Origin of the sequence: Brevibacterium yomogidense (assembly GCF_016107685.1) — a bacterium.
Classification (GTDB): Bacteria; Actinomycetota; Actinomycetes; order Actinomycetales; family Brevibacteriaceae; genus Brevibacterium; species Brevibacterium yomogidense.
The window spans coordinates 806,869-864,539 of record NZ_JABASY010000001.1; the positions used below are offsets into that span (position 1 = coordinate 806,869).

Consider the following 57,671-nt stretch of genomic DNA (forward strand, 5'->3'; position numbering starts at 1 on the left):
CGAGCGCGCCGCAGAGCCACGCCTCCGTCTTCTCGATCTCGTTGAACGTGTACACGTGGAGGCCCGTCACCTGCGACACCGGATCCTCCAGCGATTCCTGCATCCGCACGAGGAGCTTCTGCGTGTCGTAGCCGCCGGGGGTGAGGAGGCGGGCGATCGTCCCCACTTTGCCCTTGAGGAAGCGCAGCGACTGACCCACCCCGATGCGTGCGCTCACCCGTGCCAGCCGCGCGGCGTCGACGCGTCCCGGCACCCCTAGCCACAGCGGAAGTGCGGTGCCGCGTCCGCGCACGTCCCCGATCCAGGCGCTCATGGTGTCCGGGTCGAAGCAGAGGTTGCTCACCATCTCCGTCGCGAAGGGGACCTTGGCGGTGAGGGCGCGGACGACCTCGGCGTCGGGGATCGTGGGGTGCGATTCCGGATAGGCGGCGACGCCGACGGTGCGGAACGGATGGTCCAGCTGCGCGAGGTCCTCCAGGAGCTGGAGCGAGGACGAGTACGCACCCGGACAGGGGGTGGCATCACCGCCGGGGACGAACAGCGCATCCACCCCCGCCTCCGACAGGCGCGCGACGATGTCCTCGAGGTGCGCGCGCCCGGCCACCATGCGGGCGGCGAGGTGCGGGACCGTCCGGCGACCGTCGGCGCGCAGATCGCAGGCGACGTCGAGCGTGCGCTCGAGCCCCAGACTCTCCGACGCGGTGACCGTGACGGTGCGGTGTCGAGGGGCATGGGTGCGCACCGCATCGGTGATGGACGGAGTGGGGAGCACCTCCAGCCGGGCAGTGCGGACGAGGTCGGCCAGGCTCGAGGACGTGCCGGACGCGGATCTCGTGCTGTCGTCGGTCGTCATCGTCGGGCCCTTTCGCCGGGTACTCCATTGTCCCCTCTGCCGGACTCGCCCTGTCCATGCGGAAAACCCGTGGTGTTCCATGCAGGAATCGTCCCTTGTTGTCGGTATGGTGCGAATCTTACAATGGAGACCCGGGATGCAGGATAGGAGTTCCGGAGGGCAGAACTCAGAGATGAGGAGAAAGCCATGAACTTCAACGTTCCGTCCATCGATCAGAGAGACCGCCTGGTCCCCATCAACCTCCGCCAGTCCGGACCCACTCCGGTGGAGATGCTCATCGACACCCGCGTCCGCAAGTCACCGTACTGGGCCCTGTCCATGCAGCAGGGATGCTGGCGGGCGTCGGTCTACAACCGCATGTACCACCCCCGCGGATACGTCCGCCCCGAAGCCGGCGGGATGATGGTCGAGTACGACTCGCTCGTCAACGACGTGACCCTGTGGAACGTCGCTGTCGAACGGCAGATCCGAGTGAAGGGGCCGGACGCGGAAGCCTTCGTCGACCGGGTCATCACCCGTGACGCGACGAAGATCCCCGTCATGAGGGCCCGCTACGTCATCCTCTGCAACGAGGCGGGCGGGATCCTCAACGACCCCGTGCTGCTGCGGGTCGCAGACGACGAATTCTGGTTCAGCCTGTCGGACTCCGACCTCATGCTCTGGCTCCAGGGAGTGAACGTGGGGTGGCGCTTCGACGTCGACATCGCGGAGATCGACGTGTCGCCCGTGCAGATCCAGGGTCCCAAGTCGATCGACCTCATGATCGACCTCGTGGGACCGGACGTCGCGGACGTCTCCAGCTACGGGCTCATGAGCACGACGATCCGCGGCTGCGCGGTCGTCATCTCGCAGACGGGGTTCTCCGGGGAGAAGGGGTACGAGATCTACCTCAAGGACTCCACCCTGCACGCGGAGACCCTGTGGAACGCGATCCTCGAGGTGGGGGCCGCACACAACCTGCGGGTCGTCGCCCCTGCGCACCACCGCCGGATCGCGGCGGGGATCCTGTCGTGGGGCCAGGACATGGATGCGGAGACCCTGCCGTTCCAAGTGAACCTCGGCTACCAGGTGCCGCGGAAGAAGGAGGGCGAGTACATCGGGAAGGCCGCGCTGGAAGCCGCGCGCAATGCACTCGAGGACGGCAGGCCGCCGTATGCGATGCAGCTCGTGGGCATGAAGCTGGGCGGACGACCCGTCGACGACTACGCGCCGGACTTCTGGCTCATCAGCGAGCAGCAGCACGGGGAGCCGGTCGGGTACGTCACCTCGCCCTGGTACTCACCGGAGCTCGGGGCCAACATCGCGATGGGCTACGTGCCGCTGCGGGACACCGCGCTCGGCACCGAACTCTGGGTGTGGCTGCCGGACGACTACGCGGACGCACCCGGCACACCCGTCGCCGCCGAGGTCGTCGAGATGCCGTTCCGTCCCTCCGCCAACCCGAACCAACGGGAGAGGCTGCGCACGAGGGGCCTGGACGCCGCCGTGTGACCCGCGGTCTCGCACCCGCCGGACCGCAGCCGCGGAACGGCCTGGACGCCGCCGTCTGACCTGTGGGTTCGGTGCGCCGCCGCGGTGCGGGAACGGTGGGTGAGGATATGCAGACCTCCCTGTCGACGACGGGGACGGGCGACTAGGCTGGGGTGTACGAGACTGTCGTCCGTGCTTCAGCGATCACCCGCGGAGCCCCGACGCATCGACAGGGAGGATGAGCGCGCAATGGACATGATCGACAACGGACCCAACCCGAACGCCTTCAACATCGAAACGGCGACCGTGGAGAACTCCCACTACCGCACCGTCGTGTGGACGGGGCGGTACATGCAGGTGACGCTCATGTCGATCCCGGTGGGCGAATCCGTCGGCCTGGAGGTGCACGACGAGAACGACCAGTTCCTCCGGATCGAAGCCGGTGAGGGTCGGTGCGTCATGGGCCCCGCTGCGGACCAGCTGAACTTCCAGCAGGATGTGTCCGACGACTGGTCGATCCAGGTGCCGGCCGGTGTCTGGCACGACGTCATCAACACGGGCACGGAGCCGCTGCGTCTGTACTCCATCTACTCGCCGGTCCACCACGCGCAGGGCCGTGTGCACCCGACGGCCGACGACGCGGAGCGGGACGAGGAGTCCGGCGAGGACGAACCGCCGGCATGGACAGGCCACGAACTGCCGAAGTGGACGGTGGGCCCCGTCCGCTGACACTCGGCGGACACGGCTTCGTCCGTTGAGACTCGGCGGACAGGGCCCCGTCCGTTGAGACTCGGCGGACAGGACCCCGTCCGTTGAGACTCCGGACCGCCTTTCGGCTCATCGGCCTCATGCTGCAGTGACTCACAGTCCTTGACTCACAGGGCTGTGGCACACAGAGCTTGACTGCCAGAGCTGGGTGCGACGCACTGCGACGCACGATGCGTGTCGCACCCAGCTCTGTGACTTCCTCTTCCATGCGTCGCCGACCCATCATCGAGTGAGTCCGATTCGGCCTCAATGCGTCGACAACGGGGCCGAATCACACTCACTCGATCGTGCGAGATCCTCGCGCGAGTGAAAGCTGTGCGATCTTGTCCCTCTGAGTCCTCGCGTGTCGGTGGGGAACGCCGTCCTTCCGTGCTGTGGCCCGCAACTCCGCGAAGTCCCATTCCACGCCCGACGTTCAGGTGTGCTGACGAGAGGTCACAGACGCTACTGGCGACGACCCGAGAATCCACAGCGATCAGCAGTCACCGCCAGGGGGCGTCCTGTCGGCGCAGACTGTCGCCATGACTCACCAGCGGAAGCCCCGAAACCGGCGCCGCCCGTCGACCTACCAGGACCATTCCGACAGCGAGCCTCTCGTGTCGCGCTCCCCAGAATTACCCGCATACACGCGGAAGGGGGTCGCACGGTCCGAGGTCCCCCTCGTCTTCAGCCTGGATGAGGCCGAAGCTGCCGGCTTCACACGAGCGCGGGCGCTTGCGGGGGACAACCTCCTGTCTCCTCTTTACGGCGTGCGGATGTCCACGGGTTTGAGAGGGACGGTGGAGCATCCGGGCTGGGCCGAATCCGACTGGTTCGCCTCGCGATCACGTTTGGCTGCGGTGCAGGCGCGTCGCCCCGATGCGGTCGGCTCGCACGCGACAGCGGCGGAATTGCTCGGGATCCCCCTGCCTGCGCGGTTCCGGGGAGAGCGCATGCCCATCCATGTCGTCAGCGCTCGTACGAGCGCGGTGCAGATCGGAGGTGTCGTCGGCCATCGTGGTGCGCTTACGGAACCTCCTGTGCAGGTCGGTGGGGTGGCGGTCACCGGCTACTGCCAGACGCTGATGCAGCTTGCGGCGCTCCTCACGGAGCGTGATCTCATCGCCGCGGTCGAAAGCGTGATCGGCCCGTGGCGCGGATCGCCGGTCAGCCTCGACCAGCTCGACCAGCACCTGAAGGCATGTCCGGGCCGACGCGGGGCGAGGAAGTTTCGCAGCACACTGCAACGAGCGCGCCCCGGTGTCGGCTCGCCGAAGGAGACAGAGCTGCGGCTCGACCTGGTGGAGTGGGGCTTTCCTGAACCGTCCGTAGGCGCTCAGGTGTGGATCGAGGACCTCCAGCGGTACCTCGTCCCCGATCTCCTCTACGAGGACATCCGGACTGCGATCGAATACGAAGGCACGCACCACGGTACGCATCGACCGCAGATGGACATGGACATCGAACGAGCGGTCGCATTCCGATCCGCAGGGTGGTTCGTCGAACGTGTGACGAAGACCAGCGCGCTCGCGGGACTCATCAGTGTCCTGGTCGAGAGGTTCGCGGCGCACCGAGCGGAAACCCTTCGCTTTCCGCGCCCGTACTGACGGACGCGCGTGCGGGTTGATTGGTCGGTGCATGGGTGCCGACCGGTATGGAGGCCGGCGAGACGCGACGCGGCATCCTCACGAGGAGCATGACTGCGAGTGAGTGCGATTCGGCCACGAAACGGGCGATTCGGGGCCGAATCGCACTCACTCGACGTTGGGTGGCAACGCTCGTGCGGACGTGAGGTCGAGTCGCCCTGCGAGTGAGTGGTAATCGGCCTGTCGGGAGTGGTTTGTGGCCGAATCGCACTCACTCGGTGGTCGGTCCCCACCCGCGCTTGGTCGGGTCGGGAGCGGCTGGCTTACAGCACGACTTCGATGAGAGCCGGTCCGTCGGCCGCGAGTGCGCGGTCGTAGGCGGCGCCAAGCTCCTCCATTGTCTCTGCACGTTCCGCCGGAACCCCGAACCCGCGCGAGAGCGACACCCAGTCGATCGTGGGGCGGTCGATGTCGAGCAGCTTCGCGGCGGTCTCGCCCACCACGTCGACGCCCACGTTCGACATCTCGTTCCGCAGGATCTGGTACTTGCGGTTGGCGAGCACGAGGGTGACGACGTCGACTCCCTCGCGTGCCTGCGTCCAGAGGGTCTGCGGCATGTACATGCCGGACCCGTCGGATTCGAAGGTGACGACCTTGCGATCGGGGCAGGCGATCGCGGCGCCCGTGGCGACGGGAAGCGCCCAGCCGATCGACCCGCCCGTCACGTTGATCCAGTCGTGCGGCCGCGCACCGGTGGTCGCCTTGTTGAAGTTCCACCCGGTCGTGATCGACTCGTCGACGACGATCGCGTTCTCAGGGATCGCCTCCGCGATGAAGACTCCGAGCTTCTCCGCTGTGATCGTCCCGGTGGGACGCTGCGGCAGCGACAGGTCCGCGAGCGCCGCGGACGCGCCCTTGGCACGCACGGCCTCTGGGAGGGCGTCGAAGACGGCGTTCAGCGGGATGTCCGCCCGCGGAGTCTCCGGAGCGAGGTCGACGAACCGTGTGCCCGGCAGATACAGGGTGCTGCGCTTCGTGGGGTACGCGAAGAACGCGACGGGAGGTTCCGCGCCGACGAGCACGATCGTGTCGAACTGCGCGAACAGCTCCTGCGCCGCATCGACCGCGTACGGCACCTTCGTCGCGACGAAGCGTCCCGCGCCTCGCGTCACCCGCGGCGAGAACGTCGATGTGAGGACCGAGGCGCCGGTCGCCGCGGCGATGCGGCCGGCGGCTTCGAGGGCGTCCTCCCGCGGCGTGCGTCCGCCCATGAGGATCGCGCCGCGGGTGCCCGCGTCCGCGAGGGCCCGGGCTGCGGCCTCGGCGGCGAGTTCGTCGACCACGGGCAGTGGCGACGGCTGCGCGGTGGGCGGGGAGACGGCGGCCGGCAGCTCGTTCCACGCGGCGTCCGCCGGGAGGACGAGCGAGGCGACCTGGCCACGACGGGCGACCGTCACGGCGTCCGCCACATCGTGCGCGAGCGCGTGCTCGTCGACCGAGGTGCGCACCCAGTGGGAGAACGGGCGGGCCGTGCCCTCGATGTCGCTGGTGAGCGGCGCATCAAGATCGCGGTGGTAGCTTGCGTGATCGCCGATCACGTTGACGACGGGCGAGTGGGCACGCAGCGCGTTGTGCAGGTTCGACAGTCCGTTGGCGAGCCCCGGACCCAGGTGCAGGAGCGTGGCGGCTGGCTGGTCGGACATCCGGGCGTAGCCGTCGGCGGCACCCGTGACCGCGCCCTCGAACAGGCCGAGCACGCCGCGCACGGCGGGAGTCTCGTCCAGAGCTGCGACGAAGTGCATCTCCGAGGTCCCGGGGTTGGCGAAGCACGTGGTGACGCCGTTGTGCTCGAGTGAGGCGAGGAGAGAGTCTGCACCGTTCACGGTGACTCCTTTCGACGTGGTGTGCGGACCGCGCGTGGGGGTCCGGGCTCCCGTGCGTCGGTGCAGGGGAGCATGTGGTGGATCCGTGGCCCATCGTCCCACATGGAGGGGAGTCGCAGCGGGATCCCGTCACCCGACCGCGCGGACGGGGCATGCCTCGGAGTGCGGGTGGCCCGAGGGCCGAGAACGGGAGGGCGCGGCCGCTGCGGCGGCACAGTATACGTAAAGCTTCGCGAAAGTGTTCGCAGACGGCCGTGAACGTCACGACCACGTAACAGATTTGGACTATTTCGCCCGGTCTCCCGGGACTGCGCGAAGTCGACTGGACGCACGTATTACGATGGCTGTAGAAGCCGCTTCGGCGAGAATCGAAGCAACCGCTTCTCGGCTGGTCGACCACCAGGACCGACGCACTACCGGCAAGCCCCGACGGCAGGCCACCACGAGGTCGATTCACATGGCGAGAAGGACTCGCACTCTCAGCGCAGAGCAGAAGTCAATGCTGACTGCGGTCCGGAGGATCGCGCGGCAACGCTTGAAGATCAACAGCACGTACGTCACCGCGGTCGTCGAAGCTCGCGAGAGCGGAGTGACCTACGCATCCATCGCGGAGGCCGTTGGCACCTCTTCGCAGGCAGTCCAAGAGATCGTACGTCGACACAACAACGCCCTCCAGCGTGAGCAGCAGGCGAAGCCCGAGCAGTCCAACGGTGCTCCGGCCGGCGCCATCGCGGCGGCTGTCGGCGAAGAGGAGCAGAGCTCCGCGGGCGGCAGCGTCGCGGGAGGCGGAGGGCCCGCCCCCTCATCGCCCGGCCTGTAAGGCACGGGCACCGCAGCACATCGGGGAAGAGCGCCGGCCCCCACCCCGGGGGCCGGCGCATCGTCGTGTGCGCAAAGGCCGCGTGTGCGACGATGAGAGCGTGAACCACCTCTTCCAGGACCCACTCCTCGATGCGGCTCGCGAGGCCGCTGTCATCGCGTCGCATCGGATGGTCGCGTGGGCTGACGCGCTCAGTGCGACCTCGATCGGGTCGAAGGACGGTCGGAACGACCTCGTGACGGCCGCAGATGCGGAGATCGAGGCGCTGGTGCTCCACCGTCTGCTCCTCCGGCGCCCTCAGGACACCGTCGTCGGTGAAGAAGGAGCCGCAGCGCGCTCGCTGTCGGACCACCCGGACGGGGCGGCGCTGGAGGACATCCTGTCCCGATCGGCCGCAACCGCGGACGCGCCTGCGGCCGCGGCTGCCGTGCCGGAGCTGGAGGGCACCTTCGAGTGGCACGTCGACCCGATCGACGGCACCGTGAACTTCGTGCGCGGTATCGAGCACTTCTGCTTCTCCGTGGGAGTCCGCGAGCAGGCGGCAGACGCTGCATCACCGGACGACGGCTGGGTCGCGGGGCTCGTGGCCGCACCGCTGCTGGACCGCGTCTGGTTCGCACGCAGCGGGTCGGCGTGGAGCGCGTCATTGGCGGCGCTCACGGACCCGCACACACCGCTCCGCGAGCTCACAGGCGAGTCCGCGGCGACGACGGGTCGGGTCGTGGCAACGGGGTTCGGCTATGCGCAGGGGCGGCGCGATCAGCAGCTCGTGGCGCTCGCGAGCGTCATGGAGCAGTTCGATGACATCCGACGCTGCGGTTCAGCCGCTATCGATCTGTGCATGGCGGCGGAGGGGCGTGTGAACGCCTACTACGAACGAGGCCTGGGGGTCTACGACTTCGCGGGAGGCGCCTACATCGCGGAGTGCGCAGGACGGTTCGTCCACCGGCGTGCGGACGCGTTCCTGCGCGACGACACGGGTGCGACGATCGCGGTGACTGAGGACTCGCCGGCCGCCACGCCTTCGCCCGCCGCTGCGTCCTCATCAGCTGCCGCGGCCTCGCCGGCCGCTGTGCCCTCCCCGACTGCCGCGGCCTCGCCAGCACCAGAGCTCACGGTCGTCGCGGACACCCGGGAGCGCTTCGAGTTCCTCCTCGCCCACGGGTGATCTGACAGTGGGCGCAACCGCTCTGCGGTCGCGCACTCCCGTCTCCCGGGCTGCCGCCTCTCCGCCCCCGGGCAGCCGCATCCCCGCCTCCCGGGCTGCCGCTTCCCCGCCTCAGTAGTAGCAGGCGAGGATGCCGCGTGGCCCGTCGATCACGTCGATCGGGGTGTTGAAGATCGAGGACAGGGTGTCCGGCACCATGATCTCCTCCGGCGTCCCGAAAGCCACGACCTCACCGTGCTTGAGCGCGCAGATGTGGTCCGCGTAGTGGCCTGCGAAGTTGATGTCGTGGAGGACGATGACGATCGTCCGGCCCAGTTCCTCCGCGGCGCGCTTGAGGTGCTTCATCATCTGCACCGAATGCTGCATGTCGAGGTTGTTGAGGGGCTCGTCCAGCAGGACGTACTCCGTGTCCTGCGCCAGCACCATGGCGACATACGCGCGCTGGCGCTGTCCGCCGGACAGCTCGTCTAGGTACCGGGACTCCAGGTCGTCCAGCCGGAGGAAGTCGATCGCCTCGCTGATCACCCGTTCGTCCTCGACGGTGAGTCTCCCGCCGGAATGCGGGAATCGTCCGAAGCCCACGAGCTGCCGGACGGTGAGCCGTGTGACGAAGTGGTTCTCCTGGCGGAGGATGGAGATCCTCTTCGCGAGTTCCTTCGACGGGGTCTTCGAGACGTCCAGCCCGCCCACCGTGATGCTGCCGGCGTCCATCCCCATGAGGCGGCCGATCATCGTGAGCAGTGTGGACTTCCCGGCGCCGTTGGGGCCCACGAGTGCGGTGATGCCGCCGGACGGGATCTCCAGGTCGACGGGTCCGATCGCGACCTCGGCGGTGTACTTCCGCAGTACGGTGCTGAGCGTGATCACAGGCGACCCTTTCGGAGGATGTAGACGAGGAAGAAGGTGCCGCCGATGATCTCGATGATGATGCCCACCGACCCCTCGGCGTAGAAGACGTGCTTGAGGATGAAGTGCGACCCGGCGAGCACGACGATGCCGATGAGCCACGCGATGGGGAAGACGAGCCGGTGGTCGTAGGTGTCCGCGAGCTGGTAGGCGAGCATCGCGACGAGGAAGCCCAGGAACGTCATCGGTCCGACGAGTGCCGTCGACACCGCCATGAGGACCGACACGAGGAGCAGCACGCAGATCGTCTGCAGACGGTGGTTGAGGCCCAGGTTGACGGCGGTCTCGCGGCCCAGGGACATGACGTTGAGGCGTCCGGCCTGCAGCCACAGGAGTACTCCGGCGACGGCGGCCAGGCAGATCGCCCAGCCCAGATAGCTGGTGTCCGCGTTCGCGATCGATCCGATGAGGCGGGCGGTGAGGATGTCGAATTCGCTGGGGGTGAGGAGCCGCTGCATGAAGGTGGCGGCGGCTCCCAGGCCACCGCCCATCACGATGCCCACCAGCAGTGTGACCTGCAGGTTCCCGTTGCGGCCCGCGAGCAGCCAGCCGTAGAGCGCGGCGGCGAAGCCCACCATGAGGGCGACCTGGAGGAAGAACTGCCACACGCCGACGACCGCTGTCACGCCCGCGGCCCCCAGGAAGAAGACGGCCGCGGTCTGCACGAGCCTGTAGAGCGATTCGAAGCCCATGATCGACGGGGTGAGGATCCGGTTGTTCGTCACCGTTTGGAAGGCGACGGTCGCCAGCGCCTGGCAGAACGCGACGACGATGACGACGACGACGTTCGTCGCGCGCATCTGGGCGATGAGCCAGAATCCGCGCGAGCCCACGGGCATCGGGTTGTCGTACGCGAGACCGCCGCAGATGGCGGCTGCAGCGAGCACCACGAGTGTTCCCGCGACGATCCAGAACCGTCGGACCGACCGCCGGGTGGGCAGGGCGCCTGCGCGCCGCGGTTCACCGGCATCCGTGAGCAGTGACGGCTCGGTCGCCGAGGCCGTTGCCTGCTCGTCCGCCGGCGTCGCCGCGCCGGCCGGGACCTCCGCGTCCGCCGGGGCCGTCGCGTCTGCGAAGAGGGCCGGCTCGGTCGCTGCTGCGGTCCCGTTCGTCAGGGCGGCCCCGTTCGTCGATGCGGCATCCCCCGGTGCGTGGCTCGTGACGTGCCGGCGGTCGTGGTCCGGCGAGCTCCCGGAGGGTGTGCCTGCGGTGACGTGGGCGGTCATGGCCGATTCCTTCATGGTCGGGTTCCTGTGCGGACGGGGCACGGGTCAGCGCCTCTTCACGATGAGCGCGATGAACACGATCGCGCCGACGAGGGCGAGGATGAGCGAGACGGGCACTTCGAACGGCGAGATGATCGTGCGGCCGATGAGGTCGCACACCGTGACGATGCAGATGCCGGTGAGCGCGACCCAGGGAAGGTTCGAGCGGAGGTCGTCGCCTCGGAACATCGACACGATGTTCGGGACGATGAGGCCCAGGAAGGGCAGGTTGCCGACGACGACCGTGACGATGCCGGTGGCGATGGCGATGAGCCCGGTCCCCAGGAGCACGACGGCCCGGTAGTTGAGACCGATGTTCGTGGAGAACTCCTCACCCAGTCCCGCGGCGGTGAAGCGGTCCGATGCGATGAAGACGGCGATGACGACGAGCACGACGACGAGGAGGGGTTCGTACTGCCCCTTGATGATGCCCGTGAAGGAGCCGGCGAACCAGATGCCGAGGCTCTGCAGCATGTCCGTCTGCAGGGCGAGGAAGGTGGAGACGGCACCGACGACGGCGCCGAGCATGATGCCGACGATCGGCACGATGACGGACGAGCGCAGTGTGACGCGCTGGAGGAACGCGAAGAAGATCGATGTGCCGATGAACGCGGTGGCGACCGCGACCGTCATCTTCGTCAGCAGTGACGAATCGGGCGCGACGATCATGACGAGCAGCAGGCCCAGGCCCGCCCATTCGGTGGTGCCGGTCGTCGTCGGCTCGACGAAGCGGTTCTGCGTGATCATCTGCATGACGAGCCCGCACATCGCCATCGCGGCGCCGGACAGGACGAGCGCGATGGTGCGGGGGACGCGGGTGATGCCGAACATCTCCGCGCCGTCGTCGGCGCCGAAGATGTCGTACTCGCCCACGAAGAGGCTCGCCCCGACGAGCGCGACGGTGACGACCAGCCCCACGACCATGGGCCAGGTGAAGAGCCGCGGGGACCTCGATGTGCGAGGCGCGTGCTCACGACGTCCGGCGTGCTCACCGTGTCCGTCTCGCCGTCCAGGTCCCGCGTGCCCCTCACGGCCGACGGGCCCGCCGCCGGACGCGATGTCCGGCAGCGGGCCTGCGGCCGTGCTCTGTGGCGTGGGTTCGGAAGTCAGTTCGACTGCTCCATCGCATCGGCGATCGAGTTGTAGAACTCGGTGTACGTCGCGAGGCTCTCGTCGAGGTACGTGAATTCGGGCATGTACACGATGTTGCCCTCGGCCACCGCGGTGACGTTCTGGAGAGCGGGCGAGTCCGCGAGGAGGTCCTGTGCCGGGGTGTACTCCTCACCGGAGTTCGCGTTGACGCCGGCGTCGCGGTCCATGACGAGGATCCAGTCGGGGTTCGAATCCGCGATGGCCTCGACGGAGATGTCGTCGCCCTGGTGGTCCTCGGACGCTTCGTCGACCTCGAGTGCGGGGGTGAGCCCCAGGTCGTCGAAGACGGGGCCCAGCGTGCGGCCCTCGGTCGGGGCGGCGTAGTTGATGTCGCCGCCGGAGGTGATGACGCCCATGACGGACTCGTCGGAGTCGTAGGCGGCGACGACACGGTCGACGGCCTCGTCGTACTCGTCGACGAGCGTCTGCGCCTCGTCCTCCTTCTCGAAGACCTTGCCGAGCTCCGTCACCTGGCGCTTGAGCTCGTCGCCGAACTCCTCGTCCTCGCGCGGGTCCAGGTTGAGCATCGCGGCGTCGGGTGCGAGCGAGGCGATGTCCTCCTCGTACTGCGTGTAGCGCTGTCCGATGATGACGACGTCGGGGTCCGCCTCGACGATCGATTCGAGGTCCGGCTCGCGGTGGTTGCCGGTGTCGAGGACCTGGTCGTCGTCCTTGTAGGAGAGGTCTGCGCGCATGAGCGACACGGCGCCGGCGGACAGGTCGACACCCCAGTCGTCCAGGAGCTTGAACGTGCGGTTGTCGAAGGCCGCGACGCTCTGTGGCGGGACGGCCACGTCGACGGGGCCGCTGTTCGCCTCGACCGTCACGGTCGACGAGGCGTCGCCGGTCTCGGCCTCTGCCTCGCCGGTCGATCCGGACCCGCAGGCCGTGAGGCCCAGGGCGAGGGCTGCGGTCGAGGCCAGGACGACGCCGAGGCGGTTCCGTCTCTGCATGGTGGTGCTCCTTCGTACATGAATGGGGGCGTCCGGCGGGCCCGGCCGACCGCGGGGTCGGGGTGCGCTGCCGCGGACAGGGTCTCAGCGCTTAGCTGAGCCTTACCTCTCAGTGTGCACACATCTCGTGATTAGGTAAAGCCGATCTTGCCTATTTGAGACGTACGGCACAAGGTGTGTTCGAGTGAGTTCCGGTCTCCGTCGCGTCCTCCCCGCGCGTGTGGTTCGATGTCAGCATGCGCACCGATGACCCGTCCTCCGCGTCCGCCCCGTTCCGCCTCTTCGCGAACGGTCGCGTCTACACCTGCGCGGCGGACAGTCGCGCGACGGCGGGGGCCGGCGGCGCCGCCTCGGGCGCTCCGAGCGGTGCGGTCGCGGAGGAGTCCGTCCTCGTGCAGGGCGGCCGCGTCGTCGCGGTCGGGTCGACGCGGGACCTGCGGGACCGCGTCGGTTCGCAGCCGGTCGAGGAGGTCGACCTCGCCGGTCGTGTGGTCCTCCCCGGGTTCGTCGACGCGCACCTCCACGCTGTGTCGACCGCGAACACCATCGCCGAGGTCGACCTCCGGCAGGTGCGCAGCCTCCGTGCCGCTGTGGACACCGTCGCGGCCCACGCGGCGACGCTGCCGCCGGGGGAGTGGGTGACCGGGGGCCGCTGGGACTCGAACACGTGGGACATGGGGCGCGGCGGCTCGTATCAGCCGGACCGTGCGGCGCTCGACGCCGTACTGCCCGACCGTCCGGTCGCCCTCTGGTCGATCGACTACCACACGCTGTGGCTCAACGGCGCGGCCCTGGACGCGGTGGGGATCGACGACGACACCCCGAACCCGGTGGGCGGCGAGATCGTCCGCGACGGCGCCGGGCGTGCGACCGGCATCCTCCGTGAGGACGCGGCGACGATCGCGGAGCGCGCGATGCCCGCACTGTCCCTGGACCAGCGTGCGCAGAACCTGCTGACGGCGCAGCGGAAGTGGCTGGCCGAAGGCCTCACCGGCGTCCACGACATCGACGGTGCCGCCTCCCAGGAGGCGTGGGATGCGCTGCGGGCGGATGACGGGCTGCTCCTGCGGGTCGTCAAGTACCTCCGCCTCGACGAGCTCGAGTGGGCGCGGGCGGTCGGGTGGCGGACCGGCGATCAGGTGGGGCGGACCCGCATCGGTGGGACCGGTGCCCCGGAGCCCGCCCTGGCCTGGAACGACCCCGACCGCGACGACTGGTTCGTGCGCGGCGGCCTCAAGCTGTTCTCCGACGGTGCGCTGGGATCGCAGACCTCCTACATGACCGACCCCTTCCCGCCCCAGCCGGGGGAGGACCACCTCCCCAACTACGGGCTCCCGATCGCGGGGGAGGACCTGCTCGTCGAGCAGATCGAGCAGGCGCTGGACGCGGGCATCGCGCTGGCGATCCACGCGATCGGCGACCGCGCGAACCACCACGTCCTGCGCGCCTTCGCCCGCACCCGCGACGCGTCGCGCGCAGCTGAGCAGAGGCACGGCCGTCCGCTGCGCCACCGGATCGAGCACGCGCAGTTCGTGCGGCCCGAGGAGGTCGCGATGTTCGCCGACCTGGGGATCGTCGCGTCGATGCAGCCCCGCCACTGCATCTCCGACCTCCACCTGCTCGATGCGCTCCGGCCCGATCCGCGGCTGGCCGCCTACGCGTGGAAGGACCTCGCGGCGGCCGGTGTCGCCGTCGCGTTCGGCTCCGACGGCCCCGTCGAGCTCACCGACCCGTTCGCCGCGATCTACGCGGCGATGACGCGGGCGGACATCGGCGGCGACCCCGCGACCACCTTCGAGCCGGGGCGCCGGATCTCCGCGTGGGACGCGATCGAGGCCCACACCTCGGGCGCGGCGTTCGCGGCCGGGCTGGAGCGATCGGTGGGCACGCTCGCCCCGGGGATGGCTGCGGACCTCATCGCGGTCGACGTCGACCCGTTCGTCGCCGACGGCGGCAGCGGTCTCACCGGCGAGTACGAGAGCGAAGCCGCACTCTTCGAGCACGCCGAGGCCGTGCGCGACGCCACGGTCCACCTCACAGCGGTGGCGGGAGACGTCGCCTTCGCGCGCATCTGACAGGGGTCGTGGTCGCCGCCGGTCCGCGGGACTCCGCCGCCTCGTGAGTCATTCCACATTCCGACCATACGCCTTGCGGATCATGGTCTAGGATCGCTAAGTTCAGAGATGATTCACTTTTCGGTCTAGTTGCAACTGTGAGTCACTCACGACAAGCGGAACAGGAGGGGCGCCATGGTCACCGCCATCCCCCGCAGCTCGTCGACGCGGGATGCCAACGGCGACCGCATGCTGGAGCTGGGCGACTACCTCCGCATGGTGCGCCGCTCGTGGGTGATGGTCGTCTCGATCGTCGCAGCCGGGATCCTCGTCGCCGCGGCGTCGGTCCTCTTCACGACCCCCCGCTACGAAGCGACGACAGAGCTGTACGTGTCCGTGCTGGGCGCCGAACGCAGCACGGACGACCTGGTGCGCGGATCCGATTTCGCCCGGCAGAGCGTCGAGAGCTACGTGCGGATCGCGACGTCGAACAGTGTCCTCGACCCCGTCGTCGACGAACTGGGCCTCGACATGACCGGCCGGGAACTCGCGCAGGACGTCACCGCGGTCGCCCCGGAGGACACGTCCCTCGTGGTGCTCACCGTGACGGGGGAGGACCCGGCGCTCACCGCACGCATCGCCGCGGCCGTGGGCGAGAGCCTCAAGGACGTCGTCGAGACCAAGCTCGCCGGATTCACCTCCGGCGACGGTGCGACCCCCATGAGCACCGTGCGCCTCACGACGGTCCAGGACGCGATCACCTCGAAGAGCCCCGTGGTCCCGGTCCCCTCCCTCTACCTGGCGCTCGGACTGCTAGGTGGGCTCGTGGCAGGCGTGGGTGCGGCCGTCCTCCGCGGGGTGCTGGACACCCGTCTGCACACGGCCGACGACATCGCCGCGGTGACGGACCGCCCCGTCATCGGAGAGATCGCGTTCGACAAGAATGCGCAGAGCGATCCGCTCCTGCTGAGCTCCAAGGGGCCCAGCCCGCAGGCGGAATCGTTCCGCTCGCTCAGGACGAACCTGCGGTTCCTGTCCGCCAGCGGGAACGGCGTCGCCACCAGCCGCAGCCTGGTCGTCACGTCGAGCCGGACCTTCGAGGGGCGCACGACGACAGTCGTCAACCTGGCGATCGCGCTGGCGGGGGCCGGGGCGCGCGTCCTGCTGATCGACGGCGACCTGCGCCGCCCGCGCATGGCGCAGTATCTGGGCATCGACGGGAACACCGGGCTGTCCGACGTCCTCATCGGCCACAGGGATCCCTGGCAGGTCATCCAGCGCTGGGGCGGTGACGGACTCCACGTCCTGCCCAGCGGCGCGGTGCCCCCGAACCCCAGTGAGCTGCTGGAGATGCCCGGCATGCGGAACCTCATCGGGGCGATGCAGACGCAGTTCGAATTCGTCCTCATCGACTCCCCTCCCGTGCTGGTGGCGACGGACGCGACCGTCATCAGCCGCTACACCGACGGGGTGCTATTCGTCGCCGCATCGGGGGAGACCGCGCGCAGGGAGCTGGAGAACGGGCTGCGGGCATTCGAGACCGTCGGCTCGCGGGTGCGCGGCGTCGTGCTCACCAAGGTGCGCAGGCACACCACGCAGGCCTACGGGTACGGCGACTACGAATCCGAACCGGACGTGCCGATCACCTCCCCCGCACGGCCCCGCACCCGGTGGGTCGGCACACACAGCGACAACGGCGCGGAGCCGGACGAGACCGCGCCGCTCACGACTGACGAAGGAGCATTCCGATGACTCGCATCCTGCATGTGACCGAATGCTTCGCCGGTGGGGTGAAGCGCGCCATCGAGGCCCGCGTGGGCGCGACAGAGGAGTTCGAGCACCACCTCCTGTACTCCGGGGAAGAGGACGTGTCGTCGCTGACGCCCTGGGCGACGGTGCACACGATGCCCCGGAACCCGCTGTCGGCGATCGCCGCCGTGCGTGCGACCGTCAAGCGGATCCGGCCGGACGTCGTGCACGCGCATTCGAGCTGGGCAGGCTTCTACGCGCGCCTCCTCAAGCTGCCTGCCCCGGTGGTCTACGAACCGCACTGCTTCAAGTTCGACGACCCGAGCTCCCCCACGGTGGCGCGCTGGGCCTTCCACTCCGCGGAGCGGCTGCTCGCGCCGCGGACGGCGGCGTTCGCCACCCTCTCCACGTATGAGGGGCGCCTCACACAGTCCGTGGCACCGGGCGCCCGCTCCGTGCGGCTGGAGAACACCCCGAGCATCGAATCGGTGGAGACCCCCGCCTCCGCCAGCCGCTCACGGCACTCCGTCGTCATGGTCGGGAGGCTCGCCAAGCAGAAGGACCCCGAATTCTTCCTCCGCACGGTGCGCGAAGTGCGTCGTCTGGACTCACGACTGCACGCGGTCTGGGTGGGGGACGGCGACGCGCACTACCGGCGGATGCTGGAGGAGGAGGACATCGAGGTCACGGGCTGGTTGAGCGGGGACGAGGTGCGCGAACGACTCGTCGACGCCGTCTACGTCCACACGGCCGCGTACGAAGGTCTCCCGCTGAGCATCCTCGACGCGGCGGCGGCAGACGCGCCGATCACGGCACGCGGCATCCTGTCGCTGACGGACCTGCCGATCCACCTGGAGTCCACGCCGGAAACGCTCGCGGAATCCGCGTGCCTGCTGAGCCACCCGGGTGAGCGCCAGAATGCCGCGCTCCGCGGCAATGAGCGGATCCGACGCACCTACAACATGGAGAAGCTGGGGGAATCCCTGTCACAGCTCTACCGGCAGGCACAGTGATGGCGCGCGTTCCCGCGGACTCTCCGCCGATCTGTCTGGTCATCGCCTACCACGAGGAGGGCGAGAACCTCCTGCGCTCGCTGGGCTCCGTGACCCTGGAGCCCGGCGATTCGATCGTGGTCGTCGACGACGGCTCCACCCGCCTGCCCGCACGCGACCTCTGCCCGGACGCAGTCGCAGGTGTCCCGGTCACCCTCGTGGAGCTCGCAGAGAACCAGGGCGTCGCCGCCGCAGCCCGCATCGGGGTGGCCTCCGCACCCGACGACGCCCGGTACATCGCGCGGCTCGACTGCCGCGACGTGTGCCGTGCAGACCGCTTCCGACTCCAGCGGGCATACCTGGACGCGCATCCTCGCTGCGGGATCGTCGGCAGCTCCGTCGACTTCCGGGCGCTGGACGGCGAGCACCTCTACACCCACCGTCAGCCGGAGACGGACGCGGAGATCCGCAGACTCATGCGGGTCAACTGCGCCTTCACCCAGCCGTCGGTCATGTTCCGCCGCACGGCCTACGACGCGGTCGGCGGCTACTCCGAGTCCTATCCGTACGCGGAGGACTACGCGCTCTTCCGCGCGCTCATGACGGTGAGCGACGGGTACAACCTGCAGGAGCCGCTCGTCGTGTGCTCGACGATGGACGGGGGGATCTCCCAGCGACACCGGCGCCGGCAGCTGCTCACCCGCGCCAAGGTGATCCTCACCCATTGGGACTGGCACCCGGGGTCGGCCTACGGTCTGCTGCGCGCCGTCGCCCAGCTGGCGACCTCCCGCAACTTCACGAGTCGGATCAAGCGAGCGGTCCCCGTGCTCGCAGGCAGGCGCTGAGGCGTCCGTGGCCCCCTATCTCCTCGTCGCGGCCATGGCCACGGTGGCCGCGATCGTCGGGAACGTCCGCGGCCTCCGCGCCCTGTGGTGGATCCTGCCGCCGGCCGTCCTCATCCCCTTCGTCGCAGGCCGCGCCGATTCCGTCGGCACAGACACCCGCATGTACCACGGGTTCTTCCTGCGGGTCGACCCCCATTCGCTCGGCGACACGCTCGCGGACATCCCGCAGGAGTTCGGCTACGTGTCCCTCATGTACGTGGTGCGGCAGTGGACCGACGACTACCGGGTGTGGCTCACACTGTGCGCGGTGCTCACGGTCTACCCGGTCCTCCTGGCGATCCGCCGCGCGAGCAGCATGCCGGTGCTCTCTCTGTTCCTGTACATCTCGCTCTCCTACTACCTGTTCGCGTTCAACGGGGTGCGGCAGGCCGTCGCGCTGTCCCTGGTCCTCCTCGCGGAGACCTACCGCGACACCCACCGTGTCGCGTGGATCCTCCTCTACGTCGCGGCGCTGGGGTTCCACATCTCCGTCGTCCTGGTCTTCGTCGTCATGCTGCTGGCCCGGCGACAGCGCACGCGTCCGCTGCCGTTCCTCGTCGCCACGGTGGGCGTGTCCGCGATGGGAGCGATGGTCATCGCCGTCCCCGCGATCGGGTATCTGCTCACCTCGCTCAACGAGCGCTACGAGGGCTACCTGTCATCCGACGAGGGAGCGGGCATCGGCACGATCCTCGTCATGTCGATCCACCTGGGCATCGCGCTCTTCCTCGGGCTGCTGCTGCGCGGACGGGACGCCGAGCTCGAACAGGCGGCGGCCGTCAGCGGCTCACCGGGCGGCATGCCACAGGGCCACGTGCTGGCCCAGACGGGGCCTCTCCCGGTCCAGACGGAGCCCCTCCCCGTTCGTACGAGGTCCTTCCCGGTCCAGGCGGAGCCTGCAGCATTCCAGGACGGGCCCAGTGCAGGCGGTCCCGCCGGCGCCGTGGGCGTGATCGACCGCACCCGGCCGCGCGCGGACTCCCGGGTCAACGGTGACCTGGCGGTGTACACGCTGTCGTCCGGAGCGCTCATCCTCGCACTCACCAACGTGTTCGCCGGGCGCTTCGAACCATACTTCGGGATCTTCGTCATCCTCTGCCTGCCGAACGTCCTCGCCGAGGTGCGGCACCGGCACACCCGAGGGTTCCTCGTCGCGATCGTCGCGGGAGCGATCGGCTACTTCTGCTTCCACACATGGTTCTACAACGAACTCATCCCCTACGAATCCACCTGGAGCACACCATGACGGGCCATGGTTCGATCATCCGCAACGGCGCCGGCCGTCGACCGCGGGGCCGCCTCGCAGTCGCAGTGGGAATCGCTGTGATCATCGCGCTCGTCGTGAGTGCGACCCTCCTCCTGCAGGCACTGCGGGACGACGCGGTCGCGGTGACGGCGACCGGCTGGCCCGGGCCCAGCGGCGTGGAGGTCGTCGACGAGCAGGGGCAGCTGGGACATGACGTGAGCGGCCTGTCCGTCCAGACCGCGGACGACGGGTCCGAAACCCTGTGGGCGGTGCGGAACGCTCCGGGCCTCGTCCACCGCTTCGCCCCCGACGGCGAGGGCTGGTATCCGACCGACGACACGTGGGGTGCGGGGAAGCAGCTGCGTGACACGAACGGTGAGGGCCGGCCCGACGCGGAGGCCCTCGTGTTCGTGGAGAACGCGGGCGGGGACGCGCTCTACGTCGCGATCGAGCGGGACAACCACATCCCGGACGTGAGCTCCCTCCGGGTCCTCAGGTACTCGTTGTTCGAGGGCCCCATCGCCGCGGTGGACGCGGAGGCGCCCGGCGGCGATCCGGAAGGCGACGGCCTCCGGGGAGAAGGAGATGCGGCGGCATCGTCCGCGGGGAGCGCAGAGGAGCTCGTCGCGACGCACGACTGGGACCTCTCCGCTGAGTTCCCGCGCACGGAGCCGAACGAGGGATTCGAAGGCATCGCCTACGTGCCGGACGATGCGCTGGTGTCCGGCCGCTTCCTCGACGAGAGCAGGGGGAAGCGCTACGACCCGGACGACTACGGATCCCACGGCTCCGGCGTGTTCTTCGTGGGAATGGAGACCACCGGCATGATCTACGGCTACGTGCTCGAGGACAACGGGGACTTCACCCGCGTCAGCACGATCGACAGCGGGCTGCCGGCCCTGGCGGAGCTGGAGTACGAACCGGACACGGGGAGGCTCTGGGCCATCTGTGACGACACCTGCGCGGGGACCTCGACGAGCCTCGAGCTGACGTCGCGCTGGTTCTGGTCACGCAGCCGCTTCTCCGTCGCCGAACGCTACGACCGGCCTGCGGGAATGCCGGACACGAACAACGAAGGCTTTGCGATCTCTCGCGACAGCTCCTGCGCCGACGGCGTCAAGCCGGTGTACTGGTCCGACGACAACGCCCTCGACGGGCACGTCCTCCGAGCCGGACGGGTGACGTGCGGCAGCACCCGCTAGCAGCCCGACCACACAGCACGATTCCGCGAGACAGCCCCACAGCGATACGGACATTCGTTCCGGGAGGAAGGACCCCCGCCGTGACAGCACGAATTGAACAGAACTCCTCGAACGCGAAGGATCCCACCCCCGTGGAGGCGACGGCGCCCACCCCGGCGGGGCCCGCAGGCACCGCATCGCAGCGGCTCGAGGAGCCGACTCCGCGCAGCCGGGTGGACCTCCCCGTGGCGACCGCGCCTCGCAGCCGCGCGGACGTCCCGGTGCGCAGCCGCATGGCCGCCGTCCTCGGACGCACCGTCTCAGCGGCCTCGCGGGCGGTCGGGAAGGGCGGCGGCACCATGATCGGCGGGCGTCTGGCGCTGCGCCTCGACCCGGCGATCCTCACGGCCCTGGGCAGCACCCGACAGACAGTCCTCGTGACGGGGACGAACGGCAAGTCGACCACCTCCCGGCTGCTGGCGGCGGCCCTTTCCGTGGGCGGTCCCGTTGTGGCCGGGACCGGCGCCAACCGGATCCCCGGCCTCGTGTCCGCCCTCGTCGGCGCTCCCGCGGGCACCCGCGCGGCGCTGGAGACGCGTGAAGCAGAGGCGTGCACCGTCATCGACGCGCTCGAACCCGCTGTGCTCATCCTGCTGAACCTCAGCCGCGAGCACGCGGACCGCAGCTCCGAGACGACCGTCCTCGAAAGGACGCTGCGCGCAGGCATCGCGAAGCACCCCGACACGGTGCTCGTCGCCAACTGCGATGACGTGCGCATCACCTCGATCGCGTTCGACGCACCGACCGTCGTCTGGGTCGCGGCGGGACTGGGAGCGGAAGGGGTGGTCCGAGCCTGCCCGCGCTGCGGCGGCCTCATCACGGTGGACCCCGCTCCCGAGGCGGCGCCCACCGCGACGGCGGACGCCGCCTCCCGGCTCGCAGCGGACGACGCGCACCCCGTCTGGCGCTGCTCGTCCTGCTCCCTTGCACGCCCGACCCCGGACTGGACGGTCGACGCGACCGACGGCGGGGGAGTCCTCACCGGACCGGACGCGTTCCGGGAGACCTTCTCGATGCGGCTGCCGGGGCGGGCGAACCTCGGCAACGCGGCGCAGACCGTCGCCGCGGCGACACTCATCGGGATCGAGCCGCGGGCAGCACTGCGGGCGGTCGCGGACGTCGCGGACATCGGCGGCCGCTACAGCCGCATGACGATGGACGACCATGTCCTGCGCCTGCTGCTGGGGAAGAACCCCGCCGCGGCGAGGGAATCCGTGTCCGTCGTGGACCCGGAGGCGCGAAGCGCCGTGCTCGTGCTCAACGAGGACGGCGACGAGACGAGCGACACCGTGTGGGTCTGGGACGTCGACTACAGCCCGCTGACCACCGTCGGACCCCTCATCGTGGCCAGCGGCGATCGAGCAGCCGACATGTCCGTCCGGCTGGCCTACGACGGGGTGCCCCACGCCGTGGAGACCGACGTCATGCGCGCCATCCGGGCGTCCGAGCCCGGCGCGGTGGACGTGATGATCCCCGGTGTGGACGCACTGCAGGCGCTCGAGCGCACGATCCGAAGCTCCGCAGAACCGCAGAAGACCGGGCCGGACGACGCCGCGTCCGGCCGAACGGCTGGGCCGTCGCGACCGAACCCTATGCCCCTGGAGATCCACGGAACGGTGGAGCCCGTCGTCCCACCGGTCGACCGTCCAGCCGTGAGGATCGGCCTCGTCCTGCCGGAGACGCTCGCAGCCTCCGGCGACCGGGGCAACGCGCTGGTGCTGCGTGAGCGCCTGCGACTGCGCGGCTACGACGCGCGGATCGTCCCGGTGGGATTCGACGCTCCTGTTCCGGACGACTTGGACGTCTACCTCCTGGGCGGGAACGAATCGGACGAGCAGCGCATCGCCGTCACACACCTGCAGCAGCACGACGGGCTGCGCTCCGCTGTGGCAGCCGGAGCCCCGGTGCTCGCCGTGCGCGCCGGCGCACAGATCCTCGGCCACTGGTACGAGGACGACGACGGCGTCCGCCGGGAGGGACTGGGTCTGCTCGACGTGACGACGACCTCGGCGACGTCCGTGGCAGGACTGCGTGCCGGACGGGTCGAGGCCGGGGAGATCACGGCCTCCTGCCTCCTCGACGAGGTGAGCTCCGCACTGAGCGGTTTCGACTCCAGCCACCGACGGCTGGTCCTGGGCTCGCAGGCGCAGCCGCTGGCGCGGGTGTTCGGTGTGTCCTCCGAGGCCCCGGTCCGGCACGAGGGGGCGGTGCAGGGGTCGATCGTCGCGACGTCCATGCAGGGACCGGTCCTGGCCCGCAACCCGGAACTCGCGGACCTGTTCATCAGCCGGATCCTCGGGGTCGGGATGGGCGACCTCGCCCTCCTGGAGATCCCGGCCGTGGACCGGCTGCGCGCGGAGAGGCTGGCAGCAGGGTGACGGTCGCAGAGGAGAAGGTGATCGTCGTCCGCGCGAACGACGCGAACGGACGACGGCGGAACCGGCTGGAGGTCTACGGGCGGCAGTGGGCGGCGGACCAGGGCGTGCCCGTCCCCCGCGTGATCGATCACGAGGACGACGGCTCCAGGATGGTGACTGAGCGGGTGCAGTCCCTCCCACCCACGGGGACCGACTACGTCGACGCCGCCCTCGCCTCCGCACGACTGATCGAGGCGGGTGCGCCGCCCCAGCCGATCGAACCGGCGACGACGTGGCGCCACCCCAACCGGTGGAGGGCCCCGGTGCGGGCGCTCCAGCTCGCGTCGGCGGGGATCTCACCCGTGCTGTTCGTGCAGGCGCGCAGGAAGGCGGCAGCCCTGCCGTCCGTCGTCCCGTCGCACTTCGACTACCACCCCGGCAATGTCCTCCACGCGGCAGCGGATGCACCCGTGGCGACGATCATCGATTTCGAATACCTGCGGATGGGGCCGCGCTACGGGGACGCGATCCGTCTCTTCACCACGCTGGAATCGCATGCGGATGCCGCATACGGCGTCGACGGGCTGCTGCGGCGGACTTCCCGTGCGGAATGGCCGGGGATCTCGACACAGCTGCGCTGGTTGGCGCTGCGGCCGCTCGCGGAACTCATCACCGTCGAGAGCGGTCCTCCGGGGGCGCTGCTGATGCGTGCACGCGAACGATGGCGTCTGGCACAGCAGTGGGTGCAGGAGATCGACCGCGGATACCACCGGCCGATCCACCCGCCGTCCTCCCCACCGGGCACCGGGAGCCTGCCGCCACCGGAGGGGGTCGTCTGAGCGCACACGCGACGAACCGGTGAGGCGGAGGGCGCTCGGGGGCGCGCGCTCACAGCCGCAGTGCAAGGACCGCACCCGCCGTGGCACACGGCGGGAGGCCACCAGGGGCAGCGGCCCCGCGGGTCGCAGTGATGCGATCTGCGGGGCGATCTGCCGGCAGGGACGGAGCAGACGTATGACGAAGGATCAGCCGACGGGGATGGGCGACCAGCCGAAGGACGCCGGGGGCCGGTCGGACCGCTCCGGCACCGAGCCGAAGAGCACGGGCCGCCAGGCGACGGGCACGGGCCGCGAGGCGAAGGCGATCGGCCAGGCGAAGGGCACGGGCCGCCAGGCGAAGGCGATCGGCCAGGCGGGCCACGAACGCCACGTGGCGAAGGCGCTCCTGTCGCTGGCCGGGGGTGAAGTCGCCGGCAAGCTCGCGACGCTCGTCACCCTCGCGTGGTCCGCGCGTGTCATCGGCGTCGAGGCGTTCGGTGTCTTCACGTTCGGGATGGGCCTGGGTGTCCTCGTGGCCACCATCCCCTCGCTGTCGCCGGTGTCCCGGATGATCCAGCTCGTCGGATCGCGGGTCGAAACGCTGGGCGTTCGGCTGGCCGCCCTCAACGTCCTCAGACTGTCCTTCACCGTGCCCGCGATGATCATCGCGCTGCCGTTCGTCTTCATGCGTCCCGAGGCGGTGGACCGGTGGACGATCGCGCTCATGGTGCTGTCGTGCCTGCTCGACAACACCATCAAGGTGTGGTGGTCCGCGTGCACGGCGCTCGACCGCCAGGCCGCCACGGCGCTCGTCCTCGTCGGTCAGCGCCTCACCACCCTGGCGCTGGTGGCCGCAGCCCTGCTCACCGCCCCCAGCTCCGCGACCGTCGCCGCCGCCTTCGCGATCGGCTCCTTCCTCGCGAACATCGCCATGATGATCCTGGCCCGCAGCTTCGGCGCTCACACCGACTATCGGGCGATGACCCGCGTGCACCTGAAGGAGATGCTCGTCGCCACGCCGGTGTCGGGCGGGAACTCGGTGCTCACCGAGATGCTGGGGCGCCTCGACGTCATCCTCATCGGACTGATCGCGGGCGACGCGGCTGTGGGCCTCTACGGGGTCGCCTACCGGCTCATGGAGACTGCGCTGTTCGTCAGCTGGACGCTGTCCCGTGCGCTCACCCCCGACCTGGTCCGGTCACGGGTGGGTGCGGAGCTCGCGCAGCCCGTCCGGCTGGGACTGGTCCTGCTGTTCGGCCTCTACGTGCCCTATGGTGCTGTCCTCGCACTCGCCGGCACAGAGCTGTCCGAGGTCATCTTCGGTTCTGCCTACGAGACGGGCGGCGTCCTCCTGCTGCTGAGCGCCGCCCCTCTGCTGTTCGGCATCGCGCACCTGGGGACGGAGACCCTGTTCGCGCGCCGACCCGACCCGATCGTGCCTCTGGCCACCGGTGTCGCACTCGTCGTCAATCTCCTCCTCAACGTGCTGCTGCTGGGTGCGCTGGGGGCGGAGGGCGCGGCCCTCGCGAAGACGGTCGCCTTCGCCGTCCAGGCAGTGATCCTGTCCGTGGCCGTCGTGCGGATCGCGCCACCCCGCGGGTGGGCCCGGGGTGCGCTGGTCGCTGTCGGTGCGACTGCAGTGGCGATCATCCCGGTCGTGCTGGATTTCCACATCCTGCCGTCCGTACTCGTGGCCGGCGCGATCTACTGCCCAGTTTGGTACATCCTCGTGAGACGGTTCGATCCCGGCATGGCGGATTGGATTGGGCGGGCCCGCGGCGGTGGGCGCGACGAGGAGTAGGGCGGAGTCTTCTCTGATGTCCGCCCGACCTGTGTGATTCTGTGACAGTGGGGCGCGGACCCCTGCCATTTCGCGGTTCTCACTCTTCTCGCGCGCCCGTTCGCGTGGGCCGCACCCCCAAGCTGGCCTGCGGATTCACAGCTGCCCTTCATGCAGTGCGCAGTGCACCGCGACCCGGGTGCCGCAGTGCTCCTGACATTCCGAACCTGGTTTGGTTACTATTGCGTAGTGAGTAGCAGCTGCATCACCGGTCGCCGCGCGATGACGGCAACTGCATGAGCACTGTCGTGCACGAGGAGATCCCAGCCCCTCCTCGACTGTGAACGGCAATGCCCACGGCGAAGCGGCGATTGTGAGCAGTGCTCACGGTGACGTGACGCCCACGACGAGGCGGACCTCCGCGTCTATGACGGTGGCGAGACGACGCAAGGGGCAAGCGACTGCTCCAACGACGTGATTGCTGCGACGACGGGACGGCCGCGGCACAGCGAGCCGACTGGCACAGCGAGCCGACTGGCACGACGAGACGACTGGCACCGCGAAGCGACTGACACGACGAGCCGAATGGCACGACGAAGCGACTGGCACCGCGAAGCGATCGCCGGGGCGAGTACGGCCGGTGTGCCGAGGGCGACGCCTGCGCGTGCGAGGACGAGCGGTGCGGTGGGGGAACCGGAGAGAAGTGGAAGGGGGCGGAATGAGCGATCCGACGGCGGCGCACGACGCGGTATCCGAGGCGTGGGCGCGGCAGAGCTCTCCCGTCGTCGTGCCCGGAGTGGACTTCGCCCCGTATCCCGAGCCCGTGCGGTTCCCCCATGCTTCCGATGCGGTCCCCTCAGCGCGTGGCGGTGCGGTGGGCGACGGTGCGGTGGGCGACGACGTCGACCCGTTCGATTCGCTCGCGTCGACGGTCCTCGAGCACATCCGGCGTCGGCGCGGTGCCGTCGTCGTGCTCACGGGCCCGTACGGGGCCGGGCACACGGATGTGGTGGGTGCCGTGAACCGCGGGATCCCCTCCGTGTCGGACAGCGGATTCGCCTACGTGCCCCGCGTCGATCTCCTGGGCGACGAGCATCTTCGCACCGTCGATGCGATCGTCCGTGAGGGCACGCGGCCGGTCCTCTTCACCGCGACCGAGGTCCCGGACCGGTACGCGAGTGTCCTGGGTTCCCAGCGCGGCCTGTCGCTGGCGCTCCGCCCGCTGGACCGCGGTGCCGCCGCGGCCGTCATCAGGCGACTCACGGGCGTGCAGCCGCTGGAACCCACTCTCACCTTCCTCCTCGAGCTCACGGGTGGTCTGCGTGGTCTGCTCGTGTCCACTGTGCACATGGGGCTGGCGGAGCGGTGGCTCACCCGTTCGGGGGGACGGCTGGTCGTCGGTCGTCCGCCGTCCTTCACGGACCGGGGTTGGGCGGAGCAGGAGATCGCCCTCATCGCCCGTGTGGTCGGGAAGGACGGGACGGCTCTCCTGTCGTCTCTCGCGGTCTCCGGTCCGCGGCCGCTGTCGGACGTCATGCGCGAGTCCGTGAGGCGGCGCGAAGTCGTTCGCCTGGAGCGGCTGGGGGTCGTGCGCTTCGACAACGCGGCCGTCGGCCTCCACCCCCCGCTCCTCGCCCATGCGCTGCGGCTCGTCGGCTCGGTGGGTGAGGAGCGTGCCCCGGGCATCAGCGGTCTCGGCGGGGCCGTCGGCCCCGCGAGCGCCAACCCCGCGACTGATGACCCCGCGGCTGATGACCCCGCGGCTGATGACCTCGCGAACGTCGAAGCCGTGGATGGCGACGGCACGGGTGACGACGGCGCGGTCCTGCGCGAGGCGCTGGCGGACCTGGAGCACGGGCTGCTGGGCAACGCATACCACCATCTGGAGGCGCTGGCCTCCCCTCGCGCCCTGGCGGTCCGGGCGATCGTCGACGCTGTCAACGGACGGCCGCGCACGTCCATGGAGACCCTCGGCTCCCTCGCGGAGTCGACGGGATCCCCCGATTACGCGGCACTCCGTGAGGTGGTGAAGGTCTTCACCGTGCGCGGTGTCGTGTTCCCCGACGAACAGGGACGCGGGGAGCCCTCCGACCCGCACCTGCGCGAGCTGATCCGAGCGGCGCGGGTCGTCAGCGACATGACGTGCACCTTCGCACCGACGACGGACGACGACGGTACGGGGTCGACGGCGTCGGACAGGGCCGCACGGCTCCTGGACGGCCTCTGCGGAACGGTGGAGGAGCCTCCGGAGGAGGACGACGTCCGACGCGCTGGCCCCTGCTGGGGATCCTGGTCCCGGGACGCCGGCGGACCCGACGGTCCTCCTCCGCCGGACTTCGTGGAGGTCTGCCGGGTCGTGGGCCGCGCGTTCGCGGCCGCGGTGCTCGGCCGTGACGACGATGCCCGCGCCGCGTTCGCGCTCCTGGAACAGATGGACCTCACCCGGCTGCCCGTCATCGGCTCGTCGTGGGTGGTCGAGCACGTGGGGCTCGCGCGGCTCCTCGTCGAGGTCGACGAGGACCCCGTCCCGCACGACTGGTTCGCAGGTGAGCCGCTCGGTCGGCCACTGCTGCGCAGCGTGTCGACGATGTCGTTGGAACTCTTGGGCGCGCTCTGCCGCGGTGGTGCGTCCCCGGACCTGCTGGGTCGGCTGACGGATCTCTGGGCGGTCTTCGAGACCCGGAAGCCGTCGGGGATCGTCACCCGCGACCACGTCGACGCGCTCGACTTCGCGGTCGCCGGTCCGATGTCGACTGACCTCATCGGGCCGCCCGGCGTCGACGTCGTCACGAACGAGCGCCGCCCCACGACTGTGAGTGTGCGGGCGGCGGTGGAAGCGGGCCGGCTGCTCCGCTGCGCGCCCGACGACCTCATCGAGGAATGGGCGGCGGGCGCGCGCGGTGCCCTCCCCGGGGTCACGCGGCTGCTGGCCCGGGCAGTGGTGCTGCGGCGGGTCGGCACCCTTCCCGCGCGGGTGTGCGGCGCATTCGCGGACATCGCGGAGGAAGCGGGAGTGGAACCGGAGGTCAGCGCGCTGCTGCGGGCCCGGGAGGCGGACGACCCGGAGGCGTACGACGCGGCACGCGACGTGCTGCGCCGCACCCGCCCCGCGCTCGTCGTTCCGCGGTGGGAGCCCGTCGGCCACGACCCGGCCCATTTCGAGCGCTCCCTGCGCACATCACGCCTGACGGGCCTCACCGCCCGCGAACGGGCCGTGGTCGTCCGCGTCGTGAGCGGTGACGGGACGGACGGGATCGCTGAGGCACTGGGCATCTCACCCCGCACCGTGGAGACGCACGTGCGGAACGCGTACCGGAAGCTCGGGGTGCACAGCCGCACCGAACTGCGAGCGGAGATCGTGCGATGACGGGACAGAGCCCCCCTGGGGCGGGAGGGGTGTCCGGATTGACGGGGACCGCAGCGGCGATGGGTCCGACCGGACGGCCGCGGGACACGGCAGGAAACGGCGAGGCGGCCTCGGCGACGGGATCCGACCGGCCGGGTGTCGGCCGGTCCACCGTCGCGCGCACGGCGGCCGGGCTGCTCACGACCGAGGGGTCGGGTGTGCTCGTCGTCCCCGGTCTGTGGGGGGCGGAGACCGCTGTCACCGCCGCCGAGGCCGTCGCCGGGTGCGCGCCCGTCCTCACTGTCACCGGTGGTGCGGGTGGGGGCGGGCACCTGGGCGACCTCGTCGCCGCTCTGCACGAGTCCGACCCGGCCATCGACTCCGCGGACACCGCACTGGCCGCGTGGAGGGCGCTGGGCGCGCGGGGTGCGGTCGTCATCGTGCGATCCGCCGCCGGACTGGACACCGCGACGGGTGAGGCCGTCGCGCAGGCCGCCGTCGTGGGGACACACCGGGCCCTCGTGGTGGCGGGGCACTTCGACGATCTCTGCGAGCCGCTCGCCCGCCGGGTGTCGGAGGGGCGGCTGCGCTGGTCGCGGGTCGAGCAGCTCGCGCCCACCGTGCTCGCCCGGGTCCTCGCGGAGCAGTGCGGCGACGCGGTCCCGTCCGTCGTGCTCGGACGCATCCACGCGCTCAGCGGAGGGCACCCCGCGCTGGTCGACCTCGTGATCGACGCCGCCGAGGACACCGGTGTCCTCACGTTCGAGGCGGACGGTCCGGTGTGGCGGTGGGACGAGGACGCCCTGCGGAGAGGGCTCGCCGACGAGTTCCCCGGCCTGCTCGACGGCTTCGACGGCGTGCACGCGAGCATCGTCACCTGCACCGGGCTGGGGTACGTGCTGCGCACCTCGCACCTCGCCCAGCAGTTCGCGCCGCGGACGATCGCGAGCCTGCGCGACACGGGCATCCTCGTGCCCTACCCGGGGCCGTACCCCCGGACCGCGCTCGTGCAGCTGGGCGCGACGGTGCTCGCGTGGGCGGTCCAGGAGACAGTGAGCCTCGGCGAGGACGTCGCCGCCTGGTACGACTTCGGGTCCGCCGGGGGAGCGGCGACCGGCGGCGGGCTCGCCCGCATCGCGCTGGGCGCCTGGCGCCTGCGGGTCGAACGGACCATCGCACCGGCAGAGGCGGCCCGCCTCGCAGAGGGGGCGCTCGCCCACGGCTGGCACGAGACCGCGGCTGCGCTCCTCGACGCCGTGCCCGCGGCGCCGAGCCGGGGACATCCCGATGACGCCGGCGTCCGGCTGACGGTGGCCATGCTGAGGGCTCGGGCGGCGTGGGCACACGGAGACGCCGACGGGGCGCTGCGGATCCTGGAGGAGAAGCGCAGTGAGCTATGGCCCGCGGAGGGGCCGACTCCGCGAGCAGGCAAGCATGCGGCGCTCCTCACGCTGCACCTGGCGTCGTTCCACCGCGTACGGGCATTCGAGGTCCTGGGCGGTGCGCAGTGGGCGGGGTCACTCCGCACGATCGTGGAGCACGGTCTCGTCACGGCCCGCAGGGCGGGGCTCAGTCTCCTCCCCGACGTCATCGTCGCACTCATGGACGACGACGAGGACCTGGCGCTGGCGCTCGTGCAGCGACAGGGCCTCTCCGTCGACTTCGTCGAGGAGGCGATCGCCCGCCTGTGGGTGGGCGGAGCCGCGGGCCTGCGGTCCGCCCACGACGTCGGGCGCCAAGTGCTGTCGTCCCTGCTCGACGACCTCGAGCGCGAAGGCGGGCTGCCGAACCTCGTGGAGTCCACGCGCGCCATCCTCCTCATCATCACGATGTTCGTGGGGTGGAGGGCGGACGACCTGCGGGTCAACGCGCGGGAATGGAACCTCGGCCGACTGTGGCACCCCGGCGCGCACACCGTCGACCAGCTCATCCGGTCGGTCGTGTCGATGCAGGACGACCGGATGGCCACGAGCATGCGCGCCGCGCTGTCGGCGGAGGATGCGGCGGCGGACCGGGACGCCTACGGGATGCGCGCGGTGGCGCTGTCGATGATCGCGGGTGCGGGCAGCTACCTGCGCGACGAGAGAGCGCGCGAGCACGAGGACGCGGCGCGGAGTGCGCTGGCCGGTCTGGACACCGCCGACCTCTTCCCCCATCTCCGCTACTTCGCGGAGGGGATGGCGCTCGTGGGCAGCGGGCCGCCCACGTCCGAGGTCTCCGCGCAGATCGTGGCAGTGGCGCACCGCGCCGCGGTCTACGGCGAGACGGCCCAGCACCAGCAGCTGCTGCTGCTCGCCATCCTGGGAGGGGACGAGCAGGCGATCCACGAAGGGCTGATGCTGGGCACCACGATCGGCAGCGGACGCGCGGGCATGATCCGGATGCTCGCGGAGGCGCTCGCAGCCGGGGCGGGCGATTCCGATGGCGGCCGGGACGGGGCGGGGGGATCCGAGCAGGCCGACCCGCTCGACACGGCGGACGCCTTCGTCACGGCGCGGACCCGCTACCTCGCACACACGGTCCTCGCGGCGCGCTGGGCTCGGGAGACGGCGGGCGGGGCCGCCGCCTCGCACCGGCTCATCCGCATGCTGCTGCGGGTGAACGGGGAGTCGACGGAGTACTCGTGGCTGCTCGACACGACGGCGCCGGAACTGCGGCTGAGCGACCGTGAGACGGTCCTCGTGAAATGCCTCCACGACGGGGAGGCGACCGGCACCATCGCCTCCCGACTGGGACTCTCCCCGCGCACCGTCGAGGGGATCATCTCCCGCCTCCTCACCCGGTTCGGCGTCGCGAACCGACTCGAGCTGGTCCGCCTGGTCGGGGAATTCGCGGACCCGACGGCCCCGAAGACCACGACCCGCAGCTGAGGTGTCTGCCCGGGCTGTGTTCACGCAAAGCCGCGGATCGTCACCCCGGCCTCTTCGAGCGCGGCACGGATCGCGTGCGCCATCCGGACGGAACCCGGGGTGTCGCTGTGGACGCAGATGCTCCCGGCCTCGAGGTCGACGGGAGTGCCGTCCTCGGCGATGAGCACACCCTCCTCCGCGAACCGCAGCATGTTCTCCACGACCCGACCCTGGTCGTGGAGGACCGCTCCGGCGTGCGTGCGGGGCACGAGGGAGCCGTCGGAACGGTAGGCGCGGTCCGCGAACGCCTCGAGCACGACCCGCAGCCCGACCTCCTCGGCGCGGACCGCTGCCTGCGAGCGGGGCAGCAGGAGGAGTGCCAGGTCGGGATCGAAAGCCGCGACCGCATCGACGACCGCCTGTGCCTGGGCGGTGTCGTGCATGACGGCGTGCGCCAGCGCCCCGTGCGGTTTCACGTAGCGCATCGCGGTCCCCGCCGTCCGTGCGATCGCGGCGAGCGCACCCAGCTGGTAGAGGGTCTCCGCGTAGAGGTCCTCGTACGCGTAGGCGATGAAGCGGCGCCCGAACCCCGGCAGGTCGCGGTAGCCGACGTGCGCGCCGACCGTCACCCCGTGCTGGGCCGCAAGCGCCGACACCTGCGTCATCGTGCGCGCGTCGCCGCCGTGGAACCCGCACGCGATGTTGATGCTGGAGACGGAGCCGAGGATCCCCTCGTCGTCGCCCATGGTCCAGCTGCCGAACGATTCGGCCGCGTCGCTGTTCAAGTCGATGACATCCATGCGGACATCGTGGCACGTGGCGCCGCGGAGCGTGCGCGGGCGGTAGCGTCTGCCCTTCCGGTCGCCTATCCTGGTGTGCGACCGCCGATACGACACTGCGTGGGAGAGCCGCTGCTGCGGCGCCGTAGGTGCAATCCCTCCCCGGGAATCTCTCAGGCCCAGTACCACGCGATGTGCAGGCGACTCTGGAGCGGGATGCCGCCATCTTCACGGGTGGGCAGGACGTCGACAGAGCGGGGAGGACGAACCGACACGCGTCCGTCCCCGTGATGGACGCACCCGACGGAGGAGACTCGATGACCGCTGGAGCCGAAGCCCATACCCCTGATGCGGCCGCCGCACTGTCCCACCTGACCGCGACGAGCGGGGACTCCGCACGTCCGTTCGCCGACCGGCACATCGGTCCGCGCGCCCAGCAGACGCAGGAGATGCTCGCGACGCTGGGCTACGATTCGCTCGAGGCGCTGTCCGCAGAGGCGGTGCCGGAGAACATTGCCCAGGCCGCACCTCTCACCTTCGCGCCGATGGGTGAGCGCGAGACGCTCGAGCGTCTGCGCGAACTCGCCTCGAAGAACACGATGCGCGTCCAGATGATCGGCCAGGGCTACCACGACACGATCACGCCCGCGGTGATCCGACGCAACGTGGTGGAGAACCCCGCGTGGTACACGGCCTACACGCCGTACCAGCCGGAGATCAGCCAGGGACGCCTCGAAGCGCTCCTGAACTTCCAGACCGCGGTCCAGGACCTCACGGGCCTCGACATCGCGAACGCCTCCCTGCTGGACGAGGCGACCGCCGTGGCGGAGGCGGTCCTGCTCATGCGCCGTGCCTCGAAGAAGGGCACGACTGTCGTGCTCGACTCCGAACTGCACCCGCAGACGATCGCGATCGTCCGTGTCCGTGCCCGCGCGATGGACTTCTCCGTCCGCGTGGAGGACCTGTCGCAGGGCCTCATCGGTGAGGACGTGTTCGGCATCGTCGTCGCCCAGCCGGGCACGTCGGGCACGATCCGCACGTTCGACGACGCGATCGCCGGTGCGAAGGAGCGCGGTGCGTTCGTCACCTTCGCCGCGGACCTGCTTGCGCTCACCCTCCTGAAGGACCCGGGCTCCCAGGGCGCGGACATCGCAGTGGGCTCCGCCCAGCGGTTCGGCGTCCCCCTGTTCTTCGGTGGCCCGCACGCCGCCTTCATGGCCGTGAGGTCCGGTCTGCAGCGTCAGCTGCCCGGTCGGCTCGTGGGCGTCAGCTACGACACGGACGGCAAGCCCGGCTATCGCCTGGCACTCCAGACCCGCGAGCAGCACATCCGCCGGCAGAAGGCGACGAGCAACATCTGCACCGCTCAGGCGCTGCTGGCCGTCGTCGCGAGCTTCTACGCCGTCTACCACGGACCCATCGGACTCTCCCGCATCGCGTCGCGCGTCCACCGCCTCGCGACGGCGTTCGCGGACGCCGCCGTCACGGCGGAGGGCACTTCGCGGACACACGGCGACGACGCGGCGTTCTTCGACACCGTCGCACTCACCGTCCCGGATGCGGACGCCGCCGTGGCCGCAGCGAACGACGCCGGTGTGAACATCCGCCGCATCGACGCAACGACGATCGCGGTGAGCTTCGGCGAACCGCACACCGTGGCAGACGCGAACTCGGTGCTGAGCGCCCTGGGGGCGACCAGCACGATCGACGAAGCGGACTTCGAGGCCGCCGGGGAGGGTGCTTTCGGCGACGCCGCGATCGCCGCCCCCGCGTGGGACGAGGACCTGCACCGCACGACGGAGTTCCTCACCCACCCGATCTTCCGCTCCATCGGTTCGGAGACGCAGCTCATGCGCTACACGCGCACGCTCGCGGACCGCGACCTGGCGCTCGACCGGACGATGATCCCGCTGGGCTCCTGCACGATGAAGCTCAACTCCGCGGTGGAGATGGAGGCCATCACGTGGCCGGAGTTCGCCTCCATCCACCCGTTCGCCCCCTCGGAGCAGTCGGAGGGCTGGCGCGAACTCATCCAGGACCTCGAGGACATGCTCGTGGACGTCACCGGCTACGACCGTGTGTCACTGCAGCCGAACGCCGGCTCGCAGGGCGAATTCGCGGGACTGCTGGCGATCCGCCGCTACCACCTGGCGAACGGTGACGAGTCCCGCCGCATCTGCATCATCCCCCAGTCGGCACACGGCACCAACGCGTCGTCCGCGGTGCTCGCGGGCCTCGACGTCGTCGTCGTGAAGACGGCGGAGGACGGGTCGATCGACCTCGAGGACCTCGACGCGAAGATCGAGAAGCACGCGGAGCAGCTCGCCGGCATCATGATCACCTACCCGTCGACGCACGGTGTCTTCGAGGAGGATGTCCGCGCCGTCTGCCAGAAGGTGCACGACGCGGGCGGCCAGGTGTACGTCGACGGTGCGAACCTCAACGCGCTCATGGGGCTCGCGCAGCCGGGCGAGTTCGGCGGCGACGTGTCCCACCTCAACCTGCACAAGACGTTCTGCATCCCCCACGGCGGTGGCGGCCCCGGCGTGGGCCCGGTCGCGGTGCGCGAGCACCTCGCCCCCTACCTGCCGGGCGACGCGACGGACCCCCGCCTGGTCGACGGCGAGTTCGACGGTCTGGGCGACCCGATCAGCGCCTCCATGTTCGGCTCCGCCGGCGTGCTGCCGATCAGCTGGGCGTTCCTGCGCCTCATGGGCGGCGAAGGGGTGACGGAGGCGGCCCGCACGGCGCTGCTCACGGCGAACTACGTGTCGAAGCAGCTGGCGGACTCCTTCCCCACCCTCTACGCCGGTGACACCGGGCTGGTCGCCCACGAATGCATCCTCGACCTGCGGGCTCTCACGCAGAAGACGGGCGTGACGGCGGAGGACGTCGCGAAGCGGCTCATCGACTACGGCTTCCACGCCCCCACCCTCGCGTTCCCCGTCGCCGGCACCCTCATGGTGGAGCCGACGGAGTCCGAGGACAAGGGCGAGATCGACCGCTTCATCGAGGCGATGCGCTCGATCCGCGCGGAGATCGACGCGATCGGCACCGACTACTCGTACGACGAGTCGCCGCTCAAGAACGCACCGCACACCGCGACGGCGGTCATGGACGACTGGGACGAGAAGTACACGCGGGAGACCGCCGTCTTCCCCGTCCAGGGGCTGCGCCTCACGAAGTACTTCCCGCCGGTCCGCCGGATCGACGGCGCGTACGGCGACCGCAACCTCGTCTGCTCGTGCCCGCCGCCGGAGGCCTTCGAGACCGTCTGAGCCGTCTCACCGGGACGTCCCCGGGCCCCGGCAGACCGCTCTCCGGCCCGGTCCAGCCCCTGACCCGCTCACACACGGACCCGCCCCCACACGGAGCCCGCCCGCGCTGGGTGCCGCACGGCACCTCGGGCGCGGGCGGGGTGTGGCGGACCCGTCCGGCCCTGGGTCCTCTCCAACTCCGGCCACCCCTCCAACCCTGGCCCCTCTCCATCTCTGCACCGTCGCACCACAGGAGTCACCGATGACCAAGACCACGTCCCTCCACGACCTGCACGCCCGGCTGGGCGCCTCCTTCACCGACTTCGGCGGCTGGGACATGCCGCTCAAGTACGGTTCCGAACTCACCGAGCACCGCGCGGTCCGCGAATCCGCCGGCCTCTTCGACCTGTCCCACATGGGTGAGGTGCGGGTGGCCGGCGCGGACGCCGCCGCGTTCCTCGACTACGCGCTGCTCGCGAAGTACTCGATCGTGAAGAACGGCCGCGCGAAGTACGGGCTCATCGTCGACGAGTCCGGCCACGTGCTCGACGACCTCATCACCTACCGCATCGCGGACGACGAGTTCCTCGTCGTGCCGAACGCGGGCAACGCCCCCGCCGTCGCCGAGGCGCTGACCCTGCGGGCGCACGACTTCACCTCCCAGCTGGTGCCGGGGGCGGACGTGACCGTCGCCGACGAGTCGCCGGAGACCTCGCTGGTCGCCGTGCAGGGGCCCCAGTCCGAGGCCGTCCTCCTCACCGTCGTGAGCGGGGGCGACGAAGCCGCGCAGACGGTGAAGGACCTCGCGTACTACTCATGGACCCGGATCGTCCTCGCCACCGCGGCGGGGGAGAAGGACGTGTTCCTCGCACGGACCGGCTACACCGGTGAGGACGGGTTCGAGATCTACCTGCCGAACGACGCGGCGGAGCCCGTGTGGGAGGCGCTGGTCGCCGGGGCGGAGAAGGCGGACATCGCACTCACCCCCTGCGGTCTGGCAGCGCGTGATTCGCTGCGCCTGGAAGCGGGCATGCCGCTGTACGGCAACGAGATCACCCTCGAGACGACACCGGCGGACATCGGCATGGGCAAGGTGATGCAGAACGCGCTCAAGCGGGAGCACCTCTTCGCACGGGACGCCCTCGCCGCGATCGCGGAGACGGAGCCCGCGCGGAAGCTCGTGGGCCTCGTGTCCGACGGCCGCCGTGCGGCCCGCGCCGGGTCCGACGTGCTGGTGGGCGGCGAGGTCGTGGGCACCGTGACCTCCGGCCAGCCGGCACCCAGCCTGGGGCACCCGATCGCGCTCGCGTTCCTCGACCAGGCGCATACGGCCGAGGGCACGGAGCTCGACGTCGACATCCGCGGCAAGGTGCACCCGTTCCGCATCGTCGCGCTGCCGTTCTACTCCCGCGGCTGACCCTCTCAGGCTCCCGTCGTCCACTGCACAGAAACAGAAAGAGAAGGACCACCATGGCTGAACTGCCCCCACTGCCCAAGGACTACTCGTACTCCGCCGAACACGAGTGGGTGAACGCGGCGGCGGACGCCGTCGCCGGCACCACCGTGCGGGTCGGCATCACGGCTGTCGCCTCCGACGCACTGGGCGAGGTCGTCTACGTCGAGACCCCCGAGGTGGGCGACACCGTCACCGCCACCACCGTCTGCGGTGAGGTCGAGTCGACGAAGTCGGTCTCCGACCTCTACTCCCCGGTCACCGGTGAGGTGACCGCGGTGAACGAACTCGTCACCGCCAACCCGGGGATCCTCAACACGGACCCCTACGGCGAGGGCTGGCTGTTCGAGGTCGCCGTCACAGAAGCCGGTCCCCTCATGGACGACGCGGCGTACGCGGAGGCCAACCACCTCTCCTGAGGTGACAGGGCCACTGTGGGTGAGGCGGCATGGCCGGCTCTCCTGAAGTGACCCGACCACTTCTCGTGAGGTGGGCCAGCCACCTCTGATGAGGTGACACAGCCACCTCTCGTGAGGTGGCGTCCACCTCGTGAGGGGTGGGCCCCGGGCGGGTGCCGTGCGCACCCGCCCGGACCGGGGCCTCGGCGGCCTCGGAATGACAGGTCGACGACGCCCTGTCACGACACATGCGTTTGGAGGCACACATGCCCATCAGCGTCTTCGATCTCTTCACAGTGGGGATCGGCCCCTCGAGTTCGCACACGGTCGGCCCCATGCGGGCGGCAGCGAGTTTCGTCGACCTCGTCGGAGACCGCGTCGGCGACGTCGCGGCACTCGAAGTCGATGTCTACGGATCCCTCGCGGCGACCGGGAAGGGCCACGGTACGTTCGATGCGATCCTGTTGGGTCTCGAAGGATGCCAGCCCGACCAGGTCCTGCCGGACGAGGTGGACGAGCGGATCGCGCGGATGACCCAGACCGGCATCATCCGGTTCGGTGACAGCGTCGACCTGCCGTTCACCGTGGGCGACATGCGGCAGCGACCGCTCACTGTCCTGGAGCGGCACACGAACGCACTCGAACTGCGGGCCCGCAGCGCGACCGGTGAGGACCTGGCCCACGAGATCTACTATTCGGTGGGTGGCGGGTTCGTCGTCACGCAGTCGGATGAGGAGAAGGCGGTCATCGGCACAGCGGCCGGCGACTCCGCCCGCAAACCGGCGAGGCCCTACGACTTCACGACCGGGGACGGGCTCATGGAGATCGCGAACACGGAAGGCCTCGACATCTGGCAGGTCATGCTCGCGAACGAGCTGGGCGCCGGGCGCACGGAGCAGGAGGTCCGCGACGGACTCCTGCACATCGCCCGGGTGATGGAGGAATGCGCCGCGAACAGCCTCGACCGGTCGGGGCACCTGCCCGGCGGGCTGAAGGTCCGCAGGCGCGCGCACGACTGGTTCCTGCGGCTCAAGGAGGAGGACCCGGACCGCGACCCGCGTTACTACCAGGAGTGGGTCAACCTCATCGCGCTGGCAGTCAACGAGGAGAACGCGAGCGGCGGTCGCGTCGTCACGGCGCCGACGAACGGGGCCGCCGGGATCATCCCCGCCGTGCTGCACTACGCGCTCAACTACGTCGACTGGGTGCTGGAGGGCGGCGACGAGGCACGGGACGAGGCGACGGTGAGGTTCCTGCTGACCGCCGGCGCGATCGGGGTGCTCTACAAGGAGGGCGCGTCGATCTCCGGTGCGGAGGTGGGCTGCCAGGGTGAAGTGGGATCCGCGTCGTCCATGGCGGCCGGTGGCCTCGCGGAGGTGCTGGGCGGCACCGTCGAGCAGGTCGAGAACGCCGCGGAGATCGCGATGGAGCACAACCTGGGGCTCACGTGCGACCCGATCGCCGGTCTCGTCCAGGTGCCGTGCATCGAGCGCAACGCGATCGGTGCGGGGAAGTCCATCAACGCCGCGAAGATGGCGATGTGGGGCGACGGCGAGCACTTCGTGAGCCTCGACGAGGTCATCGCGACGATGAAGGCCACCGGCGCGGACATGAGCGACAAGTACAAGGAGACCGCGATGGGCGGGCTGGCCGTCAACGTCGTGGAGTGCTGAAACGGCTGGTCACACGAGCCGCGGCGGACCAACGCGAGGACAGTGCGGGTCGCAAAGTCATACATCGTCACGAATGGTATGAAAGCGTCACTGGAGCAATGGGACCCTGAGAGTTTCTTGGCAATTTGTTTCCCGTGGTGATACGTTCGTCATGAGTATCATTCTCATCACGAAGTACCACCTCGGGAAGGCGCATGAATAAAATTCAAACGCGGGGGTTCCTGTCCCGCTTCCGGAAGGGCGGTCGGCAGACTGTTCGCAGAGGCCGACTGGCCATTGCGTTCGTCACGGCCCTCACTCTCATTCTTCCTTTCGTGTTCACCAGCGCCGGGGACATCGCTCACGCAGCGACCCCCGGCGTCAGTGTGACCGTCGACGACTCAGGCCAGTCCTACGACGGGACTGAGGTCGTCGGCGAGAACGACACCATGGCGATGCGGGTCCAGTACGAGTCGGAGGCGGCAGGCAGCACTGTCGCCATCGAGCTGAGCGACCTGGTGGAGATTCCGGGCCTGCCGGGCGGCAACTCCGCGATCTCCAGCATCGAGCGCGATCCCGACAATCCGAACGTCATCCTCATCACCTTCGTCGATGAGTGGCCCTCGGATGTGAATCAGGGTGTCCTCCGGCTGGACTTCGTCTTCAACGAGGTGGAGAAGAGCTCCCACGAGACGCTCACGTGGACGGTCGACGGCGAGGAGGCGAGCCGCGAGATCATCATCCGCAACGAGGGTGACAACTTCGCGAACGTGAGCAACTCCTCCCACAAGGGCGTCACGAACCACGGCGGCATCGCGGATTTCATCACCATCACCGACAAGGTGGTGTCGATCGACGAGGACATCATCGGTGCGCCGATCACCTACGTCCTCAACGTGAGCACGGAAGAGGCGCAGGACGGCTACTCGATAACCGACCAGCTTCCGGACGAACTCGTCTACATCGAGGACTCCTTCGCACTGGAGCAGACCTCGTGGGACGAGGACGGCCTGAACCAGTAGCAGAACGACCTCGACTTCGCGCCGGAGATCGACGGCAACGCATTCGAAGCCACGGTCGACCTGCCCGGCCCGTCGCTCAACCGGATCACCTACCAGGCGACGGTCGCGGACCAGGACGCCCTCGAGGCCCTGCGGGACAAGATCCAGGAAGCGTACGACATGGCGTGGGACAACGCGCAGACGTCGTTCGACTTCGTGCTGACGAATGTCGCGACGCTGGGCGGCGAGGACCGTTCGGCCGACCTGGGGATCCACAAGGCGATCGAAGGCATGGAAGGCCCGAACATGGGCGATGTCTTCTCCAAGTCGTCTGACTGGCAGACGACCGACGTCGAGCCGGCCGAGGACGGCACGCTCGATCCCGCGGTCGACATCACCTACAGGATCGGTGTCAACCTCAACCAGTTCGACGGCAGCAATCCCAACAAGGAGCTGCGGGAGAACTTCGTCGTCCGCGACGATCTGCCCAGCCAGGGCACGTGGCAGGTCGACGACGCCGACTTCATCACGGCCGACGGCCTGACCCTCACGCGCCTCGATGATCTGCCGGGCAACTCTGACGGACTCTCGTGGACAGACCGCGCTGAACTCATGGCGGACGACGCATTCGTCAACATGTACTTCGTCGACGGCCAGGACATCTACATCAATGTCGGCAAGGACAGCGCTCTCGACACGACGCTGAACCTCAAGGCCACCATCGACACCGTGGACGGGCTGCACGACGCGCACATCATCCCCGGTGAGCTGCGGCACACGTTCGCCAACCGGGCCGAGGTGCGGTGGAACGAGGGCAAGACCGACGGTCGGAACCATGACGTCCACCTGCTCGAGCCGATCGAGAGCGATGACGGATGGAACTTCGCGGACTACTTCAACAAGTCCGTGGACGAGGATGCGATCGAGCTCCTGCCGGGCGAGACCACTGATGTCGGCTACACCTTCACGGTGGGTGCCGACAAGGGCATCGACCTGCGCTCGAGCACGATCGTCGACTACGTCGACGAGTCCGTGTACGACCTGTCCGATCTCGACGCGGTGCGCGATGCGCTGCAGGCCTCCTACGACTGGCAGGAGATGGACAGCTCCCACTTCGACGTGACGCAGAATGCGGACGGAGATCTGGAGATCGCGCTGTCCGACGCCGGTGTGGCGTTCGTCGACGAGCGGGGCGCTGACAAGCACTTCTCGCTCACGCTGACGCTCACGACGCACCCGCTGATCGGCAAGGACACGTTCGAGGTCAACAACTACGCGACCCTGTTCGGTTCTGATGACGAGGCGCTGTTCTGGTCGGAGGTCGAGTCCGAGGTCACGTCGTTCGGTGACGAGGCGGAGGTCCGCAAGACGGTCCGCGACACCCCGAACGAGCTGTGGACCGACAACCTCCGCGCCGAGGTCGACGCCGACGGCAATCTGGTCAACGACCTGTTCGTCTACAACATCGAGCTGGTCCCGCACGGCACCTACGACCATGTTCCGATCATCCCGCTGTACGACCGCCTGCCCGCAGGACTGTCGTTCGAAGGGTTCGTGAACGACGGTGACGTCGACACGGGTGCGAACCCGACGACGGGTACGAAGGATCTGGTCGGCAACGTGCAGGCCAGGTTCGAGGAGCCGTCGGACGACGCGCCGCAGGGCACTGTCGTCGTCGAGCAGAAGCCGGGCACGACCCTGGACAAGTCCCAGGGCAACCCCTCGGTGAACATCCTCGTGAAGGTGACGGACTTCGAGGCTGACGAAGCGATCGTCAACATGATCGGGAACGTCAGTGCGACGATCACACCGTCGGACGGCTACCCGCTGTCGATCGCCAAGGTCGATGCGATGTACCCGGACGTCATCATCGATGATGCTGACGCACTCTTCCAGATCCGCGACGCGGATGGCACCATCGTCGTCGACGAGGCGTTCGTGGAGAACGGCGCGCTGCGCGTGCTCGACGCCAACGGCGACGTGAAGAACGTCAAGGTGGACGAGCCGGGAACGTACACGGTCGAGGAGATCAACGCCCCGTCCGGATACGAGGAGACCGATCAGACGATCACCGTCGTGGTCGACGAGAACGGCTCCTCCAGCTCGGTGAAGTTCCCCAACACGCCGCTCACCTATGCGGTGGGTGACTTCGTCTGGATCGATGCCGACGGCAACGGTCTGCAGGACGACGACGAGGTGCTGTCGGATGTGAAGGTCACGCTGCTCGACGGTGAGGGCAAGGAGGTTGCCACCACCACGACGGACTCGGAGGGGCGCTACCTCTTCGACGAGCTGCCCGCCGGTGATTACCAGGTGAAGTTCGAGCTGACGGAGGAGCAGGCGGAGCTCTACGAGTTCACGCAGGCCGACGCCGGCGACGACGATGGTCTGGATTCGGACGCTGATCCGGAGACGGGTCTCACGCCGGTGTTCACTCTGGACGGCTCCAGCCCGGGACTGGTCACGGACTACGACAAGGATCTGCGCTCCACGCAGGGCATCGACCCGACATGGGATGCCGGTGTCGTGCTCAAGCCGGAGCCGCGCGTCTCTGTCGGTGACTTCGTCTGGATCGATGAGAACGAGGACGGTCGCCAGGACGACGGCGAGCCGGGTATCCCCGGTGTCGTGCTGGAGCTGACGGGTCCGGATGGTGAGCCGGTCGTCGATGTGAATGGCGATCCGGTTGGTCCGGTGACGACGGATGAGAACGGCAAGTACACGTTCGACAATCTGCCGGTGCTGGACGAGGACCAGTCGTACACGGTGACGATCAACCAGGATGAGTCGGCGGAGGCTCTCGAGCCGTACGTGCCGACGATCTCGGGTGAGGGTGACCGTGAGGGTGACTCCTCTGAGTGGTCCGCTGACTCGCAGGGTCTGACGGAGGACGGCGAGCGGGATGACACGCTGGACTTCGGGTTCATCCTGAAGCCGGAGCCGTCACCGACTCCGGATCCGACGGACGAGCCGACGGACGAGCCGACGCCGGACCCGACCCCGGACCCGACGGACGAGCCGACGGACGAGCCGACGCCGGATCCGACCGACGAGCCGACCGACGAGCCGACGCCGGATCCGACGGATGACCCGACGGACGATCCCACGGATGACCCGACGGACGATCCGACGGATGACCCGGTCGACCCGACGCCGACGGACGATCCCACGGTCGACCCGACGCCGACGGTGGACCCGACCGAGGATCCCACGGTCGATCCGACCGACGATCCGACGACCGGTCCTTCGCCCGATGAGGACGAGGACGGCGACGGAAGCGATCCGGACAGCCCGCGGGACGATGGGACGCTGCCGCGTACCGGGTTCAGCGGAATGACGGCCTTCGCAATCGGTCTGCTGCTGATGGCAGGCGGTGCAGTGCTCGTGTACCGGGCGCGCGCACGGCGGGCCTGACGGCTGAGTGACAGGACTCCGGGTTCCCCACAGCGGGGAGCCCGGAGTCCTTCGCATTCAGGGCGCGGATTGCAGTTGCTGCCGCTCAGCGCTCCAGGAGGTCTTCCGTCGTGGTGCCGGGGACGGCCACGGTCACGTGGGTGCCCCACGGGTCGGTGACGGTGACACGATCGCCGTCGTCCGCTGCTTGCAGATCCGCAGACTTCAGTCGTGACGCCAGTGCGTCGAGGTCGTCACGACCGGGAACGGTGATCGCGACGTCGCCGAGGCCCAGCCCGACCGCCCGCGGTCCCGCACCTGCGCTGTTCCACGTGTTCATCGCGACGTGGTGGTGATAGCCGCCGGCGGAGGCGAAGAGCGCTCCCGGGTGCGTGCCCAGCATGGTCTGGAAGCCCAGAGCTCCCACGTAGAAGTCGCGGGCCCGGGCGATGTCGCCCACCTGGAGGTGGACGTGACCGATGACGCCCGGGTGCTCCTCCGCGGTCTCCAGCGCTTCCTCGGTCAGGTGCTGCTGCAGGTAGGCGCGGGGGTCGAGGTGGATCGATGCCATCTCGACCTCGCCGTTCGGCCGGTAGGTCCAGGCGGAGCGGGGGCGGTCGCGGTAGAGCTCGATGCCGTTGCCCTCCGGGTCGGTGAAGTAGAACGCCTCGCTCACGAGGTGGTCGCTCGAACCGACGAAGGTGCTCTCCGGGTGCTGCGCGGCGCGCGCCACCGTGGCGGCGAGGGACACTGCGTCCTCGAACAGGAACGCCGTGTGGAAGAGGCCCGCCTGACGGGGGTCCACGTCGGGCAGCCCGGGGGTCGCGATGAGGCGGATGAGCGGCGCAGCGCCGCGCCCCAGAACCCGGTGGACGGCACGGCCCCGGCTCCGTTCCTGGAGCGGTGTGAGGGCGAGTGCCGTCGAATAGTAGGCACTCATCCCTTCGAGGTCGCCCACGTGGAGCGTGACCGCGTCCATCGTCGTGGCGGGGTGGAGGATTCGTTCGTCCGTCGACGGTGCTGCTGGGGTCGTCATGGTGTCTCCAAAGGGCGGCATGAGAAGGTGCCCCCACCCTATGTGGTTGAAGAGTCAACTACAAGGGTTTGTTGTGGAGGCCACCGTTCCGCGAGCGACCGGCCCCGCAGTCACATGCCTTCCGGTCCCTGCACCCGTGTCAGCGCGACCCGTGCTTCTCCCAGAACTCCGCCTGCGTCACCTCGTCCGTGCCGTCCCACGCGTCGATGCCTACGAGGTCCGGCATGCGGTCCTTATGGAAGCGGGGCTCGACCCCCTCGCGTCGCTGCTGCTGGTAGTCCTTCAGGATGCGCATGACGGTCCTGCTGAGCAGCAGGACGGCGATGAGGTTGATGAACGCCATGATCGCCATCGCGATGTTCGCCGCCGTCCACACCGCGTCGAGCGCCACGACGGACCCGAGGAAGACGGACACGACGACGATGAGCTGGTAGGCGTGCAGCGCGCGCTTCGAGTTCGTGAGGTACTCGATGTTGGACTGGCCGTAGTAGTAGTTGCCGAGGATCGAGCTGAACGCGAAGAAGAAGATCGCGACGGTGAGGAAGTGGACACCCCACTGGCCGACCTGGTCCGACAGCGCCGTCTGCGTGAGCTGCGAGCCCTGCGGTGAGCCGTACTCGGGGTTCGACAGCAGCACGATGAAGCCGGTGATGGAGCAGACGAGGATCGTGTCGAAGTAGACGCCCAGCGCCTGCACGAGCCCCTGCTTCGCCGGGTGCGAGGCGGAGGCCGTCGCCGCCGCGTTGGGGACGGAGCCGATGCCCGCCTCATTGGAGAACAGGCCGCGGCGGATGCCTTCCATCATGATGGTGCCGAGGGCGGCACCCGCGATCGAATCGAAGCCCACAGCCTGGGTGACGACCGTCGCGAGCATGGCCGGGACCTCGGCGATGTTGAGTGCGACGACGATGACGCCCAGGACCAGGTACAGGACCGCCATGACGGGGACGATGACGGCGGCGATCGCGGAGATGCGGTGGACGCCGCCCACGAAGATGATGCCGGCAGCGACCGCGATGATGGCGCCGACGACGACGGCGAAGAGGTTGCCGGAGGACTCCGCGTCGAAGCTCGCGGCGAGCGAGTCGGTGATCGAGTTCGACTGCACCGTGTTGAATACGATGCCGTACACGACCGCGACGATGACCGCGAAGAGAGCGCCGATCGCGGGGGCGTTCAGCCCCTTCGTGATGTAGTACGCGGGGCCGCCGCGGAATGCCGCACCGTCCCTGACCTTGTAGAGCTGGCCCAGCGCGGACTCCGCGAAGGCCGTGGCGCCACCCACCACCGCGGTGACCCACATCCAGAACATCGCGCCGGGTCCGCCGATGCTGATGGCGAGTGCGACGCCCGTGATGTTCGCGGTGCCCACGCGTGATGCCGCGGAGATGCAGAAGGCGCGGAAGGGGGAGATCGTCGGATTGCCGTCCGGGTCGTGGCCGGCAGGCTCGCGGATGACCTTGAACATCTCCGGGAGGAGACGCAGCTGGACGATACCCGTCCGGATCGTCAGGTAGAGGCCCACGGGGATGAGGACGGCGACGAGCACGTAGCCCAGGAAGCCGTCGACGCTGTCGATGAAAGTGAGGAACGCGTCCACGAGGAGAACCTTCCGGAGGGAGCGGAGTGTCGGTCAGTGCCTGTGCTCGTCGCACTCCGTACAGTCTGACACCCGATTCACGAGATGCGGATCTCCGGAAGCCCCCGGTTTCACTCGAATACGGTGCGCAGTCGCTTCAGCCCCTCGGCGATCACGTCGACGGAGTTCGACACGAAGCTCAGCCGCAGGGTGGACGGCTTGGGGTCCGCGACGTAGAACTGCATGCCCGGGATGTACACGACCCCCGCCTTCACCGCGTCCATGACGGACTCGCTCGCGTCGAACGGTTCGGGCAGCGTGGCCCACAGGAACATCCCGCCCATGGGGGTGTTGAGGGTGTACCCGGCCGGGAGGACCGAATCGAGCCCCTCGACCATCGCGTCCCGCCGCCTCCGGTACTCCGCCCGGATGGGCACCAGCTTCGCGTCGAGGTCGTTGTGGTCGAGCCAGTCGACCGCTGCCAGCTGGTCGATCGTCGAGGTCTGCAGCGAGGTGCCCTGCTTCGTCGTCGCGAGTGTCTCGAGCGCCTCCTGCGGGCCCCTGACCCAGCCGATCCGCAGACCCGGCGCCAGCACCTTCGACAGGGTCCCCAGGTAGAGCGACTTGTGTGTCAGCCGGGGGTCCGCGCTGATGGGCGTCATCGTCCAGTCGTCGTAGCGCAGCTCCGAATAGGGGTCGTCCTCGATGAGCCACACGTTGTAGCGGGCGAGTACGTCCGCGACTTCGCGCCGCCGGGATTCCGGCATCGTCACGCCGGTGGGGTTCTGGAACGTGGGGATGAGGTACACGGCGCGCGGCGCGTACTGGAGGATCGCGGCTTCGAGTGCTTCCGGCACCAGCCCGCCGGAATCGGTGTCGACCGGACGGAACTGCGCACGCGACAGGGCGAACGCCTGCAGTGCCGACACGAACGTCGGGTTCTCGGTCAGCACGATGGAGTCGGGGTCGAGGACGACCTGACCGATGAGTCCGAGTCCCTGCTGGGAGCCGGAGGTGATGAGCACGTCGTCGGCATCCGTCGCCAGCCCGTTGAGCGTCATCCGCTCCGCGACGGCCCGCCGCAGCTCCGGTTCGCCCTCCGTCGACGAGTACTGGAGTGCACGGGGGCCGTGTTCCTCGAGCACCCGCTGGTAGGACTTGCCGATCCCTTCGACGTCGAAGGCCTCGCTCGCGGGTGCGCCTCCCCCGAAGCTGATGATGTCGGGGTCCTGCGCCAGCGACAGCAGTGTGCGGATGGGGGAGCCGCCCAGGGAGGACACGTACGCGTTGAGCGGCGGCATGGGGCTGTGATGTGCGCGAGTGACCATGTTCACATGGTGACTGCGGGATGACGGGTCCGCAAGGGGACTCGCCTGCACAAACACGAGTTCCGCACGGCCCCTGCGCGCCGCATGCACACGGGCGAGGCGGCGGTCCGTCACGGAGCGCGATCGCGGGCCTCGATCGGGCATGGTCACAACCCCCGACCGGACACGATCCCGCCTAGGATGACGTCCGATGAACTCACCACCTCCGACCGGTTCGGGCCTGCTCGCGCGGGCGCTCCGCCGTCGACTCCGGCTCCTGCTGCCGGGGGTGGCGTCCCTGTCGCTGTGGCAGGTGTGCGAGGCGCTGGTGCCCGTGGCGATCGGTGTCGTGGTCGACATCGCGGTCATCCCGCTGTCGGTGCCGATGCTGATCGCGTCGGTCGCGGGGATCGCGGCACTGTTCGTCGTCCTGAGCTTCGGCTACCGGTTCGGTGCGCGCCTCTGCAACGCGGCCCGTGAGCACGAGGCGCACGCGCTCCGGGTGGAGGTCGCGCACGCAGCGCTCACCTCGCCGGACCTGCCGCCCGACCGCGCGTCCGGGGAGGTGCTGTCCATCGCGTCCGCGGATGCGGACCTCGCCGCCGAGGTCTTCGGCCACCTGGGCCGAGGTGCCGCCTCCGTGCTCGGCATGGTGGTCGCCGCCGTCGTCCTCGTCGTCGCGGACCCCGTGACCGGGCTCATCGTGCTCGTGGCCGTCCCGGTCGGGCTGGTCGTCGTCTCGCTTCCCAGCCGCGCCGTGTCCGCGAAGGCGGGCGACCAGCTCGCGGCGACAGCCCGGGCCGCGCAGTCCGCCTCCGACCTCATGCGCGGTCTGCGGGTGCTCAAGGCGCTGGGCGGGGCAGAGTGGGCGCGCCGCCGGTTCCGGGCCGTGTCCGACGAAGCCGCCGAGGCCGGGGTCGCCACCGGAGAGCGGTCCGGTCGGCTGAGTGCCCTGGGCGCGCTCGTCATGTCGACGGTGCTCGCCGTCGTGCTGGTCGTCGCGGGGCTGCGCCTCATCGAGGGGCAGCTGAGCGTGGGAGCCCTCATCGCCGTGCTGGGCATGACCGCGTTCCTCACGGAGCCGATGCGGGCACTCGCGGACATCGTGGGACTTGCCGCGCGCTCCCACGGTGCGGCGGTCCGCATCGCGGAGCTCCTCACCGCCCTCGCCCCGCCCACGGCGGACCCGAAGCATGCACCATCGGAGCCGTCCGAACCGTCCTCCGCCTCCCCATCGTTCGCCGTCACCCTCGAGGGCCGGCGTCTCACGGTCCGCGGACCGGTCGCCCTGGACGTCCCCGCGGGGACGTTCGTCTGCCTCGTCGCGGAGGACGACGGGCCGGTGCACGGCTTCCTCTCCGCCCTCGCAGCCTCTGCACGAGACGAGGGGCCGGGCCGTCTCCTCGTCGCCCCGCACGCGGTCGACCTCTTCGAGGGGACGATCCGCACGAACATCACGATGACGGCCGGGACTGCTGGGACTACTGGGACTACTGGGGCTGCCGGGGCTGCTGCGGTCGGCGGGGCCCCGTCGGACGCGGCGGGTGACGTCCCGTCGGCAGTCCTGGGGGCCTCGGGCGCGGATGAGCTGCTGGGACTGGTCGAGGGCGGCCTGGACCATGCGATCGAGGAGCTGGGCGGGAACCTGTCCGGCGGTCAGCGGCAGCGGATCGCGCTCGCCCGCGCCCTCCATGCCGACCCGGACGTCCTCGTCCTCGAGGAGCCCACCACTGCGGTCGACGCGGTGACGGAGGCGCGGATCGCGATCGGTGTCGCACGCCTGCGCCACGGAGTCGCCGTGGAGGAAGGGCCCGTTGCGGAGCCCGACGGCCCAGACCCGGGACATGCCGATGTCACCATGTCCGACGGTCCTGCCGCCCGGACGACGGTTGTCGTCACGTCGTCGCCCGCGTTCCTCGCGGTGGCGGACCGGGTGGTCTTCGCACACGGCGACGGCACGGCCGATTCCGGGACCCACGCGGACCTGGTGAACGCGGAAGGTCCGGCCGGTGACGCCTACCGCGCGGCGGTGATCCGATGAGCAACCGGTCTCAGTCCGCGGCGCCCCCGACCCTTCCCATCGCTTCCCGCCGCCGGGCCTTCTCCCGCCTCGCCCCGCACCTGCGCAGCCGTTCGGGGTGGATCGTGGTCCTGCTCGTCGCGGGGCTCGCGAATGCGGCGGCGGGGCTCGTGGGTCCGTGGGCGATCGGCCGGCTCGTCGACGCGCTGCCGGCCGGCGGAGGCGCGGACGTCGTCTGGACGGCGGCGGGCGCCGTCGCGCTCGCAGGTGTCGTCATGGCCATCGGGACGTGGGCGGGAGCGTGGGCGCTGGCCCGCGTGACGATGCCCGCAGTGGGCGACCTGCGGACGGACGTGGTGACGGCGGCGCTGTCGCTCGAGGCGCAGCGCGTCGAGCGGACCGGCACCGGCGACCTCGTGTCCCGCGTCGCCGACGACTCCCGCAAGGTGAGCGAGGGCGCCGCCCAGGTGCTGCCGCTCGTCGTCGAATCGCTGCTGGTGGTCGTCGTGTCCGCGATCGGCCTCACCGTCGTCGACTGGCGGCTGGGGCTCGTGGGGCTCATCGCGCTGCCGATGTACTGGCTCACGCTGCGCTGGTACCTGCCGCGGTCGGCGCCGATGTACCGGCAGGAGCGCGCCGCGATCGGAAGGCGCTCGGGTCGGCTGCTGGGCGGGCTGACCGGGGCGCGGACGCTGCGCGCCTACCGCGCCGAGCAGGTCGAGCTCACCCGCATCGACGACGCCTCCGCGGAGGCCCGCGACCTGTCGATCAGCGTGTTCCGGTTCCTCACCCGCGCTTTCAGCCGCAACAACCGCGCCGAGGCCGTCGTCCTCTCCCTGCTCCTCCTCACCGGGTTCTGGCTCGTGTGGGCGGGCGAGTCGTCCGCCGGTGCCGTGACGACGGCCGCGCTGGTCTTCCACCGGCTCTTCAACCCGATCGGCGCGCTCGTGGGCCTCTTCGACCAGGTGCAGTCCGCCGGGGCGTCCCTCACCCGCATGGTGGGCGTCATCGACGAGGCCGCCGGCACCGGTGCGACGCGTTCGAACACTGTCGCCGAGGTCCCGGATTCCGTCCGCGGACCCCGCAGCGTCGGTCTGCGCCTGGAGAACCTCTGGTTCACCTATGAGGACGACCCCTCGTCCGACAACCATGTGCTCCGCGGGGTCGACCTCGCGGTCGCACCGGGCGAGGTCGTCGCCGTGGTCGGCACGACGGGTGCGGGGAAGTCGACGCTCGCGAAGATCGCGGCAGGACTGGCCGCCCCGTCGCACGGCTGCGCCCGACTCGTGACGTCGCGACCGACTGGAGGGACCGTTCGCCCCGACGGGGCCGACCTGCCTGCCGGAACTGACCTGCCAGAGGGAACCGAGACCGGGCCGGACCTCGTCTCCATGCCCGAGGCCGTCCTCCGCTCCCACGTCGCGATGGTCGCCCAGGAGGTCCACACGTTCGTCGGCACGATCCGCGACAACGTGTGGCTGCCCGTGCCGGATGCCCCTGCAGACGCCGTCGAGCAGGCGCTGCGCACGGTCGGCGCGACGTGGGCGTTCGCACTGCCGCAGGGTCTCGACACGGTCGTGGGCGACGGGGGAGCACGGCTGTCCCCGCTCGAGGAGCAGATGATCGCGCTCGCCCGCCTCGTGCTCGCCGACCCGGACGTCGCGATCCTCGACGAGGCGACGGCCGAGGCCGGATCCGCCGGCGCCCACGTCCTCGAGGCCGCGGCCGCCGCCGCACTCGCGGGACGTGGTGCGATCGTGGTCGCCCACCGGCTCAGCCAGGCGGAGACCGCCGACCGCGTCCTCGTCATGGAGGACGGCTGCGTCGTGGAAGCGGGGACGCACCACGTCCTCGTCGCCGCGGGCGGACGCTACGCGCGGCTGTGGGAGGCGTGGGCCCGCTGACAGGTCGTTCCACGACCGGGCAGTCCGCCGACAGCGCGCGGATGCTGTCGACGTCAGCGGCGGAGCACCAGCCCGCCGTCGACGGGGAGCGCGACACCGGTGATGTACGACGCCTGCTCGGAGCACAGCCAGACAGCGGCGTTCGCCTGCTCGTCGGGCGTGCCCATGCGCTTCATCGGGATGCCGTCCAGCACGCCCGCGTACTGGTCGGGGACCTCCGCCGCCCACTTCTCGATCGCCGCCGTGAGTGTTGCGCCGGGCATGATGGCGTTGATGCGGATGCCGTCGGCGGCGTTCTCGGTGGCCGCGGTCTGCGTCAGCCCGAGCACACCCCACTTGCTGCTGTTGTAGGGGGACAGCCCCGCGTTGGCGCTCACTGCGGCGATGGAGGCGGTGTTCACGATCGCGCCGGGAGTCTTCTGCTCCTTGAAGCGCCGGATCTGATGCTTCATCGCGTACATCATGCCGAACAGGTTGATGCGGAAGGCACGCTCCCAGTCGGACCCCTCCTGCTCGCTCACCGGCTTCGTGGGCGAACCGATGCCCGCATTGTTGTGCGCGAAGTCCAGCCGGCCCCACAGTTCGACCACGCGGTCCACCAGGGCGATGGCGCTCGATTCCTCCGCGGCGTCACCGGCGAGGTACTCCGCGGTCCCACCGGCCGACCGGATCATGTCGACCGTCTCGCGGCTGGCATCATCGTCGATGTCGGACACGAGCACACGCGCACCTTCGCGTGCGAAGGCCAGTGCACTGGCCCGGCCGATTCCGCCTCCGGATGCGGTGACGAGGCCGTTCTTCCCTGCCATCAGCGTCATGTGTGTGTTCCTTCCGTCGGGGACCGGCCGTTCGGCTCGACTCTGAGATTCCGTCGTGTGGCGGTCCGTGCGCTCACGCTACAGGGCCGTCCGAGAATCACCGCTGGCATCCACGACCAACCGTGGCCAGTGGGCGAGCCTGCGCAGGACCTGCCGGTCGTGGGTCGCGACGACGACCGCCGCAGTCGCGTCCTCCAGTCCGGCCAGAAGGTCGTCGACGAGTGACATCGACAGGTGGTTCGTCGGCTCGTCGAGCAGCAGCACGTCCGGCTCCATGCCGAGCACCCGACCGAGGTGCCGCCTCCGCAGCTGACCCGGCGAACGGTGGTCACGGGGAGCGTCGTCCGTGCCCGTCGCGTCGCCTGCACCGCCCCTGTCCTCCTGACTCAGACGCTCGACCCGCACTGTCCCGTGGCGGCGGACCGCTCCCTCGTCGGGTGCGAGCTCACCCGCGAGCATCGCGAGCAGCGTCGATTTCCCTGAGCCGTTCGGGCCGACGACGACCAGCCGGTCGCCTCCTGCCAGCCGGACGGTCACCGGGCGGGTGGAGCGGCCGGTGACGGAGACCTCGGCGGCGGTGAGGAGGGGAGCGCCCGGCTGGGTGCGCCCGGTGGGGACGGTGAGCCGCGGCGGAGGTGGCGGCACCGTGAGCGCGTGGCGACGCAGCTCGTCCTCCCGGCGGTGCAGCGATTGCACGATCCCGGGGGCGCGCGACTGCCGCTGGTGCTTGTGCACGCCCTTGTCCGGGCGCCAGCCCGTGGTGAGCCGGGAGCGAGCCTGGTCGACCGCCTCCTGGAGGCGGCGGTGCTCGGCCTGCTGGTCGTCGTACGCCGACTGCCATGCCGACCGCTCCTGATCGCGTCCGGCCCGCCACCCATCCCAGCCGCCTCCGTACAGCCGAGGACTCCCGTCCGACGACGGGTCGAGGTCGAGGAACTCGTCTGCGACATCCGCCAGGAGGGCAGCGTCGTGGGAGACGAGCAGCAGACCGCCGGCGCGCGAGCGCAGCTGGTCGGTGAGGAACGCGAGGCCGGCGGCGTCGAGGTGGTTGGTCGGTTCGTCGAGGACGAGCAGCTCCGTCCGCGCACCCAGCACGCAGGCGAGCCTCACGCGGTACCGCTGACCCGTGGACAGCTGAGCGAGCAGGCGCGACCTGTCCGTCACCGCACCCAGGGCTTCGAGAGCGATGTCGACCTCACGTTCGGCATCCCAGGCATCCAGCTGGGTGCACCGCTCCAGAGCCTGGGCGTACGCGTCGTCCGCACCGGGAGCGGCGGCGGCCATTCCGTCAGCGGCCTCGTCGAGAGCGGCGAGTGCTGCCCGGGCGGGAGCGATCGCCTCATCGGCCAGGTCGCCCACGGTGAGGTCCGTGGAGGCGGGCAGCTCCTGGTCGGCGACCGCCAGCGTGCCGGCCCGCTCGACCGAGCCGGCGTCGGGGTCGAGGCGACCCGTGAGGATCCGCAGCAGCGTGGTCTTGCCGCTGCCGTTCTCACCGACGACGGCGAGCTTCGTCGACGCAGACACTGTCATGTCGACGGCGCTGAGCAGCAGCTTCCTGCCGGGGGAGTGGGTGACCCCCCGCGCTCGGAGGTGGGCCCGGCCGGCAGCGGGGCTGGCGTGCGCCGGGGGGAGGGCTTTGGCCGTGGGACGTGCCTCGGCCATAGGGAGGGGCGCGGCAGCGGGCCCGGCGTGGGCCGCGGGATGGCAGGCGACCGCGGAAGGGGCCGGTTCAGCGGCAGAAAAGGGTGAAGAAGGGGTGTGGGGCACGGGGTCCTCCGGAAGAAGGGCGCACAAGAGGCGCCGGTCGGAACGTTGCGCGTCCGACGGCGGAGGAGAAGTGGATGAACCAGGTCGCGTCCGCCGTCAGCGGCGGGTGCGGAGCCTGCCCATCGTGAATGCCGGGTAACCCATGTCGTATATCGTACTTGCCGGTCACATGCCGCTTCAAGGCTTCGTGCAGAGACGGAGGGTTCCGGAATGTGAGCGAACCCTCATCCTCACAGTCTTCACTGAGTCGTTTCACTGGGTACTCTCGAAAGAAGCTATCGGTCGGGACCCTGTTGACCGGCCGTGGCCGTCGCACTCGCCATCGGCTTCCGCCGGCGGCACCCGTGCGGCGGCGCGTCAGGGAGGACCGACCATGAACGTGAGCACCGCGCCGCGAGACGCAACGACTCGCTTCACAGGCCTGGCCAGGATCTATGACACGTTCCGGCCCGGCTATCCCTCGGAGTGCCTGGGCTGGCTGGCGGACAGCCTGCGACTGGGGACGTCCTGTCAGGTGGCGGATGTGGGCGCGGGGACCGGCAAGCTGTCCGAAGAGCTCGTCTACCAGGGGATCCGCACTGTCGCCGTCGAGCCGAATCCGGACATGTTCCAGATCCTCGAGGCGAAGGCCACGACGACCAGTCTGCTCACGGCAGTGCAGGCGACGGCGGAGGACATGCTGCTGCCGGATGCGTCCATCAACCTCGTGACCGCCGGGCAGTCCTTCCACTGGTTCGACCAGGCTGCATTCCGCGCCGAATGCCGTCGCGTCCTCTGTCCCGGGGGCAAAGTCGCGCTCCTGTGGAACTCCCGTCGTCGGGACAGCGAGTTCACGATCGCCACCGCAGACGTCTTCCGCCGTCATGTGCGGGATTTCCCCGGCTTCAGCGGGGATCACCGGGTGAGTGCCGCCGATTTCGAGGCGTTCTTCGAGCCGGACGGATTCGAGTACCGGGAATTCGCCCACGACCAGATGCTCACCTCCGACGAGTTCCTGGGCCGCAGCCTCTCCGCGACCTACGCCCCACGCGAAGGGGACGCGGCCTACGCGCCTCTGGTCGCCGACCTCCGTGCACTGTTCGCCGAGTACCGTGAGGACGACATGGTGCGCTTCCCCCTCACGACACGTCTCTTCGTGGGTGGCGTAGGGGTCTGAGCGCCCACGGCGGCAGGGCCCGGATCGTCTGATGTCCGGGCGACTGCCGGACGGTACGACGAGAGGGCACTCATGACGGACAACACCGGCACGTTCACCGGGCTGGGCGAGGTCTACGCCCGCAGCAGGCCTGGATACCCGCCCGCACTCATGGATCTGCTGGCGGATCGTGTGAACGCTCCTGCGGCCGAGGCCGCAGCCCCCACCGGTGGAGTGGCACCCGCTTCCGATGACCCCGTCGCCGAGGTCGCAGCTGCCTCCCAGCCCGTTGTCGCGGACATCGGGGCCGGCACGGGCAAGCTCACCGCAGCTCTTCTGAACCGCGGGTGGACGACCGTCGCAGTTGAACCGAACGAGGACATGCGCGCGGCGCTGCGCACGTCGATCGGTGATGTGGAGGGGCTCCGCGTCGTGGATGCACCGGCGGAGCGGACCACACTGGAGGATTCCTCCGTCTCCCTCGTGACGGTCGCGCAGGCGTTCCACTGGTTCGACATCCCGGCGTTCCGGGCGGAGTGCCGACGGATCCTGCGGCCCGGCGGCCAGGTGGCGCTCATCTGGAACTTCCGGCGCAAGGGTGAGCCCTCCGTCGAGGCGATCGCGGACGCCTATCGCACGCGGGTGGGGGACTTCGTCGCGCTCACCCTGGGGGAGAGGATCACGGACGCGGACCTCGCGGAATTCTACGGGGGCGACCACTATGCGCGGTACGAGTACGACAACGACGAGCTCCTCACGTGGGACGTGTTCCGTGAGCGTCACCTGTCGATGTCGTACACACCCAAGGAAGGGGATCCTGCGCGCGAGCCCCTCATCGCGGACCTCGAGCGGATCTTCGCCGCGCACGCGGTCGACGGGTACTGCCCGTTCCCCAACGCCACGCACGTGGTCATCGGCGAGCTCGTCTGACCCGTGCGGGCGCTGGCTCGTGCGGGCGCCGACTCGGGCGGGCGCCGACTCGGGCGAGAACACCTGACCCACGTTCGTATCCGTCGTACGCCCGAACCCGACTCAGGTGAGTGCCCGACCCAGGCGAGTGCCCGGCTCACATGGATGCCTGGCTCACATGCATGCCTGGCTCGCGTGGTTCTGTGGCTTGCTTGGAGCCTTGACCCAAACCCCTCCCGGCAGGCTCGCGCCGGCACAGGCACAAGCCGACCTCAGTCGCGCAGCCACAGCCGCATACCGGTCTCCTCAGCGATGCGGACGTCTTCGAAGCCCAGTGATTCGTAGAGCCTGCGCCCCGGCGGGTCGGCGGTGAGCGTGACGAAGGCGCCGGGTTCCGCGGACGCGCGGACCTCGTCGAGGAGGGCTGTGAGGATGACCCGGCCGAGGCCTCGGCGCTGGTGGTCCGGCATCGTCGCCATGTCGGCGACCACGAAGTACCAGCCGCCGTCGCCCACGATCCGCCCCATTGCGACGGCTTCGCCAGCAGCGTCGTGGTGGCCGCTGGTGTGGTCGGTGCCGCGGGAGCTGATTGCCGCGGTGTGGAATCGGACGTGACGGAACGCCCACGTGCCGGGGATCGCCTTCTCCGCCTGGGCCTGCGACACGGGGGTGAGGCCGGATGCGGCGCGGAGTCGGCGGTACTCGGGGACGGAGGGCGGCCCGGCGTGCAGCTCGTAGCCAGGGGGAAGCGCCATATGATCATCCTCGCAGGCGCTCCACCTACAAGAAACTTCGCCACCTGTACGCGTATCCCCGCCTGCTGTCAGGCTGTCTCAGTACAGCCTGACGCAGAGGGTATGGCCGCGCAGGTGGCGAAGTTTCATGTAGGGCGCGAAGTGCGGCCCCGTAGAACTGGACTCAGGGAGTGAGGTGCACTGCGGCCTCGGAGCTCGCCACACGGAACGTGAACGTCTCCTGGAGGTACAGGTTCACCTTCTCCGCGTCGTGCGAGTCGTAGCCGATCGACACGTCCTGACCCAGGTGCAGCTCGAAGTCTCCGCCGCGCTGGGAGACGACGATCGCACCGTCGATCGCCGGCGCCCAGATGACGCGGCCCTCGTTGAGGATGCGCTGGATGTGGGCG

At 69.7% G+C, this 57,671-nt stretch carries 40 protein-coding genes and 1 riboswitch (2 of these 41 only partly in view); of the genes, 26 read left to right on the forward strand and 14 right to left on the reverse strand.

From position 1 onward, the window contains the following. Positions 1–853, reverse strand: partial view of a methylenetetrahydrofolate reductase gene (locus tag JFC09_RS03415; protein WP_198392542.1) — the 5' portion only. It extends 5 nt beyond the left edge of the window; only the first 853 of its 858 coding nucleotides appear in the window; the start codon lies at positions 851–853; its stop codon lies beyond the left edge, outside the window. A 186-nt stretch (positions 854–1,039) separates the two neighbouring features. Here JFC09_RS03415 and JFC09_RS03420 point away from each other — a divergent pair, with 186 nt between their 5' ends. The 3 genes from JFC09_RS03420 (at position 1,040) to JFC09_RS03430 (ending at position 4,677) form a co-directional block, all read left to right on the forward strand. Then, the gene (locus JFC09_RS03420) at positions 1,040–2,344 is read left to right on the forward strand and encodes a glycine cleavage T C-terminal barrel domain-containing protein (RefSeq protein WP_198392543.1); all 1,305 of its coding nucleotides are present in this window, start codon (positions 1,040–1,042) and stop codon (positions 2,342–2,344) included. A gap of 228 nt (positions 2,345–2,572) precedes the next feature. Then, entirely contained in the window at positions 2,573–3,052 is a 480-nt protein-coding gene (locus tag JFC09_RS03425) for a cupin domain-containing protein (protein WP_198392544.1), read from the forward strand. 560 nt (positions 3,053–3,612) lie between these two features. Then, a complete protein-coding gene (locus tag JFC09_RS03430; RefSeq protein WP_198392545.1) occupies positions 3,613–4,677 on the forward strand; it encodes a hypothetical protein in 1,065 nt (354 codons plus the stop codon). Between the two features lie 302 nt (positions 4,678–4,979). Here JFC09_RS03430 and JFC09_RS03435 read toward each other — a convergent pair whose 3' ends face one another. Then, a complete protein-coding gene (locus JFC09_RS03435) occupies positions 4,980–6,539 on the reverse strand; it encodes an acetolactate synthase large subunit (RefSeq protein WP_198392546.1) in 1,560 nt (519 codons plus the stop codon). 535 nt (positions 6,540–7,074) lie between these two features. On the opposite strand from JFC09_RS03435, the gene JFC09_RS03440 reads away from it, so the two are divergent. Together JFC09_RS03440 and JFC09_RS03445 are read left to right on the forward strand one after the other, a co-directional pair. Continuing rightward, on the forward strand, positions 7,075–7,359 hold the full coding sequence (locus JFC09_RS03440) for a hypothetical protein (RefSeq protein ID WP_198392547.1): 285 nt from the start codon (positions 7,075–7,077) through the stop codon (positions 7,357–7,359). 100 nt (positions 7,360–7,459) lie between these two features. Further along, the gene (locus JFC09_RS03445) at positions 7,460–8,527 is read left to right on the forward strand and encodes an inositol monophosphatase family protein (protein WP_198392548.1); all 1,068 of its coding nucleotides are present in this window, start codon (positions 7,460–7,462) and stop codon (positions 8,525–8,527) included. A 111-nt stretch (positions 8,528–8,638) separates the two neighbouring features. Here JFC09_RS03445 and JFC09_RS03450 read toward each other — a convergent pair whose 3' ends face one another. From JFC09_RS03450 to JFC09_RS03465, 4 genes are all read right to left on the reverse strand, one after another. Continuing rightward, the gene (locus JFC09_RS03450; protein WP_198392549.1) at positions 8,639–9,394 is read right to left on the reverse strand and encodes an iron ABC transporter ATP-binding protein; all 756 of its coding nucleotides are present in this window, start codon (positions 9,392–9,394) and stop codon (positions 8,639–8,641) included. Beyond that, the gene (locus tag JFC09_RS03455; protein WP_232483033.1) at positions 9,391–10,659 is read right to left on the reverse strand and encodes an iron chelate uptake ABC transporter family permease subunit; all 1,269 of its coding nucleotides are present in this window, start codon (positions 10,657–10,659) and stop codon (positions 9,391–9,393) included. Before JFC09_RS03455 ends, JFC09_RS03450 begins: the two co-directional genes overlap by 4 nt. A 45-nt stretch (positions 10,660–10,704) precedes the next feature. Next, positions 10,705–11,622 carry an ABC transporter permease gene (locus JFC09_RS03460; RefSeq protein WP_198392550.1) on the reverse strand — a complete coding sequence of 306 codons (918 nt, stop codon included), beginning with the start codon at positions 11,620–11,622 and terminating at the stop codon, positions 10,705–10,707. 182 nt (positions 11,623–11,804) lie between these two features. After that, on the reverse strand, positions 11,805–12,803 hold the full coding sequence (locus JFC09_RS03465) for a siderophore ABC transporter substrate-binding protein (protein ID WP_198392551.1): 999 nt from the start codon (positions 12,801–12,803) through the stop codon (positions 11,805–11,807). Between the two features lie 236 nt (positions 12,804–13,039). On the opposite strand from JFC09_RS03465, the gene JFC09_RS03470 reads away from it, so the two are divergent. The 11 genes from JFC09_RS03470 (at position 13,040) to JFC09_RS03520 (ending at position 32,140) form a co-directional block, all read left to right on the forward strand. Then, positions 13,040–14,878, forward strand: coding sequence for an amidohydrolase (locus JFC09_RS03470; protein ID WP_198392552.1), 1,839 nt, complete (start codon positions 13,040–13,042; stop codon positions 14,876–14,878). A 174-nt stretch (positions 14,879–15,052) separates the two neighbouring features. Next, positions 15,053–16,609, forward strand: a complete 1,557-nt coding sequence (locus JFC09_RS03475) for a polysaccharide biosynthesis tyrosine autokinase (protein WP_198392553.1) — start codon at positions 15,053–15,055, stop codon at positions 16,607–16,609. Further along, complete coding sequence (locus JFC09_RS03480; RefSeq protein ID WP_198392554.1) at positions 16,606–17,619, forward strand: glycosyltransferase; 1,014 nt, start codon at positions 16,606–16,608, stop codon at positions 17,617–17,619. Before JFC09_RS03475 ends, JFC09_RS03480 begins: the two co-directional genes overlap by 4 nt. Beyond that, the gene (locus JFC09_RS03485; protein ID WP_198392555.1) at positions 17,619–18,443 is read left to right on the forward strand and encodes a glycosyltransferase; all 825 of its coding nucleotides are present in this window, start codon (positions 17,619–17,621) and stop codon (positions 18,441–18,443) included. The genes JFC09_RS03480 and JFC09_RS03485 overlap by 1 nt, the downstream gene beginning before the upstream one ends. A 7-nt stretch (positions 18,444–18,450) precedes the next feature. Next, positions 18,451–19,728 (forward strand): EpsG family protein, encoded by a 1,278-nt coding sequence (locus JFC09_RS03490; RefSeq protein ID WP_198392556.1) that lies wholly within the window; start codon positions 18,451–18,453, stop codon positions 19,726–19,728. Then, on the forward strand, positions 19,725–20,930 hold the full coding sequence (locus JFC09_RS03495) for a hypothetical protein (protein WP_198392557.1): 1,206 nt from the start codon (positions 19,725–19,727) through the stop codon (positions 20,928–20,930). Before JFC09_RS03490 ends, JFC09_RS03495 begins: the two co-directional genes overlap by 4 nt. 80 nt (positions 20,931–21,010) lie before the next feature. Next, a complete protein-coding gene (locus tag JFC09_RS03500) occupies positions 21,011–23,347 on the forward strand; it encodes a MurT ligase domain-containing protein (RefSeq protein WP_198392558.1) in 2,337 nt (778 codons plus the stop codon). Then, positions 23,344–24,165 carry an aminoglycoside phosphotransferase family protein gene (locus JFC09_RS03505; RefSeq protein WP_198392559.1) on the forward strand — a complete coding sequence of 274 codons (822 nt, stop codon included), beginning with the start codon at positions 23,344–23,346 and terminating at the stop codon, positions 24,163–24,165. The genes JFC09_RS03500 and JFC09_RS03505 overlap by 4 nt, the downstream gene beginning before the upstream one ends. Positions 24,166–24,340: 175 nt before the next feature. Next, positions 24,341–25,945 (forward strand): oligosaccharide flippase family protein, encoded by a 1,605-nt coding sequence (locus tag JFC09_RS03510; RefSeq protein WP_198392560.1) that lies wholly within the window; start codon positions 24,341–24,343, stop codon positions 25,943–25,945. A gap of 697 nt (positions 25,946–26,642) precedes the next feature. Then, the gene (locus tag JFC09_RS03515; RefSeq protein WP_198392561.1) at positions 26,643–29,291 is read left to right on the forward strand and encodes a helix-turn-helix transcriptional regulator; all 2,649 of its coding nucleotides are present in this window, start codon (positions 26,643–26,645) and stop codon (positions 29,289–29,291) included. Then, positions 29,288–32,140: a helix-turn-helix transcriptional regulator gene (locus JFC09_RS03520; RefSeq protein ID WP_198392562.1), complete on the forward strand. Its 2,853-nt coding sequence runs from the start codon at positions 29,288–29,290 to the stop codon at positions 32,138–32,140. The genes JFC09_RS03515 and JFC09_RS03520 overlap by 4 nt, the downstream gene beginning before the upstream one ends. Positions 32,141–32,160: 20 nt before the next feature. Here the strand turns inward: JFC09_RS03520 and JFC09_RS03525 are convergent, their stop codons facing one another. After that, entirely contained in the window at positions 32,161–32,919 is a 759-nt protein-coding gene (locus JFC09_RS03525) for a LamB/YcsF family protein (RefSeq protein ID WP_198392563.1), read from the reverse strand. Positions 32,920–33,009: 90 nt separating this feature from the next. Continuing rightward, positions 33,010–33,096: riboswitch (glycine riboswitch) on the forward strand. Between the two features lie 119 nt (positions 33,097–33,215). Here JFC09_RS03525 and gcvP point away from each other — a divergent pair. From gcvP to JFC09_RS03555, 6 genes are all read left to right on the forward strand, one after another. Further along, positions 33,216–36,176, forward strand: a complete 2,961-nt coding sequence (gcvP, locus tag JFC09_RS03530; RefSeq protein WP_198392564.1) for an aminomethyl-transferring glycine dehydrogenase — start codon at positions 33,216–33,218, stop codon at positions 36,174–36,176. Between the two features lie 241 nt (positions 36,177–36,417). After that, positions 36,418–37,572 carry a glycine cleavage system aminomethyltransferase GcvT gene (gene gcvT / locus JFC09_RS03535; RefSeq protein ID WP_198392565.1) on the forward strand — a complete coding sequence of 385 codons (1,155 nt, stop codon included), beginning with the start codon at positions 36,418–36,420 and terminating at the stop codon, positions 37,570–37,572. A gap of 53 nt (positions 37,573–37,625) precedes the next feature. Continuing rightward, positions 37,626–38,027, forward strand: coding sequence for a glycine cleavage system protein GcvH (gcvH, locus tag JFC09_RS03540; protein ID WP_198392566.1), 402 nt, complete (start codon positions 37,626–37,628; stop codon positions 38,025–38,027). 245 nt (positions 38,028–38,272) lie between these two features. Continuing rightward, positions 38,273–39,679: an L-serine ammonia-lyase gene (locus JFC09_RS03545; protein WP_198392567.1), complete on the forward strand. Its 1,407-nt coding sequence runs from the start codon at positions 38,273–38,275 to the stop codon at positions 39,677–39,679. A gap of 314 nt (positions 39,680–39,993) precedes the next feature. Beyond that, positions 39,994–40,680: a hypothetical protein gene (locus JFC09_RS03550; protein ID WP_198392568.1), complete on the forward strand. Its 687-nt coding sequence runs from the start codon at positions 39,994–39,996 to the stop codon at positions 40,678–40,680. Between the two features lie 159 nt (positions 40,681–40,839). Next, the gene (locus JFC09_RS03555; RefSeq protein ID WP_198392569.1) at positions 40,840–44,073 is read left to right on the forward strand and encodes an SdrD B-like domain-containing protein; all 3,234 of its coding nucleotides are present in this window, start codon (positions 40,840–40,842) and stop codon (positions 44,071–44,073) included. Positions 44,074–44,158: 85 nt separating this feature from the next. Here the strand turns inward: JFC09_RS03555 and JFC09_RS03560 are convergent, their stop codons facing one another. The 3 genes from JFC09_RS03560 to JFC09_RS03570 form a co-directional block, all read right to left on the reverse strand. Continuing rightward, complete coding sequence (locus JFC09_RS03560) at positions 44,159–45,088, reverse strand: VOC family protein (protein WP_198392570.1); 930 nt, start codon at positions 45,086–45,088, stop codon at positions 44,159–44,161. A gap of 139 nt (positions 45,089–45,227) precedes the next feature. Continuing rightward, positions 45,228–46,688, reverse strand: coding sequence for an alanine/glycine:cation symporter family protein (locus JFC09_RS03565; RefSeq protein WP_198392571.1), 1,461 nt, complete (start codon positions 46,686–46,688; stop codon positions 45,228–45,230). 110 nt (positions 46,689–46,798) lie between these two features. Next, complete coding sequence (locus JFC09_RS03570) at positions 46,799–47,995, reverse strand: aminotransferase-like domain-containing protein (RefSeq protein WP_232483034.1); 1,197 nt, start codon at positions 47,993–47,995, stop codon at positions 46,799–46,801. 190 nt (positions 47,996–48,185) lie between these two features. Between JFC09_RS03570 and JFC09_RS03575 the strand changes: the two genes are divergently transcribed. Beyond that, positions 48,186–50,015 carry an ABC transporter transmembrane domain-containing protein gene (locus JFC09_RS03575; protein ID WP_198392573.1) on the forward strand — a complete coding sequence of 610 codons (1,830 nt, stop codon included), beginning with the start codon at positions 48,186–48,188 and terminating at the stop codon, positions 50,013–50,015. Next, on the forward strand, positions 50,012–51,898 hold the full coding sequence (locus JFC09_RS03580) for an ABC transporter ATP-binding protein (protein WP_198392574.1): 1,887 nt from the start codon (positions 50,012–50,014) through the stop codon (positions 51,896–51,898). The genes JFC09_RS03575 and JFC09_RS03580 overlap by 4 nt, the downstream gene beginning before the upstream one ends. A gap of 53 nt (positions 51,899–51,951) precedes the next feature. Here the strand turns inward: JFC09_RS03580 and JFC09_RS03585 are convergent, their stop codons facing one another. Next, complete coding sequence (locus JFC09_RS03585; RefSeq protein ID WP_198392575.1) at positions 51,952–52,716, reverse strand: SDR family NAD(P)-dependent oxidoreductase; 765 nt, start codon at positions 52,714–52,716, stop codon at positions 51,952–51,954. A gap of 78 nt (positions 52,717–52,794) precedes the next feature. After that, positions 52,795–54,378, reverse strand: a complete 1,584-nt coding sequence (locus JFC09_RS03590) for an ATP-binding cassette domain-containing protein (protein WP_198392576.1) — start codon at positions 54,376–54,378, stop codon at positions 52,795–52,797. A 478-nt stretch (positions 54,379–54,856) separates the two neighbouring features. On the opposite strand from JFC09_RS03590, the gene JFC09_RS03595 reads away from it, so the two are divergent. Then, positions 54,857–55,639: a class I SAM-dependent methyltransferase gene (locus JFC09_RS03595; RefSeq protein WP_198392577.1), complete on the forward strand. Its 783-nt coding sequence runs from the start codon at positions 54,857–54,859 to the stop codon at positions 55,637–55,639. 72 nt (positions 55,640–55,711) lie between these two features. Continuing rightward, positions 55,712–56,548 carry a class I SAM-dependent methyltransferase gene (locus JFC09_RS03600; protein WP_198392578.1) on the forward strand — a complete coding sequence of 279 codons (837 nt, stop codon included), beginning with the start codon at positions 55,712–55,714 and terminating at the stop codon, positions 56,546–56,548. 251 nt (positions 56,549–56,799) lie between these two features. On the opposite strand, the gene JFC09_RS03605 is transcribed toward JFC09_RS03600, so the two are convergent. After that, on the reverse strand, positions 56,800–57,282 hold the full coding sequence (locus JFC09_RS03605; RefSeq protein WP_198392579.1) for a GNAT family N-acetyltransferase: 483 nt from the start codon (positions 57,280–57,282) through the stop codon (positions 56,800–56,802). 163 nt (positions 57,283–57,445) lie between these two features. Beyond that, positions 57,446–57,671: the final stretch of a family 1 encapsulin nanocompartment shell protein gene (locus tag JFC09_RS03610; protein WP_198392580.1), read on the reverse strand. 578 nt of this gene lie beyond the right edge of the window; 226 of the gene's 804 nt are visible here — the last part of the coding sequence; its start codon lies beyond the right edge, outside the window; its stop codon occupies positions 57,446–57,448.

What these genes read in the sequence shown, in the direction of transcription:
- JFC09_RS03420 (WP_198392543.1), top strand. Translation starts at nt 1,040, where the DNA reads ATGAACTTCAACGTTCCGTCCATCGATCAGAGAGACCGCCTGGTCCCC.
- JFC09_RS03425 (WP_198392544.1), top strand. Translation starts at nt 2,573, where the DNA reads ATGGACATGATCGACAACGGACCCAACCCGAACGCCTTCAACATCGAA.
- JFC09_RS03430 (WP_198392545.1), top strand. Translation starts at nt 3,613, where the DNA reads ATGACTCACCAGCGGAAGCCCCGAAACCGGCGCCGCCCGTCGACCTAC.
- JFC09_RS03455 (WP_232483033.1), bottom strand. Translation starts at nt 10,659, where the DNA reads ATGACCGCCCACGTCACCGCAGGCACACCCTCCGGGAGCTCGCCGGAC.
- JFC09_RS03460 (WP_198392550.1), bottom strand. Translation starts at nt 11,622, where the DNA reads ATGGTCGTGGGGCTGGTCGTCACCGTCGCGCTCGTCGGGGCGAGCCTC.
- JFC09_RS03465 (WP_198392551.1), bottom strand. Translation starts at nt 12,803, where the DNA reads ATGCAGAGACGGAACCGCCTCGGCGTCGTCCTGGCCTCGACCGCAGCC.
- JFC09_RS03470 (WP_198392552.1), top strand. Translation starts at nt 13,040, where the DNA reads ATGCGCACCGATGACCCGTCCTCCGCGTCCGCCCCGTTCCGCCTCTTC.
- JFC09_RS03475 (WP_198392553.1), top strand. Translation starts at nt 15,053, where the DNA reads ATGGTCACCGCCATCCCCCGCAGCTCGTCGACGCGGGATGCCAACGGC.
- JFC09_RS03480 (WP_198392554.1), top strand. Translation starts at nt 16,606, where the DNA reads ATGACTCGCATCCTGCATGTGACCGAATGCTTCGCCGGTGGGGTGAAG.
- JFC09_RS03485 (WP_198392555.1), top strand. Translation starts at nt 17,619, where the DNA reads ATGGCGCGCGTTCCCGCGGACTCTCCGCCGATCTGTCTGGTCATCGCC.
- JFC09_RS03495 (WP_198392557.1), top strand. Translation starts at nt 19,725, where the DNA reads ATGACGGGCCATGGTTCGATCATCCGCAACGGCGCCGGCCGTCGACCG.
- JFC09_RS03510 (WP_198392560.1), top strand. Translation starts at nt 24,341, where the DNA reads ATGACGAAGGATCAGCCGACGGGGATGGGCGACCAGCCGAAGGACGCC.
- JFC09_RS03515 (WP_198392561.1), top strand. Translation starts at nt 26,643, where the DNA reads ATGAGCGATCCGACGGCGGCGCACGACGCGGTATCCGAGGCGTGGGCG.
- JFC09_RS03520 (WP_198392562.1), top strand. Translation starts at nt 29,288, where the DNA reads ATGACGGGACAGAGCCCCCCTGGGGCGGGAGGGGTGTCCGGATTGACG.
- JFC09_RS03525 (WP_198392563.1), bottom strand. Translation starts at nt 32,919, where the DNA reads ATGGATGTCATCGACTTGAACAGCGACGCGGCCGAATCGTTCGGCAGC.
- gcvP (WP_198392564.1), top strand. Translation starts at nt 33,216, where the DNA reads ATGACCGCTGGAGCCGAAGCCCATACCCCTGATGCGGCCGCCGCACTG.
- gcvT (WP_198392565.1), top strand. Translation starts at nt 36,418, where the DNA reads ATGACCAAGACCACGTCCCTCCACGACCTGCACGCCCGGCTGGGCGCC.
- gcvH (WP_198392566.1), top strand. Translation starts at nt 37,626, where the DNA reads ATGGCTGAACTGCCCCCACTGCCCAAGGACTACTCGTACTCCGCCGAA.
- JFC09_RS03545 (WP_198392567.1), top strand. Translation starts at nt 38,273, where the DNA reads ATGCCCATCAGCGTCTTCGATCTCTTCACAGTGGGGATCGGCCCCTCG.
- JFC09_RS03555 (WP_198392569.1), top strand. Translation starts at nt 40,840, where the DNA reads ATGGCGTGGGACAACGCGCAGACGTCGTTCGACTTCGTGCTGACGAAT.
- JFC09_RS03560 (WP_198392570.1), bottom strand. Translation starts at nt 45,088, where the DNA reads ATGACGACCCCAGCAGCACCGTCGACGGACGAACGAATCCTCCACCCC.
- JFC09_RS03570 (WP_232483034.1), bottom strand. Translation starts at nt 47,995, where the DNA reads ATGGTCACTCGCGCACATCACAGCCCCATGCCGCCGCTCAACGCGTAC.
- JFC09_RS03575 (WP_198392573.1), top strand. Translation starts at nt 48,186, where the DNA reads ATGAACTCACCACCTCCGACCGGTTCGGGCCTGCTCGCGCGGGCGCTC.
- JFC09_RS03580 (WP_198392574.1), top strand. Translation starts at nt 50,012, where the DNA reads ATGAGCAACCGGTCTCAGTCCGCGGCGCCCCCGACCCTTCCCATCGCT.
- JFC09_RS03585 (WP_198392575.1), bottom strand. Translation starts at nt 52,716, where the DNA reads ATGACGCTGATGGCAGGGAAGAACGGCCTCGTCACCGCATCCGGAGGC.
- JFC09_RS03590 (WP_198392576.1), bottom strand. Translation starts at nt 54,378, where the DNA reads ATGGCCGAGGCACGTCCCACGGCCAAAGCCCTCCCCCCGGCGCACGCC.
- JFC09_RS03595 (WP_198392577.1), top strand. Translation starts at nt 54,857, where the DNA reads ATGAACGTGAGCACCGCGCCGCGAGACGCAACGACTCGCTTCACAGGC.
- JFC09_RS03600 (WP_198392578.1), top strand. Translation starts at nt 55,712, where the DNA reads ATGACGGACAACACCGGCACGTTCACCGGGCTGGGCGAGGTCTACGCC.
- JFC09_RS03605 (WP_198392579.1), bottom strand. Translation starts at nt 57,282, where the DNA reads ATGGCGCTTCCCCCTGGCTACGAGCTGCACGCCGGGCCGCCCTCCGTC.